We start from the raw sequence: 48,421 nt of genomic DNA, 5'->3' as shown, positions 1-48,421 counted from the left end.
CTCGTATGTAAAGACGGAATTGTGGAGGGGATCTATGAGACCCTGCCGTTTGAATATGGAGGATATCCGGTCACGGATTACGGTGACAGTCTGATCATCCCGGGACTTGTTGATCTGCATGTGCATGCACCGCAGTATTCTTACAGGGGACTGGGAATGGACATGGAGCTTCTGGAATGGCTGGAGACGAACACATTTCCGGAGGAGGCAAAGTTTAAGGATCTGGAGTATGCGCGTCAGGCCTATGGGATCTTTGCAGAGAATCTCAAGAGGAGTGCAACCACAAGAGCCTGTATTTTTGCGACTGTGCACAGGAAGGCAACGCTTCTTCTGATGGATCTTATGGAAGAGTCAGGTCTTTGCACCATGGTCGGCAAGGTGAACATGGACCGGAACTGTCCGGATTATCTAAGAGAGATTGATGCAGAGGAATCTGCTGCAGAGACAGTGGAATGGATCAAGGATGTGCTGCATAAGAAGTATAAACATACAAAGCCGATCCTAACTCCAAGATTTACACCATCCTGTACGGATGAACTGATGGAGAAGCTGAAAATGATCCAGCTGCGCTATGAACTGCCTCTCCAGTCACATCTGTCAGAGAATTACGGTGAGATCGCCTGGGTGAAGGAGCTCTGTCCGTGGTCCGAATTTTACGGAGATGCTTATGATAAGTTCGGACTCTTCGGGGTGGACTGTCCGACCGTGATGGCGCATTGTGTACATTCTGATGATCAGGAGATCGCAAGGATGAAGGAGAACGGCGTTTATGTTGCCCACTGTCCGGAATCGAATATGAACCTTGCATCCGGAGTAGCTCCGGTTAGAAAGTATTTGGAAAAGGGTGTACATGTAGGTCTTGGAAGTGACGTGGCAGGGGGCTCCACAGAGAGCATTTTCCATGCAATGTCACATGCGATCCAGGCATCCAAGCTGCGCTGGAGACTGCAGGATGATTCACTGAAACCACTGACCGTGGAGGAGGTATTCTATATGGCTACGAAAGGAGGCGGGGAATTCTTTGGTAAGGTGGGAAGCTTTGAACCTGGTTATGAACTGGATGCGGTCGTTCTGGATGACACGCGGTTAAAGCATCCGCAGCCTCTTGATGTGAAGAAGCGGCTGGAGCGGCTGATCTACTTTTCTGATGACAGAGAAATCCTGGCGAAATATGCGGCGGGAGTTCAGATATTCTGATAAAAAATAATTTGGAGGTAGAAATATGGAAGAGAGGGAACATGCAGTAGGTAAAAGCGTGAAGCGTGTGGATGCCTTTGAGAAGGTGACCGGGCGCGCAAAGTACACAGACGATCTGTGCGATAAGAGTGCATATGTGGCGAAGATCCTTCACTCTACAGTGGCACACGGCATCGTAAAGTCTGTGGATACCACGGAGGCCCGGAAGATTCCGGGAGTGGTAAAGATCGTCACTTGTTTTGATGTGCCGGAGTATTATTTTCCGACTGCGGGACATCCGTGGTCTACGGAGCCTGCTCATCAGGATGTGGCAGACCGGCTGCTTCTGCAGAAGCATGTCCGGTTTTACGGGGATGATGTGGCAGCGGTAGTGGCGGAAAATGAGGTGGCTGCGGCACAGGCCGTACGTGCGATGAAGGTAGAGTATGAGGAGCTGCCCTTTGTGCTGGATGTGCAGAAGGCCATGGAGGACGGGGCACCGCAGATCCATGAGGAGTTCCCGAACAATATCCTAAAGCATACCTCCATCCGCAATGGGAATTACGAAGAGGCCAGCAGGGAGCCGGGACTGATTAAGGTGGAAGGCTGGTATGATACCCCGACTGTACAGCACTGTCATATTGAGAATTTCATCTGTTATTCCTATATGGAGCAGGGACGCGTGGTGGTGGTATCGTCCACGCAGATCCCCCATATCTGCCGCAGAGTCGTGGGGCAGGCGCTCGGGATCCCATGGGGGAAGGTACGGGTGATCAAGCCTTATATCGGCGGTGGATTTGGGAATAAGCAGGATATCCTCTATGAGCCGCTCTGTGCCTATTTAAGCACTGCAGTCGGAGGACGGCTGGTGAAGCTGGATGTGTCCAGGGAAGAGACCTTTGTTTCCAACAGAGTCCGCCATGCGATCCGTACGCATATCATTTCTTATGTGAGACCGGACGGAAGCTTTGCAGCCAGAAAGATCGAGTGCTTTTCTGACCAGGGTGCCTATGCTTCCCACGGACACAGTATCGCGGCAAAGGGCATGGGAGCATTCCCACAGCTGTATCCGTGTCCGAACGTGGAAGGAGACGCCTATACAGTATTCACAAACAAATCCGTTTCAGGGGCCATGAGGGGATACGGAATCCCGCAGGCAATGTTTGCCGTGGAGAGCCACACCGATGATGTGGCGAGAGCCATTGGAATGTCACCTTACGAATTCCGGTGGAAATACCTGATGCCGAAGGGGTTTGTGGACGGATTTTCTAAGAATGTGAATTACTTCGACACTTTCCATGAATGTATGGAAAAGGGGAAGGCTTACATAGATTACGACAGGAAGATGAAGGAATACGCAGGGCAGACAGGCGAGATCCGAAAGGGGATCGGTGTGGCTGCATTCTGGTACAATACCGGAGTCTGGCCGATCTCACTGGAAACATCAGCATGCCGTATGGTGCTGAATCAGGACGGCTCCATCCAGGTTCAGGTGGGAGAGACAGAGATCGGACAGGGCGCAGACACCGCATTTGCACAGATGGCGGCGGAGACCGTGGGAATCCCGGTGGAGCAGGTGCACGTAGTGACAAATCAGGATACGGATATCACCCCGTTTGGTACCGGGGCATACGCATCCAGACAGACGTACATGGCCGGATTCTCCATTAACCAGACTGCGGCACTGTTAAAGAGCCATATTCTGGATACTGCACAGGAACTGACGAGACACACGAAGGAAAGCCTGGATATCGTGAATGGCAATATCATCCGCATTGGTGACGGTAAGGTGCTGATGAGCCTTGGAGATCTGGCAATGGAGAAGCTGTACAGTCTGACTAACAACGGGCATTTGACAGCGGAGTCTTCCTATCAGGCGAAGACCAATGCATTTTCATTTGGATGTACCTTTGCGGAAGTAGAAGTAGATATCCCGGCATGTAAGGTAACATTGACCAATATTGTCAACGTGCATGATGCGGGACAGCTGATCAATCCGTCCCTGGCTCTGGCACAGGTTCACGGCGGTATGAGCATGGGAATCGGGTACGGGCTGTCTGAGCGGCTGATCTATGATGAGCGTACCGGTAAACCGCTGAATAATAACCTTCTGGACTATAAGCTTTCTACTTTTATGGACCATCCGCATCTGGAAGGGCAATTTGTGGAAAATTACGAGCCGACCAGTGCATACGGAACGAAGGCGTTAGGTGAGCCTCCGGTATGTTCTGTGGCACCGGCGATCAGAAACGCGGTATTGATGGCGACAGGGGTGGCAGTCGATGAGATTCCATTGACACCGCATATTCTGTTCAAACGGTTTCAGGAAGAGGGCTTAGTATAGAAGGGAGGAATCAGATCATGTATGATATGAAAGCATTATATGAGGCCGAAAGTGTGTCTCATGCAATACAATTATTACAGGAGCATCCCGAAGCCCAGATCATTGCCGGCGGAAGTGATGTACTGGTACAGATGAGAGAAGGAAAACGTGCAGGAGTGGAGCTGGTAAGTATATACGCTCTGGATGAGCTGCGCGGTGTGAAGATGGAAGAGGACGGGACGATCCGGATCGGATCTCTGACCAGTTTTTCACATATTACGAAGGATCCTGTGATCCAGAAATATATCAATGTACTCGGAGAGGCTGTGGATAAGGTGGGCGGCCCTCAGATCCGCAACATCGGGACCATCGGCGGAAATACCTGTAATGGTGTGACTTCCGCGGATTCTGCATCTACGCTGTTTGCATGGGATGCAGTGGTGGAGCTGACCGGGCCGGAGGGGATCCGGCAGGTTCCGATCAGGGAATTCTATATCAAGGCAGGAAAGGTGGATTTAAGGCCTGCTGAGATCCAGACCGGGATCCTTCTTCCAAAGTCAGCTTATGAAGGCTATTACGGACATTATATCAAATATGCCATGAGAAATGCCATGGATATCGCAACTCTGGGATGCTCCGTCAATGTGAAGCTGTCAGAGGATAAGAGTGTGATAGAGGATGTGAGGATCGCGTATGGCGTTGCAGGGCCGGTCCCGATGCGTGCAGTCCATGCAGAAACGGCCGGAAAAGGTCTTCCTGTCAGCATGGATTCGATCGAAGACGTCGGGGATACCGTCCTGGAAGATGTAACGCCGCGTGACAGCTGGCGGGCAAGCAAGGCTTTCAGAGAGCACATTGCAAAGGTATTATGCAAGCGTGCCCTAAAAGAGTCGATCAGACTGGCAGGAGGTGTTGTTCATGAGTGAGATACAGTATAAATTGGTAAGATGCAGGATCAATGGGGAAGAGCGCGAGGCCATGGTAGATGTGAGGGCATCCCTGACGGATATGCTCCGTAATGATTACCGTCTGACCAGTGTGAAGAAGGGCTGTGAGGTAGGAGAGTGCGGTGCCTGCAACGTCATCATAGACAGTGAATGCTTTAACTCCTGCATCTATCTGGCGGTCTGGGCCGATGGAAAAGAGATCCGCACCCTGGAGAGTCTGATGGGACCGGATGGTGAGCTTTCAGATATCCAGCAGGCGTTCATTGATGAGACTGCCGTGCAGTGTGGATTCTGTACGCCTGGTGTGATCATGAGCGCCGTGGAGATCCTGGAATCCGGGAAGGAATATACGCGGGACGAACTGCGGAAACTTCTGTCCGGGCATCTGTGCAGGTGTACGGGGTATGAGAACATCCTGAATGCGGTGGAAAAGACGATGTATCGAAGACTTGGGAAGGAATTTCCGGAGTATTTAAAGTAGCCAGATGCCGTTACTATGCGCGGCCTACGGCCGTGAATAGTAACGATCTGGTTGTATTAAATGAAAAAATCGGTTATACTTTTTTATAAAGAGTGTAGCCGATTTTTTATGATATTTTTGAAAGCGGGTGGTGTCATGGGGAATTATTTGAATCCTGGAAATGAAAAATTTAAGATGGATATCAGTGCCGAGATCTATGTCGATAAGACTGGTCTGCTTGGATACTGCAATAAAGTAATCTGTACACCGCAGCGCTTTATCAGCATGAGCCGTCCGAGGCGCTTTGGAAAATCAGTAACAGCGAATATGCTTGCCGCATACTATAGCAGAGGATGTGATTCCTGTGAACTTTTTGCACCGTATGAGATAGCAGAAACAGAGCATTTCACGAAATATTTAAACAAGTATGATGTGCTGTTTTTAAATATGCAGGAATTTTTAAGTCAGAGTAGCTGCATGGATGAGATGCTGGCATTGCTAAAAAGGTCTGTTTTATGGGAGGTATTGGAGGAATATCCTGATTTCAGATACTTTGATTCTGCAAATCTGATGCGTACGATGCAGGATGTTTACAGCAGGACAAAGATACCATTTGTGGTTATTATTGATGAATGGGACTGTATTTTCCGGGAATATAAGATGGATTTGGATGCACAGAAAAAATACCTGGATTTTCTCAGGGATTTGCTCAAAGACAGAGGAAATATAGCATTAGGATATCTGACGGGTATCCTGCCGATTAAGAAATATGGGACACACAGTGCCCTGAATATGTTTGATGAGTTTTCTATGACATTTGCGGGTCCGCTGGGGAAATATGTGGGATTTACAGAAGAGGAAGTCAGAGATCTGTGCAAGCGCTATGATATGGATTTTGAAGAAACAAAGAAGTGGTATGATGGTTACTGCCTTGAGGATGTCGGTTCCATTTATAATCCCAAATCTGTTGTGAGTGCCATGCAGTTTCATAAATTTCAGTATTACTGGAATCAGACGGAGACATTTGAGGCGCTGCGTATTTATATTGATATGAACTTTGAAGGGCTGAGAGACGATATCGTAGGTTTAATGAACGGAAATGAAAAAGTTTCTATAGATATTAGAAGCTTTACAAACGACATGGTGACATTTCACTCAAAAGATGATGTTATGACCCTGCTGGTGCACCTGGGGTATTTGGGCTACAGGAGCAAATCGGGTCAGGTTTTCATTCCGAATCATGAAATATTGAATGAATATGTGACGGCGGTCAGCAACTCTGATTGGGGAGAGGTATCACGGGCGCTTAAGAATTCACGTGAGGCGCTGGATGCTGTTCTCTGTAAAGAGGAAGAGAAGGTTGCAAATGCCATCGCTGAGGCTCATTATGAAACTTCTCATTTACAGTATAACGACGAAAATGCACTGAGTTATACAATTTCTCTTGCTTTATATGTAGCACGGAATTATTATACAATATTTAGAGAGCTTCCAACAGGAAAAGGATTTGCTGATATTGTGTACCTGCCCAGGAAGCAGTTCGGAAATTATCCTGCATTAGTGGTCGAATTGAAGTGGGATCAGGATGCAGAAGGTGCGATTGAGCAAATAAAGAAGAAAGAATACTGCAGGAGTTTGAAGGATTATCAGGGGAAAATCCTTTTAGTTGGGGTTAATTATGATAAAAAGACGAAAGTACATCAATGTGTAATAGAAGAATGGCAGAAGTGAAAAATGTGCTGCTACAGTATAGATCAATTGGTTATGAGGTAACCGCCTTTTTCTTAAAACAAAACAGAAGCCTGTGCAGTGGTTCTTTTTGAACCCGGGGCTTCTGTTTTTGTTTCACTTTATCTAATTTTATTTATTCTTTCGGAGCCGGTTCCGGATCGGTCTCCTTATCCTTCGGAAGGATGATATTCAAGAGGACCGCCAGCAGTGTCGCGATGACAACCGGTGATTTCCCGAAGATCATAACGAACCAGTCCGGGAAGGTTGCAAGTGCACCGTTTGCCTGGGAGATTCCCATCCCCAGCGCAGCTGCAAGTCCTACGATAGAAGTATTCCGAAAGGACATATTTTCGGAGGTGATCAATTTCATACCTGTCATGGCAATGGAGGCGAATACGGAAACGGTCGCTCCGCCGAGTACGCAGTATGGAATAGTGGTCAGAAGGGATGAGAACTTCGGGATCAGTCCTGCGATCAGCAGGATCACTGCTGCAAGTCCGAGTACACATCGATTCACGACCTTGGTTGTTGCTACGATACCTACGTTCTGACTATAAGTTGCGGTCGGGAGGCCTCCGAAAAGAGCACCGATGATATTGGTGATACCATAACCCACGATACCGCCCTGGAGTTCATTGTCAGACGGCATACGGTTCAGACCGCCGCTTGTGGTAGCTGAGAAATCTCCGATAGCCTGGATGGAATTGATGGCAAATAGTAAGCCGATCGCCACACAGGAGGAGACTTCAAACTTCACACCAAAGTGTAACGGGATCGGCAGCTGGAATACAGATGCCTGTGAAATAGCTGTAAAGTCAATCATTCCAAAGAACAGGGCTACGATGTATCCTCCGATGATACCAATGAGGATAGATGCCAGTTTCCAGATGCCTTTTCCATAATGGTTCAACACGGTCACAATCACCAGTGTGATAATAGCAACGAGCCAGTTCTGCCAGGAACCATAATCAGGACTGCCTGTACCGCCTGCCATATAATTAATGGCTGTCGGATACAGGGAAAGCCCGATGGTGAATACGACGGTTCCGGCGATCAGGGGCGGGAAGAAGCGGCGGATCTTTTTTATAAAAATACCTACCAAAATTGCTACACAGCCGCCGACGATCTGTGCCCCTAATATTGTCGGAATATCAAAATCGGAAGCAATGGACTGCATGCTTGGCAGATATGCAAAGCTGACGCCCATAATTACCGGAAGTCCTGAACCTATGGCGAGCCATTTTGTCCGAAAGATCGGAAATAGCTGGAGCAGTGTGGACAATGCTGACACGATCAAAGCTGCCTGGATGAGGATGACGGATTCTTTTTCACTTAATCCGCCTACCCCGGCAACGAGGATAGCAGGTGTGACACATCCCACGATCATAGCTACGACGTGCTGCAGGGCAAGTGGAAACGCCTGCTTGAAGCTTGGCACGCCGTTTAACTCAAATATAGTTGAGTGGGTCACTTCATTTTTCACGCGTTTATCCCCCTTTAAGCCTGACTGATTCTGGTACCTGTTGTCCCCTTGATTCCGTCTTTTGCTTTTTCAAGTAATGTGATCAGAGCCTGACGGCCCGGTGCTGATTCTGCAAATTCCACAGCAGCCTGAACCTTAGGCAGCATAGAACCAGGTGCAAAATGTCCCTCCGACATATACTGTTTTGCCTCATCTACAGAGATCTGATCCAGCCATTTTTCATCTGGCTTTCCAAAATTGATCGCAACCTTTTCCACTGCGGTCAGAATGATCAGGAAATCAGCATCTAATTCACGGGCAAGCAGACTGCTTGCAAAGTCTTTATCAATGACTGCGCTGGCACCTTTTAAGTGGTTGCCCTGGCGTGTAACAGGGATACCGCCGCCTCCGCAGGCGATGACAAGATCACCGGATTCTACCATAGTACGGATCGTTCCGATCTCAACGATCTCCTGTGGTCTCGGGGATGCTACGACACGGCGGTAACCGCGTCCGGCGTCTTCTTTCATCAGATAGTCATACTTCTTTGCCATCTCATCTGCCTGCTCTTTTGTCATGAAACGTCCGATCGGCTTGGATGGATTCTGGAATGCGGGATCATTTTCATCCACGCGTACCTGTGTGATCATAGTTGCAACCGGAATATCTGTAATACCACGGTTCAGAAGCTCCTCGCGCAGGGCATTCTGTAAATCATATCCTATGTACGCCTGGCTCATAGCAACACAGACGGACAGCGGTGTGTTCGGCTGCTGTGGGTCTTCATGTGTCAGGGCAAGCATTGCATTATTCACCATTCCGACCTGCGGGCCGTTGCCGTGTGCGACCACGACTTCACAGCCCTCCTCGATCAGGTCTACGATGGCGCGTGCGGTAATCTTTACTGCTGTCATCTGCTCCGGGAGGGTATTGCCTAAGGCGTTCCCCCCGAGAGCGATGACGATCCGTTTCTTTTTCGCCATTTTTCATTTCCTCCGATACATTTCGCGCCGGATTATTCTCCTACATACGCGATTGTTTCTACTTCACATAAAACTCCCTTTGGCAGATCTTTCACTGCAACGCAGGAGCGTGCCGGTTTTCCAACAAAATATTTTGCATAGATCTCGTTGAATGCCCCGAAGTCGCCCATGTCTGCGAGGAAGCAGGTTGTCTTAACTACATCCTTAAATTCTGCACCCTGGCTTTCCAGAAGTGCTGCCACATTCTTCATGACCTGCTCGGTCTGCTCTTCAATTGTAGTACCTACAACTGCGCCTGTTTCCGGTGAGAGCGGAATCTGTCCTGAGAAAAATGCGATCCCGTTTACCACGATCCCCTGTGAATATGGTCCGATTGCTGCTGGTGCGTTTTTTGTATCAACATACTTTAACATGTTAGATACCTCCTTTTATTTTTTTCTCCTTAATGATATCATAAATAGCATTAGTCGAATACTCTTGAAGTTCCTTTTTCTTCCAGTTTCTTCAATACTTCTGCCGGATCTGCAAATTTAGCAAGGAAGATCATAGCAGCGATGATGTATGGCTTAAAGCTTGCTTCTTTGTAAAGAGGAGTTCTGTAGCGGTCGAATACGCTTGCGTCAACTTCTCCTGTCTCACAGCTTACGCCTGTGATATCAGCTGGCAGGCAGTGCATGTAAAGAGCCTTGCCGTCTTTTGTTGTAGCCATGAGTTCTTCTGTACAAGCCCAGTCTTTGTGCTCTGCGTTCTGTGCAAGAAGCTCCTGCTCCAGCTTGTTAATTCCTTCAAAGTCACCGTTTCCGTAGAGTTCTGTACGTTTTTCCATAGCAGCGAACGGAGCCCAGCTCTTTGGATAAACGATATCAGCGTCTTTGAAAGCTTCTGCCATATCGTTTGTCTTTGTAAATGTACCGCCTGATTTCTTAGCGTTCTCAGCAGCTACAGCTTCTACTTCCGGGAATACTTCATATCCTTCCGGATGAGCCAGAACAACGTCCATACCAAAACGTGTCATCAGTCCGATGATTCCCTGTGGAACAGAGAGTGGTTTTCCGTAAGAAGGTGAGTAAGCCCATGTCATAGCCAGTTTTTTACCCTTTAAGTTCTCAACACCGCCGAACTCATGGATGATGTGGAGCATATCAGCCATAGCCTGTGTTGGGTGGTCGATATCGCACTGCAGGTTTACAAGAGTAGGCTTCTGCTCTAAGATGCCGTCTTTATTTCCCTGAGTCACAGCGTCAACGACCTCGTGCATGTAAGCATTTCCTTTACCAATGTACATATCATCACGGATACCGATTACATCAGCCATGAAGGAGATCATGTTAGCAGTCTCACGTACAGTCTCACCATGAGCTACCTGAGATTTGCCTTCGTCCAGATCCTGAACTTCCAGTCCCAGCAGGTTGCAGGCAGAAGCGAAGGAGAAACGTGTACGGGTAGAATTGTCACGGAATAAAGAGATTCCAAGACCGCTCTCGAATACCTTTGTGGAGATATTGTTCTCTCTCATGAAACGCAGAGCATCAGCCAGAGTAAAGACAGCTTCCAGTTCATCATCTGTCTTTTCCCATGTCAGGAAAAAGTCACCGTTGTACATTTCCTTGAAGTTTAAAGAGTTCAGCTTATCGATATAATCCTGTAAAGTTTTCATAATTAAAATCCTCCTAAATTTTGAATAAATTCTGAACGCAGCATGAGCGAAGCGACCTGCGTTCATGAGCAAGTAGCAAAGCGGATTGCGAATGTCCGCTTTCTTGGTGTGCAAAGGGGTCAGACCCCTCTGCAAAGAGGTGTGCTCCCCTTTGCAGTCTATGTCATGTAATCGTTTATCTATTATTTGCAGTAAAGTGTCGGCAGTGCAGCGTAAACAGCAGCGCATACAACGAGATCCTGTTTCCATGTCTTTTCATTCGGTGCATGTGCCTGTGCCTCAGCGCCAGGTCCGAAACCGATACATGGGATCCCGTTTCTTCCCATGATGGATACGCCGTTTGTGGAGAAGGTCCATTTGTCAGTAAGCGGACGGGCTTTTCTCATTTCTTCTGTCTCAGCGGTTCCGATTCTTGTCTCGCCGTAGAGATTTGTGTAAGCTTCTTCCAGAGCCTTTGTTACCTTGTGGTCTTCCGGGATAACCCATGTCGGGAAGTAGCACTCGATCGGGTACACACATCCTGTATAAGACGGACGCTCATAGTTGTACATGGATACTGTAACATCGTCACCGTATTTCTGTACGCTTGGAAGTGCACGGATCTCATCCAGGCAGCTTTCCCATGTCTCACCTGCTGTCATACGGCGGTCCAGTGAAACGGAGCAGGAGTCGGCAACTGCACAGCGGCTTGGTGATGTAAAGAAGATCTCGGATGTTGTAACAGTACCTCTGCCAAGGAAACGAGCTTCTTTCCATTCCGGATTGTATTTCTCGTCTAACATCTTCACAAGACCCTTGATCTCGGTAGCATCCTCAGCGTCATTTTCGTTCAATGCACGAACATCCTGGAGGATATCAGCCATCTTGTAGATTGCATTGTCACCGCGCTCCGGTGCAGAACCATGGCAGGAAACACCTTTGACATCCACGCGGATCTCCATACGTCCGCGCTGTCCGCGGTAGATACCGCCGTCTGTCGGCTCTGTAGAAACAACGAATTCAGGACGAACCTTATCTTCATTAATGATGTACTGCCAGCAGAGTCCGTCACAATCCTCTTCCTGAACGGTTCCTGTAACCAGTACGGTATACTTGTCACTTAAGAGACCAAGATCTTTCATGATTCTTGCGCCGTATACTGCAGAAACAATACCGCCACACTGGTCAGAAACGCCGCGCCCGCCAATTTCTTCGTCATTCTCGTATCCTTCATATGGATCGAAGGTCCAGTTGTCGATGTTACCGATACCTACTGTATCGATGTGAGCGTCGAATCCGATGATCTTTTCGCCTGTTCCCATGTAACCAAGTACGTTGCCCTGTGGGTCGATGACTACCTTGTCAAATTCGAGCTTTCTCATCTCTTCTGCGATACGTTCGATGTGGGCTTTTTCATCGCAGCTCTCGCCCGGGTTTTTTACGATCTCTCGTAAAAATTTTGTCATGTCAGCCTGATAGTTTTGTGCAGCCTCTTTGATTTTGTTGAAATCCATTCTCTTTCTCTCCTTTATCTTTTTTATATGAAATTGGTTAGGTTTAGTTAGGTTGAGTTGTGCAAAAATAAATGTTTCTAATAGTGCAGTATTGAATCTAAAGAATTAAAATAGTTTCTTTGTAAACTTATAAAATGTGGTGGAATACTCCTGCAGGTACTGGCTTTTTATTTCTCGTTTCCGCCCCATACGATGGACTCATATCTCTCAGGATCAGTGTCACCTTCTGTTGAGAAGAGAAGAACCTTGGAGTTTTCATCCAGTCCGAGATGCTCTCTCAGCTCTTTATATTCGTCCATGCACATGATACATGCCAGTGTTCCAAATGGTGCTGCACCGGATTCACCTGATGTGACTGGAGAGTCACCCTTGATCGGTGCGGCCAGCATACGCATTCCCCTTGCAGCAGCCCAGTCCGGAGTTGCGATGAATGTGTCTACGTGGTTTTTCAGGATATCCCAGGAAATCGTATTTGGTTCCCCGCATGCAAGCCCTGCCATGATCGTTACCATATCTCCATCTACGATCTGGAGACTTCCATCGCCTAATGCAGCGCCTTTATAGAGGCAGGCAGCGGCTTCGGCTTCTACCACGATCACTTTTGGAGGATTCTCAGGATAGCGGTTTGCAAAATATCCCTGAACAGCTCCTGCGAGAGATCCCACACCAGCCTGGATGAATACGTGTGTCGGTCTGTCACATCCGTAATCCCCTAACTGTTCATTCGCTTCCATAGCCATCGTACCATATCCCTGCATGATCCATGCCGGAATCTCTTCGTATCCCTCCCATGCAGTATCCTGTACCATGATGCCGTTCTCGGTCTTGTTTGCAAGATCGTTAGCCATGCGTACGCAATCGTCATAGTTATATTCTTCGATGGTAGCCTGTGCACCCTCAGCAAGAATATTATTGAGACGGGTCTGTGTCGTTCCCTTCGGCATCAGTACGACAGATTTCTGTCCGAGCTTGTTGGCTGCCCATGCAACGCCTCGTCCATGATTTCCATCTGTTGCTGTGAAGAAGGTTGCCTGGCCGAATTCATCCCGAAGTTCTTGAGAAGTCAATACCTGGTAAGGAAGTTCGGAGACGTCCTTTCCAACCTGCTGTGCTATGTAACGCGCCATTGCGAAGGAACCGCCGAGTACTTTGAAGGCGTTCAGGCCGAAGCGGTAAGATTCATCTTTGATATATACCTCTCCAAGTCCCAGCCTTTCTGCCATCTTGTCAAGCTTGACGAGCGGTGTGACACTATATTGAGGAAAACTTTCATGGAAGGCTCTTGCCTTCTTTACCTCGTCGAGTGCCATGACCGTAAGCTGTGCGTCGTCTGTCTTAGGCATGTGGTTCACTGCCCATTTGATTGTTTCCATGTGTGAAAAACCTCCTTCATAATAATGTAATGAATTGTTGTATGGCTATTTGCCCGCATCCATGTAACTATAGAGTGTGAATTTTGAAATTCCCAAAAGGGAGGCAATTTTGTCACCGGATTTGGTGATCAGGAAAGCACCTGCGTTGTTCAGGTACTGTACAACTGCTACCTTGTCATCCTTACTCATCAGTGCAACCGGCTTGCCGACCAGTGCGAGTGCCTGTTCGATCAAGACATCGAGAAGCTCATTCACATTGTGGGTGATCTTCTGCGGCTGATCCTTCTCATCATCTGAATCAGTTTCTTTTTCAACGCTGATCAGTGACTGGATCGCAGTATCGATGGTGAGCAGTGCAGTGATGTCGTAGTTCAGGGAAAATATGTAAGCGATACGGTTATTCTCATCCCTGATATACATGGTGCTTGACTTCAGGATCCGTCCGTCATCTGTCTTAGTAAGATAGGAATGCCGGTCCTGGATCTCTGACGGGTCCCGGCTTAAAGTCTCCAGTACCACGCTGGAAGGGCCGTCACCTAGTTTTCTGTTGGAAATGTGTCCATTCTCAATGTAAACGATGGAACTTTCCAGTTCTTTTTTCCGCAGATCGTGAATAACGATCTCACAGGAGCTTCCGAACTGTACGGCAAGGCCGTGTGCGATCTGTTTTAATAGATCTAATCTTTGGCTCAATGTCACCATTCCTTTCGTGTATGGATTTGCCGGGGAGTTGTTTTTCCCTCGCCTTTAAACCCATCATAGCATAAAAAAAATATAAATCAATACTTTTTCTAAAAAATTTTTAGGTTGCCTAAAAGTTTTTTAGGATTTGTATTGCAATTATATCATTTTAATGTTATTCTATAGACAACAAAAACGGTCTAAAAATATCTGTTCGAAAAAGAAAAGACTGTTTTTACAAAAGGATATACAAAATATAGTGCGACGTGCAAGGAAAGCAACACCCTTGTAGAATTTGTATACTAAAAGATTTCAAAAAGAAAAGGAGACAAAAGTATGCTGATTTTAGGTAATGGAAGGGTAATCACAAGAGATGATGCAAATCCGTATCTGGCGCAGGGCGCTGTGGCGATTGAAGGAACCACGATCAAAAAGGTGGGGACCTTAAAGGAGGTCAGGGCAGCTTATCCGGATGCAGAATTTATCGATGCAAAGGGAAAGGTGATCATGCCTGCATTTATCAATGCACATGAACATATTTACAGTGCCTTTGCAAGAGGGCTTTCTGTGAAAGGATATGATCCAAAGGGATTTTTAGATATCCTGGACGGAATGTGGTGGACCATTGACCGGAATCTGACCCTTCATGATACTTACTTAAGTGCTATGGCCACGTATATTGACTGCATTAAGAATGGTGTTACGACGATCTTTGATCACCATGCAAGCTTTGGTTCCATCCGGGATTCTTTGTTTCATATTGAAAAGGCGGCAAAGGAAACTGGAGTACGTTCCTGCCTGTGCTATGAGATTTCTGACAGGGACGGCAAAGAGAAGGCCAGAGATTCCGTGATGGAGAATGCGGAATTTATCAGACATGCATTAAAGGATGACACGGGGATGATCGCCGGAATGATGGGAATGCATGCACAGTTTACGATCTCTGATGAGACGATGGAGCTGGCGGCTTCAAATAAGCCGGACGGCGTCGGATATCATATTCACGTGGCAGAAGGGATCGAGGATCTTCATCACTGCCTAAAGCACTATGGAAAACGTATCGTGGACCGTCTGATGGACTGGAATATCTTAGGAGAGAAAACGCTCCTGGGACACTGTATTTACATCAATGGACACGAGATGGACTTAATTAAGGAAACGAATACCATGGTCGTACATAATCCGGAATCCAACATGGGCAATGCATGCGGATGCCCTCCGACCATGGAGCTGGTACATAGAGGCATTCTGACCGGACTTGGAACAGACGGATATACACATGACATGACAGAATCCTTCAAGGTGGCTAATGTGCTGCACAAGCATCACCTCTGCGATGCCAATGCCGCATGGGTGGAAGTACCGCAGATGCTTTTTGACGGCAACGCAAAGATCGCAAACCGCTACTTTAAGCAGGAGCTCGGTGTTTTAAAAGAAGGCGCAGCCGGAGATGTTATCATCGTAGATTACGATCCGCTGACTCCGCTTGGCGCAGATAACTGCAATGGGCATATCCTGTTTGGAATGAACGGAAGCAAGGTTGTGACAACGGTAGCAAACGGGAAGGTTCTGATGAAAGACAGAGAATTACAGCACATCGATGAGGAAAAGGTTATGGCAGAGTGCAGAGAAACATCAGAAGCTCTTTGGAAACGAATTAATGACTAATTGCAAAAGGGTCAGACCCTTTTGCTCACCATTTTCAGACTATTCAGATTATATCATAGGAGGTTTATACAGATGAGCGATATTATGACCCCGATGTCTTTCGGGCATTTATTGGATTGGATAATGACAGAGCGTGAGAAACACGGTACGGTATTCGGAGAGCATACACCATATAAGGCGGATGCAAAGTATTTAAGGACGATCTTCGGGCGCCCCTTAGAGACTCCGGTGGGACCGGCGGCAGGGCCGCATACACAGCTCGCACAGAATATAGTGGCAGCGTATTATACAGGCAGCCGTTTCTTCGAGCTTAAGACCGTACAGGTGATGGACGGTGCCGAGCTTTCAGCATGTGTGAATAAGCCGTGTATCAAGGCGGATGATGAGTGTTATAACTGCGAGTGGTCCACAGAGTTATATGTACCGCAGGCAATGGAGGAGTATATCAAGGCATGGTTCCTGTTAAAAGTCATGGCAAAGGAATATGAACTTGGCGATATGAACGGATTCCAGTTCAATATCAGCGTAGGCTATGATCTGGAAGGGATCAAGTCTGAGAAGATTGACAATTTCCTGAATACGATGAAGGAAGCAAAGGATTCGGAGATCTTCCAGTCCTGTAAACAGTATCTTCTGGAACATGCAGACCAGTTTAAGAACCTTACAAAGGAAGAGATCGAGAGTATTCCTTCCGATATCTGTAACTCTGTGACGATCTCTACTCTGCACGGCTGCCCGCCGCAGGAGATTGAGAAGATCGCGATGTATCTGATCACGGAAAAAGGTTTCCATACCTTTATTAAATGTAATCCTACCTTATTAGGATATGAATATGCAAGAAAGACCATGGATGACATGGGATATGATTATGTGGCATTTGGAGATTTCCATTTCAAAGATGACTTGCAGTATGAGGATGCTGTTCCAATGCTGACACGTCTGATGAAGGTATGTGAAGACCGCGGCCTGGAATTCGGTGTCAAGATCACGAATACCTTCCCTGTAGATGTAAAGCAGAACGAGCTTCCAAGTGAAGAGATGTACATGTCAGGAAAATCCCTGTACCCACTGTCCATCTCATTGGCAGCAAAGCTGGCAGAGGAATTCGACGGAAAATTAAGGATCTCTTATTCAGGCGGAGCCGATTTCTACAATATTAGAGGCATTGTAGATGCAGGAATCTGGCCGGTAACCGTGGCAACGACCCTGTTAAAGCCAGGCGGATATCAGAGAATGTCACAGATGGCAGAGATACTGGAGAAGGAAAATGATGAGTTTACAGGAGTGCGCGCCAGTGCAGTCAGAAATCTTGCAGAAGAGGCAAAGGTCAGTGTCCACCATGTGAAATCAGTCAAACCGCTTCCGTCCCGCAAGATGAAACGCGAAGTTCCGCTTTTGGACTGTTTTGTAGCACCATGTAAGGAGGGCTGCCCGATTCATCAGGATATCACCACCTATCTGCAGCTTGTGGGTGCGGGAGAATATGAAGAGGCGATGAAGGTTATCACAGAGAAGAATCCGCTGCCATTTATCACTGGCACGATCTGTGCACATAACTGTATGAGCAAATGTACCCGTAACTTCTACGAGGAACCAGTACATATCCGTGCCATGAAGTTGGAAGCGGCACAGAACGGCTATGTATCCTGGTTAAAACAGGTAGTTCCGTCTGCTGTAACGGAAAAAGGAAAAGCAGCAGTGATCGGCGGCGGTCCGGCAGGAATGGCAGCAGCATATTTCCTGAGACGCGGCGGTATGGAAGTTACTTTATTTGAGCAGACGGATTCCTTAGGCGGTGTTGTACGCCATGTGATCCCGGAATTCAGGATTGCAAAAGATGCGATCGATAAAGATGCGGCCATCTTAGAAGCGGCAGGTGTGGAGATCCGGTTCAACGTGAAAGTGGAAAGTATCCAGGAACTGCGTGAGAAAGGATATACAGCAGTCGTACTTGCTGTTGGCGCATCCAAACCTGGCATCCTGAAACTGGAAGAGGGCGAAACGATGAATGCCCTGGATTTCCTCGCGAAGTTCAAAGCAGAGAATGGAAAGCTGGATCTCGGTAAAAATGTAGTAGTCATCGGCGGAGGAAATACTGCGATGGATACTGCCAGAGCCGCAAAGCGCACCAAAGGTGTTGAGAGAGTTTCACTTGTTTACAGAAGAACAAAACGTTTCATGCCGGCAGATGAAGAAGAACTGCTCATGGCAGTGGAGGACGGCGTAGAATTCAGGGAATTACTCGCTCCTGTGAAGCTGGTGGATGGTAAGCTGATCTGCAGGGTGATGAAGCTTGGTGAGTATGATGCATCCGGAAGACGCAGCGTTGTAGAAACAGATGAGATCTGTGAAGTTTTGGCTGACACCGTGATCGCAGCAGTCGGAGAGAAGGTTCCGACAGAATGGTATGAAGCAAACGGAATCCATGTCAATGAGCGCGGAAAAGCACTGGTTGATGAGGAGACCTGTGAGACAAATCTGGAAGCTGTCTACATCGCAGGGGACGCTCTGGGCGGCCCGGCAACTGTTGTGGAAGGCATCCGGGACGGCAGAAAGGCAGCAGAGGCGATCATCAAAAGAGCGCTTGCTAAGGATTTTGACAAACCGGCAGCAGAAGAGAAGGTATACGCAAGAAGAGGTGTCCTCAAAGAATTGGAGGAAGGTCTCAAAGAGACAGGCCGCTGCCTTGGATGCTCCAGCATCTGTGAGAACTGCGTGGAAGTCTGTCCGAACCGTGCGAATATTTCCATTCAGGTTCCGGGAATGGCAAAACACCAGATCATCCATGTAGATTACATGTGCAACGAATGCGGCAACTGCAAGAGCTTCTGCCCATACCAGAGCGCACCGTATCTGGATAAGTTTACATTGTTTGCATCTGAAAAAGATATGGAAGACAGCAAGAATCAGGGCTTTACTGTACTTGATCCAGAAAGCGTAAGCTGTAAAGTCAGATATTTAGGCGATATCTTTACCTGGACAAAAGGGGAAGAGACAAGGCTTCCGGAGGGCTTGCAGAAGCTGATCGAGGCCGTGATCCGGGATTATTCTTATCTGTTAGCGTAAAATCAGGAATGATCCTAATGTAAGAAAAAGGTATCAGGAGAATATACTGGCAGTATTGACAAATAGGATTGACAGAAAGAAGGAATGTTTATGAAACGTTTGTTTAAAGGCGGCACAGTCGTGAGCGGTGAGGGCTTAAAACAGCTTGACATCCTTGTGAAGGGCGAAAAGATCCTGGCAGTAGGGGAGGACCTGGAATTTAAGGATGCGCAGATCGAAGATGTACGGGGAAAATATCTTTTCCCCGGCTTCATCGATGCCCATACCCATATGGCATTGGAAGTCAGCAATACGATCACCGCGGATAAATTTGAAACAGGCACCAAGGCCGAGATCTCGGGCGGTACGACCTGCATCGTGGATTTTGCAACTCAGAATAAAGGAGAGACTCTGCACGAAGCACTGGACAACTGGCATAAAAAAGCGGACGGCCGTTCCTCCTGCGACTACGCATTTCATCTGGCGATCTCCGATTGGAACGACAGTATCAGTGAGGAGCTGGGGCGTGTTGTAGAGGAGGGCATTTCTTCTTTCAAATTGTATATGACCTATGACAATATGGTCGTAGATGACAAGACCATGTATGAAATCCTCACACGGCTGAAAGAACTGGGTGGGATCGCAGGTGTCCACTGTGAGAACAGGGGAATCATCGATGCCAGACTGGAGGAAGTGCTTAAGAAAAAAGGAAACAGAAAGGATGTTTCCGATTATCCGGGCACCCGTCCCGCAGCGGCTGAGGCTGAGGCGGTCAACCGTCTTCTCAAGATCGCTAAATGCGTGGATACGCCTGTGATCGTTGTACATTTAAGCTCAGAAGAAGGATACCGTGAGATCGAGCGTGCCAGAGAAGATGGGCAGACAGTATATGTAGAGACCTGTCCGCAGTATCTGGTCATGGATGAAAGTAAATATTCGCTGCCGGACGGGGAGGGCAGAAAGTATATGATCGCTCCACCCCTGCGCGGTAAAAATGATCAGAAAGTATTGTGGGAGGCATTGTCAGAGGGCAGGATCCAGACCATCTGTACAGACCACTGCAGCTTCAATCTGGAGCAGAAGAGCATGGGGGAAGATGATTTTTCCAAGACTCCGTGCGGAATGCCGGGAGGAGAAGAGCGTCCGGCCCTGATCTGGCAGTTCGGAGTGAACAAGGGAAGGCTTACACTGGAACAGATGTGCAAATATCTTTCCGAGAATCCGGCGAAGCTGTATAAACTCTATCCACAGAAGGGAACCCTTTCCCCGGGAAGCGATGCGGATATCGTTGTATGGGATCCCGATAACGAGTGGGTGCTTTCTAAAGAAACTCAGCAGTCTGACATTGATTACTGTCCGATGGAGGGCACACAGATCAGGGGACGGGCCGAGAAGGTGTTCCTGCGCGGCCGGCTGATCGCCGAAAACGGAGAGATCAAGGAAGAAAATGCAGGACAGTATATCCGGCATGGCGTTGTAAAAGAGGAAGAATAAGCGGTAACAGGATATGATAAAGAAGTATAAAGACGGAAAATTTGTGGAATATTCCTCATTACTGGAAGCTCTTGGCATTGAGGAAAAGAATCCCATTCTCTCTGTCGTGGGCGCAGGAGGCAAGACAACGACGATTGCGGCACTGGCCGGGGAATACCGGAAAAGACATGTTCCCGTGCTGGTGACAACAACGACTCATATGAAGATAGAAGAGGCCCCCTGGTTTGTATTGGAGCCATCTATGGAAAAGGTGAGAAAGGTGCTGGACCTTGAGGGGATGGCCTGGGTCGGAATCCCTGACAAAGACGGTAAGATGAAAGCACCGTCCGGTCAGTTTTTAGAACATCTGATCCAATGGGGCGTTCCGGTCCTGATCGAGGCAGACGGATCAAAGAGGCTTCCGCTGAAAGCTCCGGCAGCATACGAACCTGTCCTGTTAAAAGAGACTACCCATGTGCTTAGCCTCTATGGCTTAGATGCAGTGGGAAAGACTATAGAGGAAGTCTGTTTCCGCCCTACAGCGGCGGCCGGGCTTCTGGGAAAAAGTCTGACAGAGAAGGTAAGTCCCGGGGATATCTTAGATCTGGCACTTGATGCAAAGGGCGGAAAAAAGGGGATTCTTCCGACGATGAAATACATTCTGATCTTGAATAAAGCGGATACCAGAGAGCGGGAACATTTTGCGGCGAAGATCTGCGGCCGGGCAGCAATGCAGGGAATTTCCGACATCCTGGTGACAGCATACGAATAAGGAAGGCAGCAGAAGTTATGAAAATATTAATCAAAGGGGCGGGAGACCTGGCAACAGGGATCGCCTCTCGTCTATATCACAGCGGACATCAGCTCCTGATGACAGAGATCGCAGTCCCCTTAACCGTGCGCCGGATGGTGTCACTGTCCAGGGCTGTATATGAGAAGGAAGCGGCTGTAGAAGATATGAAGGGAATCCTTGTCTTCTCCATGGAGGAGGCAGAGAAAGTACTCGGGGCCGGAGATATCCCGGTCATTATAGACGAGCGGGCAGAGATCGCCGGGGAATTCCATCCCGACGTCATCATAGACGCGATCCTGGCAAAGAAGAATCTGGGAACAAAGATTACGGATGCCCCCTTTGTGATTGGTGTCGGCCCCGGCTTTACGGCAGGGGAGGACTGCCACTGTGTTGTGGAGACAAAAAGAGGGCACACTTTGGGAACTGCGATCTATGAAGGAAGTGCGATCCCGAACACAGGAGTTCCGGGCAACGTGGGCGGCTATACGATAGAGCGGCTGATCCGTGCCGCTGCGCCGGGAGAGATGGTCCCGCTTGCAGCTATCGGAGATGTGGTAAAAAAAGGCCAGGCGGTCGCAGTGACAGGCGGAAAAGAAGTTTATGCACAGATGGACGGAATCGTCAGAGGAATGCTCCAGTCCGGGGTGATGGTATCTGAAAACTTAAAGATCGGTGATATTGATGCGCGCTGTGAGATCGACCACTGCTTTACGATTTCTGATAAGGCGAGGTCAGTCGGAGGCGGTGTATTGGAGGCAGTGACCCGCTTTGAGCATATGCGCGGGCACTATGCAATGGTCATATTGGCAGCGGGGAGAAGTGTACGGTTTGGAGACAATAAGCTTTTGGCAGCCATCTCGGGAAAGCCCCTGTATCAGCATACACTCAGCAGGATGCAGGCGTTTGGAGATTACCCACGGTATCTGGTGACCGGATATGACAGGATCGCAGAGGATGCCAGGAAACAGGGAATCCAGGTGGTGATGAATCGTGAGCCGGAGAAGGGGATATCCCATTCGATCCAGCTGGGATTAGAAGCATGTCTTAAGGAACATCCGGATATCCGCGGTATCCTGTTTTCGGTCTGTGACCAGCCGAATCTAAAGGCATCTACGATCCAGAGGATCTTAAATACGGCATCTGCACATAAAGGGCAGGTCATCTGTGCAGGGGATCCGCTAAGACCAGGCAACCCGGTACTGTGGGACCGGGAATTTTTTGAAGAACTTTTCAGTCTGTCAGGGGACCATGGCGGCAGGAAGATCATGTCCCGGCTGCCGGATCAGGTCCGGTATGTTAAGGCACAGTCTGAAGAACTAAAAGATATCGATCTAAAGAACGATATTTTTGAATAAGGTATTCCGGGAGACGGGAGATCTGCCCGGAGAAAGGAAGGATATATCATGTTTACTGTTCATGTAAATGGGAAGGATTATCAGGTCGAAAAGGATAAAAAGCTGATGCGCTTTCTGAGGGACGACCTTCATCTGACATCTGTCAAGGACGGATGCAGCCAGGGGGCGTGCGGCACCTGTACGATCCTGGTAGACGGCAAGACAACACGCGCCTGTATCCCTATGATTTCTAAGATGGAAGGTAAAAAAATCGTTACGGTTGAGGGCTTAAGCGAACGTGAGAAGGCAGTTTACGCCTGCGCATTCGGCAGGGCCGGAGCAGTACAGTGCGGCTTCTGCATTCCGGGCATGGTCATGTGTGCCAAGGGGCTGATCGATGTGAATCCGGATCCGACCCGTTTGGAGGTGATCGCTGCGATCCGCAATAATATCTGCCGCTGTACCGGTTACAAGAAGATCATTGATGGGATCCTGCTCAGCGCAAAGATGTTCCGGGAAAATATTCCTGCCGCGGACAATGACGGTGTGGTTCTTGTCGGCGATGCCATCCAGAGAATCGACGCAGCGGAAAAGGTTCTGGGAACCGGGGAATATCCAGACGATATCTATCTTGACGGTATGATATACGGAAGTGCGGTGCGCTCCGAATATCCGAGAGCAAGGGTACTGGCGATACATAAAGAGGAGGCAGAAGCCCTGGAAGGCGTTGTCGGGGTCTTCACAGCAGAGGATGTTCCGGGAAATGTCAAGGTCGGCCACCTCAAGAAGGACTGGGATACCATGATTCCGGTAGGAAAAGTCACCCATTATCTGGGAGACGCCATCTGTCTGGTTGCGGCAGAGGATCCTGATACTCTGGAGCGCGCAAAGAGTCTTATCAAGGTAGACTATGAAGTGCTGGAACCGGTATTGAATCCGTTTGAAGCATTGAAAGAAGATGCACCAAAGGTCCATGAGTCAGGAAATCTCCTTGCCCATGAACATCTGGTAAGGGGAAATGCAGATGAAGTGATCGCAAATTCCAAGTATAAAGTGACAAGACATTATGAAACACCATGGACAGAGCACGCTTTCCTGGAGCCGGAATGTGCCGTTGCGATGCCGTTTGACGACGGTGTATTCATCTATTCCACTGACCAGGGTACCTATGATACCCAGCACGAGTGCTGTATCATGCTTGGCCTCCCGCCGGAGAAGGTGATCGTGGAAAACAAGCTGGTCGGCGGCGGTTTCGGCGGAAAAGAGGATGTCAGTGTACAGCATCATGCGGCGCTGATCGCCTATTTGACCAAGAGGATCGTAAAAGTAAAATTATCCAGACAGGAAAGTATCGTTGTGCATCCGAAGCGTCATCCGATGTGGATGGATATCACCACAGCTTGTGATGAGAACGGATATCTGACTGCCATGAAGGCTGTTGTTGTGTCCGACACAGGTGCTTATGCATCTCTGGGCGGCCCGGTGCTGCAAAGAGCATGTACCCATGCAGCAGGGCCTTACAACTTCCAGGTAGTCGATATTGACGGGAAAGCAGTCTATACGAACAACCCGCCGGCCGGAGCATTCCGTGGATTCGGTGTGACCCAGACGTGTTTTGGATCAGAGCGTAACTTAGACCTCCTGGCAGAGATGGTGGGCATCTCTCCGTGGGAGATCCGTTACCGCAATGCTATCCGTCCGGGACAGGTGCTTCCAAACGGACAGATCGCAGACGGCTCCACCGCTGTGGCAGAAACGCTGGAAGCAGTCAGGGAAATCTATGAGAGCGAGCCGTATGCGGGGCTGGCATGTGCTATGAAGAACGCCGGAGTAGGCGTGGGACTCCCGGACTGGGGACGCTGCCGCCTGCTCATCAGAGACGGAAAAGTAGAGATCCATGCCGGAGCATCCTGTATCGGACAGGGGCTTGGCACCGTGTTGATCCAGGTGGTATCACAGACGCTGGATCTGCCGATCGACAAGATCCTATACTGCCGTCCAAATACCGCAGATTCACCGGATTCAGGAACGACCTCCGGTTCCCGTCAGACCTTGATCACCGGAGAAGCAGCGAAGCGTGCCTCCGAAAAGCTGGCAGAGGATCTAAAAGGTCATACCCTGGAAGAACTGGAAGGTAGAGATTATCTGGGAGAGTATCTGGCAAAGACCGATAAGATGGGAAGTGACGTACCTAATCCGGTTTCCCACGTGGCATACGGATTTGCAACGCAGATGTGCGTCCTGAATGAGGATGGTACGATCAAGAAAATGATCGCGGTCCATGATGTTGGAAAGGCGGTCAATCCGGTCAGCGTCGAGGGACAGATCGAAGGCGGTGTTGTCATGGGAATGGGATATGCCCTGACAGAGCAGTATGAGCTCAAGGATGGATATCCGGTATCCAGATTCGGGACACTGGGGCTGTTCAAGGCAGATAAAGTGCCTGAGCTTAATTCCATCATTGTTGAGAAGCCGGGAGTGGATGTGGGATACGGAGCGATCGGAATCGGAGAGATCACCTCTATTCCAACCGCACCTGCTATTGCCGGAGCATATTACAAATGGAATAAAGAGTTCCAGACAAAGCTTCCGCTTACAGGAACTCCTTATGAGAAGAAGAAAAAATAGAATAAAATAAAAAAAGACCATACAAAGAATGCAGGACAGCCATCTTTGTATGGTCTTTTTATGTAAAACGGCAGTGCGGCGGGAATGAAGCCATCTTATTTTTCTTTAGGCTTCGTAAATATATTCTTCTCCCGGGGCGAAGATATGGAACTGCTGTGACCTGTTCAGCCGGAACAGGCAGTCCACAAAGTAAGCGGGGTTGACCTCATTGATCTCATAGAGGTCGAAATGCATAGGCACCAGCAATTTGATGCCGGTATTCTTAGCCAGCAGCACGGCCTCCCGGCTGTCCATATTTCCGATGATATCATCACGCAGGCGGTAATGATCCCGCCCGTTGACCGGCAGGAAGCCAATGTCTACCTTGTCGAGACGGCCGGGCAGTCCGTCATAGACACAGCAGTCTCCTGCATGGAATACGGTGATATCTCCCAGTTTAAGCTTATATCCTAATTCCTCATAATGTCCTTTTCTGTCAAAATGCAGCTCTTCATGGGCAGCAGGAACAGTAGTGACCTGAATCTGGCCCAGTGAAAGTGTCTGATCCCCATCCATGCAGATGATCCGCTCCTTTGCGATACCGTAGGACATCAGAGGGGCCTCCAAAGCATAGGGAACAATAAATTTAATATTTTGATTCACCTGATTCAGTACAGAAAGTGTGTCAGGGTCCGCATGGTCAAAATGGGCGTGTGTACAGAATACATAGTCAATAAAATCCAGCTCAGAGGCAGTGATCGGCGCAGGATATTTCCGCCTCCAGATCACGGTGTCTGTGCAGCAGTTTCGATCCACATAATCTGTGAGGTAGGGATCGATCAATAGATAAGTTTCCTGATATTTGAATAAAAAGCCTTCCTGTCCAAGATAGAAGACAGCGGCCTGATGATAAGGAAATAGCGGGAGGGCAAATTTATGATTACCAATAACTGTAACCATACCCCAGAGACAACGATTAATTCAACGGTGTATTTAGTCCTTGCTATTTTGTCTACGCTCTGCTGTTCTGTTTTACTGGGAATTCCAGCTATTATATTTGCAAGCAAGATTAGTGTAGCTCAGCAGGCGGGTATGATGGATGAAGCCCGGGAGTATGCGAAGAAGGCAAAGATTTTTCTGATCATTGGGGGAGGAGTGGGGCTTATATACTATATTATACGTTTTCTGCTTCTCTAACAAAGGCAGGAAAGCCTCACATCAAGAGATCTTCCCTGCCTTTTTTCATTAGATACATTTCCAGCATCAATTCTATTTCCCCGTCCCCCGAGTCATTCCTGACACCAGATATTTCCTGAGTATCAATGCTGTGGCAGCAGGCGGTATGATCGCGATCAGCCCTCCCGCCGCAGTGATCCCGTACTGAATGGAATCCTTTACCATAAACTCACTTGTCACAATGGACACTGGCTTTGTCTGAAAGGAGGAGGCCAGGATCAGTGGGATCTGAAATTGGTTCCATGCACTTAGGAACATGATCAGCGCGCTGGAGATCACGACCGGATAAGCGATCGGCATCAGGATCTCAAAAAAGGTTCGGATCCGTCCGCAGCCGTCCACCCGGGCAGCTTCCTCAATTTCTACAGGAATCGTAGAAAAATAATTGATCATCAGCCATATACTCATAGGCAGGAAAGAGCTTGCATATACCAGACTGAGCCAGAACATGTTATCCAAAAGCTGATAGGATACAAAGATCCGGTACAGCGGGATCACGGTGGCAAATACGGGAATGACCATGGTGATCAGGATCGCATTTTTAATCAGTTTTTTCCCTTTGAACTTAAGCCTTGCAAGAGAATATGCAGATATCATGGCAACCGGAAGCCCGATCAGCAGCGTGATCCCCACGGCCTTTAAGGAATTTTGCATTCCCTGGAAGAGGATCGTATTTTGTCTGGAGGAAGCCGTGAAAAGAGTGGTATAATTCTCCCAGTTCAACTTGCTTGGCAGCATCCTCATGGTATTCTTGAACATCTCAAATTCCGGCGTAACGGATACTAGGAATGCCCATATAAACGGACCTGCCGTAAAAATAAGGAAGATCACCACGACGATGAAATAGAGTAGTTTTCCACTTTTCGTCTTCATTAGTATTCCACCTCCCTGGTCAGATTCCTCAAATAGAAAAAGCCTAATACTGCTGAGATCAGCATGATGATATAGGTCAGCGCACTCCCCTTTCCAAAATCAAGGAAGGAGAAGGTGGTGAGGTAGCTCTCGATCAGCAGATTTTTTCCAAGGTCACTGTATCCTGCCAGAGCAACGATCTCGTCAAAGATATTGATGGCAGTGATAGAGGCGGATGTAATTCCGATTCCCACAAAAGGCATCATCAGGGGTCCCGTGATATACCGAAAAGAGCTCCATCTTCCGGCTCCGTCGATCCTTGCTGCCTCATAGAATTCATGGGGAATTGCACGAAGCCCTGCCAGGCATACGATTGCAGTGAAAGGGATACTCCGCCAGGCAACTACGACAGCTACAACGAAAAGCAGGAGGAACCGGCGTGACATCCACTCAATTGGCTGGTCAATAAAGCCCAGACTGATCAGCAGCTTATTCATGAATCCATATCCGGGATAAAAAATAAAGCGCCAGATGATTCCGTTTACGACCGGGGGCAGTGCCCAGGGCAGGATGGCTGCAGCCATTAAAAGCCCGGAAATCTTCGTATCTACATTTAGCATCAGAGCTACGCAGATGCCGAAAACAGTCGTTAAAAGGACAACAACGGCCAGCAGAAACAAGGTATTCTGCAGACTGTACCAGAAGGAATCTGAACTCAGGACTGCACGGTAGTTGTCAAAGCCCACAAAACCGGTATCCTGCGGTGCCGTCAGCTTCATTTTCTGCATACTGTATGAAAATGTCTTAATGATCGGGTAGTACACCAGTACTGCCATGATGATAATAATTGGCAAAAGGAGCGCAATGCCCAGCGCCCCTTTGTGTTTTTTCTTCATAGTCTGTGATTCTCCGCTTCTTTCGTGCTTTGAAGTTCCATGAGTTTTTATTTGCCTGCTAACTCATTGACCTTCTTATTCATGGCATCGAATGCTTCCTTGGCAGAAGCCTCTCCAAGTACCATTTTGTTGACATTATTATAGATCGCGTTGCTCATCTCAGAGTAATAATCCGGGATACCGTTCGGGAACGGAGACTGGATCAGCTTTGCCTCATCAAGCATTGCACCGGCATTCTGGATCGTACCGTCGTCGATCAGATCACCGAGTACAGAATTTCTTGTAGGAATGGAGCTGTTTGCCTGGTAAAGCTCTTTCTGTGTCTCTGCTGAAGTATACCACTTTACAAACTCTTTTGCAGCATCTTTATTTTCTGAGAACTTGGTTACACCGACTGCTTCCGGCAGCGGCATGGTCCTATCAGATGCTGCATCCCTGCCCGGCAGCAGGATCGCTTCGATCTGTCCGACAACACTGCATTCTTCTTCGTTGCTGCTGATCCCGACAAACTTGGTCGGTCCAACCATGAAGCTTGCCTCACCTGCTGTCAGCTTGCGGTAAGCGTCCATTCCGGATGCGGTCTTAAGTGCCGGGTCCGTGAATCCCTCGTCAACCAGTTTCTTTTCAAATGTAAGGGCATCCAGGACGGCATCCTGGTTGAGTGTTCCGTCATCATTGAAGACCTGTCCGCTTCTGGAGTAAGCCATCCACATCATAGAGGTAGTAGCAGATTCGTCTGCGTTCATCGGCATGGTGTAAGGATACTCTGCGATCCCGGCCTCCTTGATCTTCTTTAAAGCATCATAGACTTCATCCCATGTCTTGGGTGCCGTCTCGATCCCGGCCTGTTTGAAATGCTCCTTGTTATAATATGCGATACGATAGTCATTGGCATATGGGACAGCCAGGACTTTTCCGTCGATGGAAAATGTCTCCAGTGTCGGCATATCTGCCTTATCCTCGTCGCTCATCTCGATCTCTTCCAGCCATCCGGCGCTGTTCATCTCTCCGACCCAGGACCAGTCTACTTCGATGACATCTGCAGCAGCAGCCCCGCCGGAAGCAGCGATGGCTACCTTGTCACGGATATCATCCCAGCTAACTACGTTCATAACGACATTGATCCCGCTTTCCTCGGTGAATGCATTCAGCATATCATCGCTTGGAACAGCCCATTCCGGTACCATGACGGTGATTTCTTTTCCGTCAGATTTTTTTGTGTCCTCTTTTTTTGTATCTTCTGTTTTCTTGTCAGAACCACAGCCGGCCGCTAGTGTTCCGATCAAAGCAGTACATAAAAGTACACTTAATAGTTTCTTTTTCATAAAATCCTCCTTTGTGCATCATTCGACAAGTTTTATCCGCTTGTTAGTCAAGTATATCCAATCCAAACGGCAGTTGCAAGATTCAAGCATGATTTACCGATATATTTTTTCCATAAATAAAGTCTTTTATTGACTTGGCCTATATCTTATTTTTCAGGATGGACTTTTGGTACTGTTTCGGTGACATCCCATACGCCCTTTTAAAGATCCGGATGAAATAATTGATGTCATTATATCCGCAGGATGCCGCCACAGTGGTGATGGACAGGGAGGAAGAATTGATCAGCGTGATCGCACGTCTTAAGCGTACCTGATGGATATAATCGGTCAGCGTGGTCTGAGTCTCCCTCTTAAACAGGCTTGAGAGATAATTCTTGTTCATACAGAATAGCTCTGCAAAAAAGGCAAGATTTAAGTCCTCGGCATAATGAAAATCAATATAGGAGATCACGTCCTTGATTACTGGTGAATAACCTGTCATCGAGTGGTTTTTTACCATCAGGCAGTACTTATGCAGCATATCTGACGACAGATGGTCCAGCTCGCGTTCTGAACGTGCCTCGTTGATCAGAATGGCAAATTTACCGGACAGGTCATCAATATACAGCGGATGTACTCCGCCCGCTTCAATGGCTTTCCGAAAAAGTGTATTCAGGATGATCACACCGTGTTTCTTGTTTAAAAGTGCATTCTCAGACCTGGGCCTTAGCTGAAAGGTCTGGAATTTTTGGTGAAGCTCATGGGCTCTTTTTTCATCTCCCTTGGAGACAGCCTCAAGCATCTGGTTCTCTACCTGATACCGCTCTTCAATGGTGCTGACGGAGATCTCAGGATTTTTACGGACTTTTAAGATCAGCGGAGAATGCTCCATCTGGATCGTCCCCTCGTCCGGAAGGTGTGAAACGGTATACTCAGTGTGGAAGAGTCCCCGGGAAAGATTCAGTACAAGAGATTCAAAACTCTCTATATTGGAAAGCACAGGAGTGGAGGCATAAAACAACCGGATATCCTCGAACAGCTCCTGCGGGATCGAGAGATTTTCCATTGTCTTTAGAAGCGCCTCAGATCCGGGGGTACATTCCAGATAAGGGCCTATCACAAAATGAGGTGATTCATAATCATATAAAAATAAGGAAGGAAGATGAAGAAACAGATAGAACATCCCGAAAGAGTCCCTGTATCGCACGATTTTCCCGGAAGTGACGTATTGTTCTAGGAAAAACTGTAAAGCCTGGTAATTGTAGTCTTCATACAGATGCAGACGGAGTCCATTATCTGTCCGCGACAGATTGGAATTATCTTTAAAAATGACACAGCAGCTTACGTTGCATGCGGTCACGGCCTCCTGAAAAAGTTCCAACTGCTTATGTTCCATATTTGCACCTCACAAAAGTAATACAATATTAGTTTAAAATAATACAAAATAATTCTATAAAATAAAATAACATAAAATTGTGCTAAAAACAATGGATATTATTATTCTTTTGAACTTTAAAAACGAGTATTTTAGATATATCAGTAAGAGAAAGAGAGGAATCATACAATGAATCAGCCTTTTTCAGATTTTAAAAAGAAAAACGACTACCTGATCTGCATTGATTCAGACGGATGTGCCATTGACAGTATGGATATCAAGCATATCCGCTGTTTTGGGCCGTGTATGACGGCAGAGTGGGATCTGGAGGACGACCGGGAACGGATCCTGAAACGGTGGAATCAAATAAATCTGTATTCTATGAGCAGAGGGATCAACCGTTTCAAGGGACTGGCAGCGGCTCTGGAGGAAATAGACCAAAAAGGAAGGAAGATCGAGGATATAGAGACATTGGTCCAATGGACCAGGGAGTCAGACGAGCTGTCAAATGCTGCACTTAAAAGAGCCGTGGAAGCGACAGGCAGTATCTGTTTAAAAAAGGCACTGAAGTGGTCTGAGGCGGTCAATGAAGCCATCCAAAAGCTGCCGGAAGAAGAGATTAAGCCTTTTGAGCATGTCGGGGAGGTGATCGAAAGACTTCATAGAACGTGCGATATCGCAGTGGTCTCTTCTGCAAATTATGAAGCAGTGCGGGCAGAATGGGGCAGGTTTGGCCTTCTTAAATCCGTGGACGTGCTTCTGGCACAGGATGCCGGTTCAAAGAAGAGCTGTATCGAAAAACTGATGTCTTATGGTTATCTGAAAGATCATGTCATGATGACCGGGGATGCACCGGGGGACCTGGAGGCTGCCCGGGCGAACGGAATATTCTATTATCCGGTCCTTGTATCTAAGGAGGCAGAAAGCTGGGAAAATCTGGAGGCCGCTGTGGAAAAGATGAAGGATAAAACCTTTGCAGGGGAATATCAGGCCGGGCTTACGAAGCGCTTTGTAGAAAATCTTACAAAGGAACGATAAGGGAAGAAAAGAAGCAGAAGAATAAAAGGAAAGGAATCAGGAGGAACCAACATGGTGAATTTAAAAGAGAAACCGTATTATCTGAATGAAGAGCAGATTCAATGGGTGGAAGATACCATTGCCGGTATGACAGATGAGGAGAAGATCGGACAGCTTTTTGTCAATATGGTGGCAAATGAGGAAGAAAGAAAGCCGGAAAATATAAAGAAAGTCCTGGATACATATCATCCGGGTGCGATCCGTTACCACAATGCGCCAAAGGAAGAACTGTGGGATATGGCGGACTGTCTGCAGAAGACAACAAAGATCCCGCTTCTGATCGCCTCCAACTGTGAGGCCGGAGGAAATGGCGGTACGCTGGGCGGTACACCGATTGCCAATGGCGCAGCAATGGCAGCGATCGATTCCGAGGATGCGGTATACCGTATGGCCGAGGTTTCCGCAAGAGAGGCAGCCGCGGTAGGCTGTAACTGGAATTTCGCACCTGTTGTGGATCTGACCTATAACTGGCGGAATACGATCGTGCAGCTTCGGGCCTTTAATCACGATCCGGATGATGTGATCCGATATTCAAAAGCATTCTTTAAAGGGATGAAAACACAGAATATTGCGACCTGTATGAAGCACTTTCCGGGAGACGGGACAGAGGAAAATGACCAGCATTTGATCATGGGAGTCAATGATCTTGACTGTGAAACATGGGACCGTACCTTCGGAAAGGTCTACAGGGAATTGATCGGTGAGGGCGTCATGACGATCATGGCGGGGCATATCGCGCTTCCTGCATATTCCAGAAAACTGCGCCCCGGTATAAAGGAAGAAGATATCCGTCCGGCAACATTGGCGCCGGAGCTGATCACGGACCTGTTAAAGGGGGAACTTGGTTTTAACGGATTGGTCGTCACGGATGCCTCCCATATGATCGGGATGTTTGGTGCCGCCATACCAAGATATCAGCAGGTTCCACAGGCGATCGCAGCCGGGTGTGACATGTACCTGTTTTTCAACGACAGAGAAGAGGATTTTGGTTACATGATGGAAGGCTACAAAAACGGGATCATCACAGAGGAACGATTGAATGATGCACTTCACAGGATCCTGGGTGTCAAGGCCGCCTTGAATCTGCACATCCTGCAGAAAGAAGGCAGACTGACGGCTCCGAGGGAAAATCTGAAAGTAGTTGGCTGTCAGGAGCATCATGAGATATCCAGAGAGCTTGCAGACCAGTATGTGACACTTGTAAAAGACCGTCTGAATTACCTTCCGATGACACCAAAAAGGTATAAAAGAATCAAACTAGTTTACATCGGCTCAGAAGCGACTGTGATCGCGGGGACAAAATTCGAGTCTAACGATCAGAATATCATAGCCGATATCGTATCCCAGTTAGAGGAGGCGGGCTTTGAGGTCGATTCCCGGGTAGCAGCAAAGAAAGGGAAAATGGAGGAATTTAAGAAGAAGTTCGACTGCGTTCTTTTGATCCTCAATATACAGGGATTTGCCCAGTATAATACAATGCGTATCAAATGGGACGAACCGGCAAAACAGCCATGGTACATGTCAGAGCTGCCCACATTTGTTGTATCTTTAAGCAACACCAATAATCTGATCGATGTGCCGATGGCAAGATGCTATATCAATGCCTACATGGATCACCATGAAAGCTTCGCCGCCGTGTTGGAAAAAATGATGGGAGAAAGTGAATTTAAAGGAAGATACAACGAGAACGTATTCTGCGGAAGATGGGAAACCAGATTTTAACTGGATTCAGGGAGGTATAAGATGAATGAAAAAGCAGTAAAGCCGTTTGGAATTAAAGATAAAATTGGTTATATGTTCGGTGACTTTGGAAATGATTTCACGTTCATATTCTCCAGTACATTCCTCATGGTATTTTATATGAAGGTACTGGGAATCAGCGGAGCAGCAGTCGGAACGCTGTTTTTAGTAGCGAGATTTGTGGATGCATTTACAGATGTAACGATGGGGCGGATTGTAGATACCTGTAATCCCGGGAAGGATGGAAAGTTCAAGCGCTGGATCCGTATCATGGCAGGCCCTGTTGCAATCGCCAGCTTTTTGATGTATCAGTCCTCCATGGCAGGAGCATCCATGACCGTTAAGATCATCTATATGTATGTGACGTACATTCTTTGGGGCAGTATCTGTTATACAGGAATCAACATTCCTTATGGTTCTATGGCATCCGCCATCACAGACGTCCCGGAGGAGCGTACCGCACTCTCCACATTCCGAAGCATCGGTGCAACTCTTGCACAGCTGGTGATCGGTGTGGGCGGCCCGATGATCATTTATATGACAGATTCCACCGGAGCACAGGTGATCCGTAATGACGGGAAGATATTCCCGGTAGTTGCAGGAATTTTCTCTGTCTGCGCGATCATCTGCTATGTGATCTGTTACAAATGCACCACAGAGCGTATCAAGATCAAACCCGATCCGAATGCAGAGAAGATCTCTCTTGGCAAAACCTTTGGGGCGATCTTTTCTAACAGGGCATTGCTTGGGATCGTGGGAGCGGCTATTTTCCTGCTGTTAAGTTCTCTGATGCTCTCCAGTGTCAATACATATTTATATGCAGATTATTTTGGGAATGTAAAGGCACTTTCAACCTATAATATGATTACGATGGTTTGTTCGCTCTTGATGGCAACGATCACAGGTGTTGTTGTTAAAAGATTTGGAAAAAAAGAGTCTGCAGCTGCAGCAACTATTTTCACAGGAGCTGTGTTCCTGGTTCTGGGACTTTTAAAGGTAAAAAATGTATGGATGTTCATGCTCATTGCAGCCGTCGGATTCTTAGGTGTAAATTATTTTAACCTGATCATCTGGGCAAACATTATCGATGTGATCGACGATGTGGAAGTTCGGACAGGAAAGCGTGAGGATGGTACGGTATATGCGGTATACTCCTTTGCAAGGAAAGTGGGGCAGGCACTTGCCGGCGGACTGGGCGGCTACGCTCTGGGGCTGATCGGGTATGTGTCCGCTGCAAAGACACAGACGGAGGAAGTGTTAAAGGGACTTTACAATCTGGCAACGATTGTACCAGGCATCCTCTTTATCTGCGTCGCTTTGATGCTGATCTTCGTCTATCCTCTTACAAAGAAAAAGGTAGAGGCAAATGTAGAGTATCTGCGGGCAAAAAGAGATCAGGAAGAACGAGATTCTCATTAGATACAGAAAATTTGTGGATTTTAACTTCCTCAGGTAGTATAATGGAGAAAGCTTCTAGTACAGCATCTATGCAATAATTTACGATGTACTGGGAAAAGGCTAATATACACAGGAGGTTGAATTTATTATGTGGATGCGGGCAGATTTAAAAATGAGAGGGAAACAGGCATTCTACAGAAATTACTGGTCATCGGTCTTAGTAGCCCTGGTAATGATGATCATAACGGCAGCATTTTCATCATCAAGTGCGAAGAGCGTCAGGGAGAATCATGCTTATAATGGAGACAGCATTTTTTCTCCAAATGCGCTGCTCTATGCAACGTTTGTCATGGTCGCCGGAGTGATCGCACTGGGACTGATCATACTGGGGATCTTTGTGGGGAATGCTCTGCTGGTAGGTGGAAGCAGGTTCTTTATCCTGAATCAGACGGAGACACCAAGAGTCGGAACTCTTGGATATGTTTTCAAGTCTGGCAGTTATGTAAATGTAGTCATCGTTATGTTTCTGAGAGATCTGTTTACAGTTTTATGGTCACTTTTGTTTCTAATTCCAGGGATCATCAAGTTCTATGAATATCGGATGATACCATATATTCTGGCGGAAAACCCGGCGATGCCGAGAGAAGAAGCATTTTTGATCAGTAAGAGAATGATGACGGGACAGAAGTGGAATACCTTTGTATTAGATTTATCCTTTATCGGATGGGTTCTTCTGTCAGCAATGACAGGAGGCATTCTGGGAGTGTTTTATGTAGAGCCGTACCGCCAGGCAACTTTCGCCGAGCTGTACGCAGCGAATCGTGAGATGGCATATCAGAACGGATATATCAGATAAGGGATCTATGCTGAATATTGAAACGATCATGGGGGAGGATGAATGATGAGGGTTAAGATGATCGGTATGGGAGCCCTTGGGGTGATGTATGCAGATTATATCAAGGAGCATGCAGGAGAGGATGCAGTTTCTTTTGTGATGGACAGATCCAGGCTTGAGAGATATGAAGGCCAGGTGTTTTTATGCAATAAGAGAGAACAGACCTTCCGCATGGAGGACTGCGAGAAAGCGGAAAAGGCAGATCTTGTGATCGTGGCGGTAAAATACAACGGCCTTTCCTCGGCAATCGAGACCATGAAAAACTGTGTCGGAGACAGCACCATCATCATGTCAGTGATGAACGGGATCAGCAGTGAAGACCGGATCGCACAGCAGTACGGTGCAGACAAGATGATCTACACAGTGGCCCAGGGGATGGATGCGATGAAATTTGGCAATGAGCTTAAGTATACCCAGATGGGAGAGCTGTGTATCGGGGCAAAAGAGCCTCAGCAGGAGAAGAATGTGGAGGCAGTCTCAAAGTTCTTCGATGAGATTTATATGCCCTATCAGAAGGACGCGGATATCATGCACCGCATCTGGGGGAAATTCATGCTGAATGTAGGTGTGAATCAGACCTGCATGACTTATGGAACCAATTATGCAGGAGTTCTTAAGGCTGGTGAAGCCCATGATACGATGGTTGCAGCCATGGAAGAGGTGATCGCGGTCGGAAACGCAGAAGGAATCCCGCTTACCGGGGCTGACCGGGACTATTACGTGAGACTTCTTGAGACGCTGGATCCTGAGGGGATCCCGTCCATGGCTCAGGACCGGGTGGCCGGGAGACGTTCAGAGGTAGAGATGTTCGCGGGAACGGTCATAGAACTGGGGAAGAAGCATCATATACAGGTACCTGTAAATGAAAAGCTCTATCAGATGGTTCAGGAGATCGAAAAAGAATATTGAACAGAAGAGGGGGTTGACGTATTAAGCGTCAGCCCCCCTCTTTTGGAAGAAAACTAGATCAATATATACTAGATCAATACATATTTAAGTACAAACAGGACCGCCAGTACATACATTAATGCGCTGATCTTCTTTTCCTTTGCCTTTCCTGTCAGAAGGTTGATAACTACATAAGAGATGACTCCCAGTGCGATACCTTCGGAAATACTGTACATAAACGGCATTGCGATGATACAGATGAATGCCGGAAGCGTCTCTGTGTAATCGTTAAAATCGATCTTGACGATAGAGGTCAGCATCAGGAAGCCTACGATGATCAGTGCAGGAGCTGTTGCAAAGGACGGGATCGCCAGGAAGATCGGTGACAAGAACAGTGACAGCCCAAACAGGATCGCTGCGGTGATACTCGTCAGTCCTGTACGTCCACCTTCGGATACACCGGAAGCACTTTCCACAAACGTTGTCGTTGTAGAGGTTCCAAGTACCGCACCAACAGAAGTACCGACAGCGTCAGCTAACAGGGCGCCTCTGATTTTAGGAAGTTTTCCGTTCTTATCCAGCATATCGGCTTTGGATGCAACACCGATCAATGTTCCAAGTGTATCAAACATATCTACAAAAAGGAATGCAAACATGATGATCACGAAGTCTAAGGTAAATACGATGGAAAAGTCTAAATGTCCAAAGGTCGGTGCCAGGCTCGGAACAGAAAATCCTGCTGAAAAATCAGGCAGTAAGCTGAACCATCCGGCATCCGGTGTCGGCTTGTAGAGCCCGACTAACTGGCAGATGATCCCAAGCACCCAGGTACTTAAGATTCCCCAGAGGATATTTCCCTTCACCTGCTTGATTACAAGGATAGATGTGATCAAAAGTCCGATCAGGGCGAGCAGCACAGTGATTCCTTCTGTGTTGAATGTACCATTTTTAATAGAGCTTTTAAAAGAGAACATGCTGACCAAAGTGGAAGAGTCCACAACGATCTTTGCATTCTGAAGTCCGATAAATGCGATAAACAGACCGATACCTACGGAGACCGCATGTTTTAAGTTCATAGGAATCGCATTGAAGATCGCCTCCCGGACATTGGTCAAAGACAACAGGATGAAGATAAGACCTTCTACAAACACGGCACTCAAAGCCTGCTGCCAGGTATAACCCATTCCCATAACAACTGTATAAGTAAAGTAAGCATTCAGTCCCATACCTGGTGCAAGAACGAATGGATAATTGGACAAAAGTGCCATCAGGCAGGTTGCGATAAATGCAGCCAGTGCTGTTGCCGTAAATACTGCGCCTCTGTCCATTCCGGATTCTGCCAGAATGTTTGGGTTAACGGCCAGGATATAGGCCATAGTCATAAAGGTGGTGATACCAGCGAGTATCTCCGTCTTCACGTCAGTGTGGTTTTCTTTCAGATGAAATATTTTTTCTAAATTCATGATTTCCCTCCTACCTCCACTCCCGGGGGTAAACATCCCCTGCGAGCTAGTAAAATTAGTGATTAATTTTTATAAACAGCCAATAAATCCTGCCGTCCGGTCTGCCAGATCGAAGCAAATGAAAATAAGCACCTCCCTTTCTTGCTATGATTGGCCGGTTAAAAACTTGAGGATGGCTGTTGTATTTAATTAGTATTTCATGCGGGAGTGGAAATATAAAGAAAAATGGGTAATAAAAAAACTACCGGAAACAGATATACCTACTTTCCCTGCATGAAACGACCGGGAAATTTATAGGCAGCTATTACGGTAGCTGGTAGAAACGCTCAACCAATTATGAGCATATATAAATTTACAACCTGAAATTATTCGATTATCTTACAACGTGTTTAAATGTTATTAATACCATACACTATTTACCAAAAAAAATCAATTAGAAATTTGAAAATTAGTAAAAAATACTAATACTTTTCAAAACGTACCGTATACAGTATTAAAATACTCAATAAACATCGTGTATAAAAATTGATATTCGAGGTTTATTTATTTGTATATCCTCCTTTTTCACGGGTGCTATAATTCGAGACAGTTAAACAAGCCACTAAGTGAAGGAAAAGGAGAAGAAAATGAAGAAGAAAGTTTTATCAGTTTTTTTAGCAGGTGTAATGGCAGTATCCATGTTAGCAGGATGCGGCTCTGACAAGAAGGAGACAAAATCAGCAGACGGGACGGCAAAGACCGCAGGCTATGCCAAGGATGCAAAGTTAAAGGTCTGGGGGTCACAGGAAGACCAGGACATGCTCAAGGGAATCATCGAGGATTTCAAAGCAGACAACCCGGAGGCAGCAGACTGGAGCATTGAGACCGCGGTAGTCAGTGCGGCTGATGCCAAGAATGAGGTTTTAAAGGACCCGACTGTAGCGGCAGATATCTTCGAATTTGCTTCTGACCAGATCGCAGAGTTACAGTCTGCCGGAGCACTTTACAGGATCACGAAAAATAAAGATAAAATTATCGCAGACAATGTGGAAAACTCTGTGGACGCGGCAACAATAGACGGTGAGATGTACGGCTATCCGAACACATCCAACTCCTTCTTTATGTATTATGACAAAAGCAAATATACAGAGGAGGAAGTAAAGAGCTTAGATACTATGCTTGCAAAGGATCTAGGCGCTGGTGTGACAAATTTTTCTATGGACCTTGACAACGGATGGTATTCATCCGCATTCTTCTTCGGAGCGGGATGCACCTTATTCGGTGAGGACGGAACAGATCCGAAGCAGTGTGACTTTAACAATGAAAAGGGTGTACTTGTGGGAGATTACCTGTTAGACCTCTGCACAAACCCGAAGGTGAAGAACCAGGACGATGCACTTTTACTGGCAAGCTTCAAGGAAGGCAAGTTAGGCGCCAGCCTGACCGGAACATGGAATGCAGCAGCATTAAAAGAGTTCTTAGGAGATAACTTCGGCGTGGCAACCGTACCGACCATTACCCTGGAGGATGGAACGGAAGTGTCCCCAAGTACGATCGTTAACTTTAACTTATATGGGATCAATGCCCAGACAAAATACCCGGCAGAGGCAATGCTCCTGGCTGAATATCTGACCAGCGAAAAGTGCCAGAAGACACGTTTTGAAGTGAGAAATTCCGCTCCGACCAATAAAAAGCTGGCAGCAGATACCGAACTGTTAAGCACAAGCCCGGCTGTTGAGGTTCTCTCCAAACAGGTTGAGACTTCCACGGTACAGCCATCCATTCCGCAGATCGCAAACTTCTGGAGCCCGATGGAGGCATTTGGACAGGACTGCATCGCCAAAGCGGTGACCAAGGACAATATGCAGAAAACGATGGACACTATGGTAGAGGGAATTCTTTCTAAGCTGGGTGATTAATATGAGTAAAAATAAGCCGAAAAAAATGGGTAAGAAGTCCGAAGGAGGCCTCCTTAAGAGAGTCATCAAAGAGGGAGATATCTGGACAAAGGCATCAATGCTCATCATGGGATGCGCCAGCTTACGCAGAAGGCAGATCGTAAAAGGTCTGCTCTTCCTGCTGAGTGAAGCAGCGTTTATCTTCTATATGGTGGTCAATGGTGGGAACGCACTGGGACACATGACAACACTGGGAACACAGACGCAGGGGTGGGTCTATGACGAAGCCCTTGGGATCGACGTCCTGGCAGAGGGCGATAACTCCATGCTCCTTCTGTTATACGGAGTGGTCTGTCTGTTCGTTATCGCATTCTTCGTACTGATCTGGCGGGCCAATCTAAAGTCTGCTCTCGAGGTACAGAAGCTTGAACAGGCAGGTAAGAAGATCCCGGGATTTCTGGATGATGTGAAAGTATATTTCGATGCAAAATTCAACCGCACCATGCTGACACTTCCGATGATGGGCATCCTGGCATTTACGGTACTGCCGCTGGTATATATGATCCTGGTCGCGTTTACAAATTACGATAACGCACATCAGCCGCCGGGAAATCTGTTTACCTGGATTGGGCTGGATAACTTCGTGACCATCTTAGGCTCCGGCAGCACGATCTCCAAGACCTTCTGGCCGATCCTGGGATGGACGATCACATGGGCTGTATTTGCCACCGTGCTAAACTATATAGGCGGAATCCTGTTAGCGCTTCTGATCAACCGAAAGGGAGTGAAGTTTAAAGGCTTCTGGAGAACGATCTTCGTTTTATCCATTGCCATTCCTTCCTTTGTATCCCTTCTGATCATGAAGACCATGCTTCAGCCGGAGGGGGCTGTGAATGTTCTGCTGAAAAGCTGGGGTGTGATCCAGGAGAGTATTCCGTTTTTGACCAATGCGACACTCGCAAAGGTGACGATCATTGTCGTCAACCTGTGGATCGGTATTCCATATACGATGCTGATCACCTCCGGTATTCTGATGAATATCCCGGCGGACTTATACGAGGCGGCACGTGTGGACGGTGCAAATGCAAGAGTCATGTTCCGCAAAATCACGATGCCATATGTATTATTTGTGACAACACCGTACCTGATCACACAGTTTATCGGAAATATTAATAACTTTAATGTGATATATCTGCTGTCATCCGGCGGGCCGTCCACTCTGGAGTACTACCAGGCAGGAAAGACGGACCTGCTCGTTACCTGGCTGTATAAGCTGACCGTAACAAGTAAGGATTACTGTTATGCATCGGCGATCGGTATCATTGTATTTGTCATTTCCGCAGTATTCTCTCTGATTACATACAGAAGAACATCTGCATACAACAATGAGGAGGCGTTCCAATAATGAAGAAAACAAGATCTATGTCAAGAAATAAAAAAATCAGGGATGTCGCTTCCTATGCAACGCTTACCCTTTTGTCGGTCATCTGGCTGATCCCCATCTTCTGGGTAGTCATGACATCCTTTCGGGAGGAGGGCGGTTCCTACACCTCCTACTTCTTCCCCAAGGGGCTGACGCTTGCAAACTATGTCAATCTGCTGACAGATAACAGCCAGTTTTATTTCTTAAAATGGTTTGGAAACACCTTATTTGTAGCGGTATTCAGTTGTCTGATCTCTACCTTTTTTGTACTGTCTGTATCCTACGTCATGTCAAGGATGCGTTTTAAAATGAGAAAGCCGCTTATGAATGTGGCTTTGATCCTGGGGATGTTTCCTGGATTCATGTCAATGATCGCGGTATACTATATTTTAAAAGGACTCGGCATCACACAGTCTCTTCTGGCGCTGATCATGGTCTACTCAGGAGGGGCAGGACTCGGATTTTTCATTGCAAAGGGATTCTTTGACACCCTGCCAAAATCGCTGGACGAGGCGGCATATCTGGATGGGGCGACCAAGTTCCAGATCTTTCGGAAGATTACACTGCCGTTATCCAAGCCGATCATTGTATATACGGTCCTGACTTCTTTTATGGCGCCATGGATGGACTTCATCTTTGCCAGTGTCATCATGGGAGATAACTACAACAACTATACGGTGGCTCTGGGGCTGTTCAAGATGCTGGAGAGAGAATTTATCAATGATTACTATACACAATTTGCCGCAGGCTGCGTGCTGATCTCCATACCGATCGCGGCTCTGTTCATCAGTATGCAGAAGTATTACGTGGAAGGCGTATCCGGCGGAGCAGTAAAGGGTTAACCGAAAAATGGATACATGCAGAGACGTGTATCCATTTTTTACTACCTGGACGTTACTAAAAATAGTGACACCGGGAAATCGGAAGTTTTACACAATATGATAGAAAAATAAGAACATCATGAGGTTATTCGACATGAAAAGAACGATCAGGCAGTGGAAGGAATATTATTCCAGTCCTGAATTTCAGGACAATTATATCTATGAGGGAAATGACTTAGGAGCTGCATGTACAGAGGCGGGAACCAGATTCCTTTTGTGGAGTCCGTCAGCAGAGCAGGTCACCATCAATCTGTATGAAGACGGCAGCGGGGGAGGGGCATATGCTTCCTTTCAGATGGAGCGAAAAGAAAAAGGCGTCTGGGAATATGCTGTAAAGGAAGACCTGCACGGGATCTATTATGATTTTACCCTTCTGATGGAAGGGGAAGAGGTGCTCTCGGCGGACCCTTATGCCAAGTCCTGCGGTGTGAACGGAAAGCGCAGCCAGGTGGTGGATCTTAAGCGGACCAATCCCGAAGGCTGGGAGGAGGATCAGGCCCCGGAGTATGACAGAGAGCGGATCATATATGAGCTGCATGTAAAGGAGTTTTCCTGGGATGCGGCAGGCGGTTTTCCGGAAAAGGACCGCGGAAAATACCGGGCATTTTTACATACGGACACCACACTGAACGGAGACGGGAAGCATCCGACGGGGATTTCATACTTAAAAGAGCTGGGGGTCACCCATGTACAGCTGATGCCGGTCTACGATTACGGCTCCGTCGACGAGGCGGGGGAGGAAAGCCAGTTTAACTGGGGCTATGATCCGGTGAATTACAATGTGCCGGAAGGCTCTTATTCCTCAGATCCGGAGCATGGCGAGGTGCGGATCAAGGAATTGAAGGAACTTGTCCAATCCCTTCACAAAGCAGGCTTCCGGGTGATCATGGATGTGGTCTATAACCATACCTACTCCCGCGACTCCTGGTTCCAGCGGACGGCGCCCTGGTACTTTTACCGTGCCGATGGGAGGGGAACACCATCCAACGGTTCCGCCTGCGGTAATGATGTGGCAAGCGAGCGTTTTATGTGCAGCAAATATATTCTGGAATCCGTGCTGTACTGGGCCAAAGAGTATCATATGGATGGATTCCGGTTTGACTTAATGGGGCTTCTGGACACAGAGCTGATGAATCAGATCCGTCTGGAACTGGATATGCGGTACGGAAAAGGGGAAAAGATGGTCTTCGGAGAACCGTGGGCAGCCGCAAAGACAGCAATGGAACCCGGTGCATATCAGGCACTGAAAAAGAATATGCTGAAGCTGGATGAAAATATCGGGATGTTTTCTGATGATACCCGGGATGCCATCAAAGGCTCCGTCTTCGAGCTTGATGAGCCTGGATTTGTGAATGGTGGAGACGGATTCGAGGACGCGGTTTTAAACAGCGTGCAGGCATGGTGCCATAAAAGGACACCAAAGATCAAGGCACCGTCCCAGGTCATCACGTATGTTTCTTCCCACGATAATCAGACTCTCTGGGATAAGCTTACGGAGACCATTTCGGATGAAGTGCTGCTTCGAAAGGCTTACCGGCTGGCATCAGGGATCTACATGACCTGCCAGGGGAGCTTATTCTTCCTCTCAGGGGAAGAGTTCGGCAGGACGAAGAACGGGATCGCGGACAGCTATAACTCACCGATTTGCATCAACCGTCTGGACTGGACGAAGGCATACGAGGAAGCTTCGCTGGTGGAGTATTACCGCGGGCTGATCGCCTTAAGAAAACAGCTTCCGGGCTTATGTGACAAGTCCAAAGAGGCGTGGAAACGGGTCAGGAGACAGTGGAAAAAGGAGGGGATCGCAGGCTTTGACCTGGAGAACTCTTCGGAACAGATTCCGTCTGCGTGGAGCACTCTGCGGATCGTCTACAACCGCAGCAAACGTGAGGTGGAAATCGCTTTAAGCGGCAGAGGCTGGGAAGTTCTGGCTGATGCTCACAGCAGCATGCTCTGGAAAAATCCGGAGCCGGTATCAGGTCCGGTGGCAGTAGAGCCGGTAAGTATCCTGATACTTGGAAAACGAGATCAGAAAGTGGAAACAGAGATATGAAATGGATTTATGGGAAACACGACTGGAAGACATTAGAGCGCGGCGAAGAAAACTGTTATCTTATGACAAACGGCCTGGGCGGCTTTTCCTCCATGACCATGACAGGAGCGGTATCCCGCAATGACCATGCCCTTTTGATGGCGTGTGTTCAGGCTCCGAATCACCGTTATAACATGGTGCACAGAGTAAAGGAGGAGGTCCTGTTCATGGAAGGAGAGCGTACGTTAAGGCGGGCTGTTTCCGGCCGGGTCATCTCCAGCCAGGAGTTTTCGGACGGACACAGGGAAGAGGGATACCGTTTTTTGTCTGCCTTCACCTACGAGGATACTCCGGTCTGGAAATACCAGGTGGAGAGTGTCAAGATTTTAAAAGAGGCTGGATTAAAGCCCGGGGCTAACACAGCCGTACTGCGCTATGAGATAGAAAACCGTGGAAAAGAACATTGTATGCTATGTATTACCCCCTTCTATCAATTTGTCCCCAAAGGCAGTGACATGGATGCGGGACAGATCATTGAAACAAAACAGATACCGGGAAAGGGCAGGGAGCAGCTGATAAGCGGCAGCCATTTGTATCACAGGGAGAGCCTGAAAAGCGGGAATCTGACGCTGTTTGTGAGGACGAACGGGAAGATAGCAGACCTGGCAGAGACCTGTGAAACCTATGCTTACCGGTATGATGCCTGCGATGGAAGAAGGGGAGAGGGAACCGCGAAAGGAGTCCATCAGATTTTATGCTCTGTGGGACCAGGTGAGAAAAAGACGCTGGAAGTCATATTCGAGATGGAATTGTCAGAAGAAACAGCGGCGGATGTGATAGAGGATGTGAAGAACTTCCGCAGGGAGTGGTCAAAACGTGCCGGGTTTTCCTCAGAAATGGGGAAAACTCTGGCAAAGAGTGCCTCCCAGTTTATTTCGAAACGGGAATCAACGGGAGGACTGACGATCCTGGCAGGTTTTCCGTTTTTCGAGGACTGGGGCAGAGACACCATGATCGCACTTCCGGGACTGTGCATCTCCACCGGGCAGTTTGAGACGGCAAAGCAGATATTAAGAACATTTGCACTCAGTGAGAGAAACGGTCTGATGCCGAATCTTTTCCCCGAAGGGGGCAGTGAACCGCTGTACAATACGGTGGATGCGGCGCTTTTGTTTATCAATTGTGTATACCTGTATTATGAGGCCTCCTCTGATCTGGACTTTGTAAAAGAAGTTTTTCCGGTCATGGAGCGGATCATAAAAGGATACCGTAAGGGCACGGAATTTGGGATCTGCATGGATGAGGACGGCTTGATCCGGGCAGGAGAGGGACTGGCACAGGTGACCTGGATGGATGTCCGTGTGGGGGATGTGCTGCCCACACCCCGTCATGGAAAGCCGGTGGAGATCAATGCCTACTGGTATAATGCGTTATGTATCATGGAGAAGTTTTCTGCGCTCATAACGACGCCCGTGCATGAGGACTTGGAATACTCATCTGCAGAATATGCCCGGCTTGCCGGGAGGGTGAAGGAGTCCTTTACGGAAAAATTCTGGTCAGAGAAAAATCAGTGCCTTAAGGATGTCCTGTCCGGAGCTTACGCGGATGAGCAGGTCAGATGCAATCAGATCTGGGCTGTTTCCATGCCGTTTACGATGTTAAACAGGGAAAAAGAGAAACAAATAGTAGAAACTGTGTTTAAAAAGTTGTATACTCCATATGGGCTTCGTACCCTGGAAGAGGGGGACAAAGAGTTCCGTCCATTCTACGGGGGGCCTATGGAAGAGAGGGATATGGCATACCATCAGGGAACTGTATGGACATTCCCGCTGGGCGGATATTATCTGGCCTATCTGAAAGTTCATGATGACAGCGAAGAAGCAAAACAGACAGTAAGGGACGAACTTGAGGTCATGGAAAGTGCAATGAGGGAGGGCTGTATTGCCCAGCTGCCGGAGATTTACGACGGCTTAAACCCCACAGCTTCAAAGGGCTGTTTTGCACAGGCATGGAGTGTAGGCGAAATCCTCCGCGTATACGAGAAAATAGAAAAATAAGATTCAACTGGCCGCACAGTACCGCTTACAGAAGCGGGAAGCGGTGCGGCGCATGAAAGGAGATTTTTTATGGAACAGGCATTGGAAATGATGCTTAAGCAGAAGTTTGGGAAAAGCATTCAGGAAGCAGCGAAGGAAGAGATTTATGCGGCCCTGCTTGAGGTGACAAAGGAAAAGATGCAGGGAATGAAGAGAAATGAAGGCAGCAAAAAGTTATACTACATATCAGCCGAGTTTTTGATCGGAAAACTGTTGTCCAACAACCTGATCAACCTGGGACTGTTTGAAGAGACAAGAGAGGTCCTTGAAAAACACGGACACAGCCTGACTGAGATCGAGGAGATCGAACCGGAGCCGTCCTTAGGAAACGGCGGACTGGGACGTCTGGCAGCCTGCTTTTTGGATTCCATCGCAACACTGGGACTGGAAGGTGACGGAGTCGGATTAAACTACCACGACGGATTATTTTTACAGAAATTCCACGACAACAAGCAGCAGGAGGAGAAGAACCCGTGGATCACGAAAGATTCCTGGCTCAATAAGACGGACTGCCATTTTGAGGTTCCGTTTAAAGACTTCACACTGACTTCCACGATGTATGACATTGATGTGCCGGGATATCACAGCGGATGCAATAAGCTTCATCTATTTGATATCGATACGGTTGACGAGTCCATCATTCATGACGGGATCCAGTTTGACAAGGAAGATATCAAAAAGAACCTGACCCTGTTTCTGTACCCGGATGACAGCGATGAGAAGGGACAGCTTCTGCGCATCTATCAGCAGTATTTCATGGTAAGCAATGCGGCACAGCTGATCTTGAAGGAAGCAGAGCAGAAAGGCATCAACCTGTATCATCTTCATGAGCATGTGTGCATCCAGATCAACGACACACACCCGACCATGGTCATCCCGGAACTGATCCGTCTTTTGACTGCAAGAGGATTCAATATCGACACTGCCGTAGATGTTGTAAGAAAGACCTGTGCTTATACCAATCACACCATCCTGGCAGAGGCATTGGAGAAATGGCCGGTTTATTACCTTGAGAAGGTCGTTCCGCATCTGCTTCCGATCATCCGTGAGCTGGATGCAAGGGTGCGAAGAGACTTCCATGATGAGAGAGTCTATATCATCGACAAACAGGACCGTGTCCACATGGCACATATTGATATCCACTATGGATATGCAGTAAACGGTGTTGCGGCCCTGCACACAGAGATCCTCAAAGAGTCAGAATTAAAGCCGTTCTATGACATTTATCCGGCGAAGTTCAACAACAAGACCAACGGGATCACCTTCCGCAGATGGCTGGTACACTGCAACCACAGCCTGGCAGAATATTTAAAGGAGCTGATCGGGCCGGGATATATGGAAAATGCCGATGAACTGGAGAAGCTTCTTGCATACAAGGATGATGAGACAGTCCTGAATCAGTTAAAAGAGATCAAGAAGAATGCCAAAGTGGAATTGAAGAGATATCTGAAAATGACACAGAACGTGGATCTTGACGAGAACGGTGTATTCGATATCCAGATCAAGCGTCTGCACGAGTACAAGAGACAGCAGATGAATGCATTGTATGCGATCTATAAATATAAAGAGATCAAGAAGGGCAATCTGCCGAAACGTCCGGTCACGATGATCTTCGGAGCAAAGGCAGCCCCTGCTTATACCATCGCAAAGGATATCATCCACCTGCTCTTATGCCTGCAGCAGCTGATCGACAATGATCCGCAGGTCAGCCCATATCTGAAACTGGTGATGGTAGAAAACTACAATGTGACAAAAGCAGAGAAGCTGATCCCGGCCTGCGAT

The 48,421-nt window shown here is 47.7% G+C and carries 36 protein-coding genes and 1 riboswitch; of the genes, 23 read left to right on the top strand and 13 right to left on the bottom strand.

Going from position 1 to position 48,421, the window contains the following annotated elements; all coding sequences use genetic code 11:
- From AC4OGX_RS14920 to AC4OGX_RS14900, 5 genes are all read left to right on the top strand, one after another.
- On the top strand, positions 1-1,197 hold a 1,197-nt coding region (locus AC4OGX_RS14920), incomplete at its 5' end, for an amidohydrolase family protein (protein ID WP_493331384.1).
- Between the two features lie 25 nt (positions 1,198-1,222).
- Positions 1,223-3,520, top strand: coding sequence for a xanthine dehydrogenase subunit XdhA (gene xdhA, locus AC4OGX_RS14915; protein ID WP_493331383.1), 2,298 nt, complete (start codon positions 1,223-1,225; stop codon positions 3,518-3,520).
- 17 nt (positions 3,521-3,537) lie between these two features.
- A complete protein-coding gene (xdhB, locus tag AC4OGX_RS14910; RefSeq protein ID WP_493331382.1) occupies positions 3,538-4,425 on the top strand; it encodes a xanthine dehydrogenase subunit XdhB in 888 nt (295 codons plus the stop codon).
- Positions 4,418-4,927 carry a xanthine dehydrogenase subunit XdhC gene (gene xdhC / locus AC4OGX_RS14905; protein WP_493331381.1) on the top strand — a complete coding sequence of 170 codons (510 nt, stop codon included), beginning with the start codon at positions 4,418-4,420 and terminating at the stop codon, positions 4,925-4,927. Before xdhB ends, xdhC begins: the two co-directional genes overlap by 8 nt.
- A 135-nt stretch (positions 4,928-5,062) precedes the next feature.
- Positions 5,063-6,637, top strand: coding sequence for an AAA family ATPase (locus AC4OGX_RS14900; RefSeq protein WP_493331386.1), 1,575 nt, complete (start codon positions 5,063-5,065; stop codon positions 6,635-6,637).
- 133 nt (positions 6,638-6,770) lie between these two features.
- Here AC4OGX_RS14900 and AC4OGX_RS14895 read toward each other — a convergent pair whose 3' ends face one another.
- The 7 genes from AC4OGX_RS14895 to AC4OGX_RS14865 form a co-directional block, all read right to left on the bottom strand.
- On the bottom strand, positions 6,771-8,120 hold the full coding sequence (locus AC4OGX_RS14895; RefSeq protein ID WP_493331380.1) for a uracil-xanthine permease family protein: 1,350 nt from the start codon (positions 8,118-8,120) through the stop codon (positions 6,771-6,773).
- A 14-nt stretch (positions 8,121-8,134) separates the two neighbouring features.
- Complete coding sequence (arcC, locus tag AC4OGX_RS14890; RefSeq protein WP_493331378.1) at positions 8,135-9,082, bottom strand: carbamate kinase; 948 nt, start codon at positions 9,080-9,082, stop codon at positions 8,135-8,137.
- Between the two features lie 32 nt (positions 9,083-9,114).
- Positions 9,115-9,495 carry a RidA family protein gene (locus AC4OGX_RS14885; protein WP_493331377.1) on the bottom strand — a complete coding sequence of 127 codons (381 nt, stop codon included), beginning with the start codon at positions 9,493-9,495 and terminating at the stop codon, positions 9,115-9,117.
- A 50-nt stretch (positions 9,496-9,545) separates the two neighbouring features.
- Complete coding sequence (gene ygeW / locus AC4OGX_RS14880) at positions 9,546-10,739, bottom strand: knotted carbamoyltransferase YgeW (RefSeq protein WP_493331376.1); 1,194 nt, start codon at positions 10,737-10,739, stop codon at positions 9,546-9,548.
- 182 nt (positions 10,740-10,921) lie between these two features.
- Entirely contained in the window at positions 10,922-12,232 is a 1,311-nt protein-coding gene (locus AC4OGX_RS14875; RefSeq protein WP_493331375.1) for a YgeY family selenium metabolism-linked hydrolase, read from the bottom strand.
- A 167-nt stretch (positions 12,233-12,399) separates the two neighbouring features.
- Positions 12,400-13,605, bottom strand: a complete 1,206-nt coding sequence (gene dpaL / locus AC4OGX_RS14870) for a diaminopropionate ammonia-lyase (RefSeq protein ID WP_493331373.1) — start codon at positions 13,603-13,605, stop codon at positions 12,400-12,402.
- A 45-nt stretch (positions 13,606-13,650) separates the two neighbouring features.
- The gene (locus tag AC4OGX_RS14865) at positions 13,651-14,298 is read right to left on the bottom strand and encodes a helix-turn-helix transcriptional regulator (RefSeq protein WP_493331372.1); all 648 of its coding nucleotides are present in this window, start codon (positions 14,296-14,298) and stop codon (positions 13,651-13,653) included.
- Between the two features lie 324 nt (positions 14,299-14,622).
- On the opposite strand from AC4OGX_RS14865, the gene ssnA reads away from it, so the two are divergent.
- From ssnA to xdh, 6 genes are all read left to right on the top strand, one after another.
- The gene (gene ssnA, locus AC4OGX_RS14860; RefSeq protein WP_493331371.1) at positions 14,623-15,954 is read left to right on the top strand and encodes a putative aminohydrolase SsnA; all 1,332 of its coding nucleotides are present in this window, start codon (positions 14,623-14,625) and stop codon (positions 15,952-15,954) included.
- A gap of 72 nt (positions 15,955-16,026) precedes the next feature.
- Positions 16,027-19,020, top strand: a complete 2,994-nt coding sequence (gene ygfK, locus AC4OGX_RS14855) for a putative selenate reductase subunit YgfK (protein ID WP_493331369.1) — start codon at positions 16,027-16,029, stop codon at positions 19,018-19,020.
- Between the two features lie 90 nt (positions 19,021-19,110).
- Entirely contained in the window at positions 19,111-20,493 is a 1,383-nt protein-coding gene (hydA, locus tag AC4OGX_RS14850) for a dihydropyrimidinase (RefSeq protein ID WP_493331368.1), read from the top strand.
- 13 nt (positions 20,494-20,506) lie between these two features.
- Complete coding sequence (yqeC, locus tag AC4OGX_RS14845; RefSeq protein WP_493331367.1) at positions 20,507-21,244, top strand: selenium cofactor biosynthesis protein YqeC; 738 nt, start codon at positions 20,507-20,509, stop codon at positions 21,242-21,244.
- A gap of 17 nt (positions 21,245-21,261) precedes the next feature.
- Positions 21,262-22,620 carry a selenium-dependent molybdenum cofactor biosynthesis protein YqeB gene (gene yqeB / locus AC4OGX_RS14840; protein ID WP_493331366.1) on the top strand — a complete coding sequence of 453 codons (1,359 nt, stop codon included), beginning with the start codon at positions 21,262-21,264 and terminating at the stop codon, positions 22,618-22,620.
- 48 nt (positions 22,621-22,668) lie between these two features.
- The gene (gene xdh / locus AC4OGX_RS14835) at positions 22,669-25,227 is read left to right on the top strand and encodes a selenium-dependent xanthine dehydrogenase (RefSeq protein WP_493331365.1); all 2,559 of its coding nucleotides are present in this window, start codon (positions 22,669-22,671) and stop codon (positions 25,225-25,227) included.
- A 105-nt stretch (positions 25,228-25,332) separates the two neighbouring features.
- Here xdh and AC4OGX_RS14830 read toward each other — a convergent pair whose 3' ends face one another.
- A complete protein-coding gene (locus AC4OGX_RS14830) occupies positions 25,333-26,166 on the bottom strand; it encodes an MBL fold metallo-hydrolase (protein WP_493331363.1) in 834 nt (277 codons plus the stop codon).
- Here AC4OGX_RS14830 and AC4OGX_RS14825 point away from each other — a divergent pair.
- Entirely contained in the window at positions 26,143-26,403 is a 261-nt protein-coding gene (locus AC4OGX_RS14825; protein ID WP_493331362.1) for a CD225/dispanin family protein, read from the top strand. The genes AC4OGX_RS14830 and AC4OGX_RS14825 overlap by 24 nt on opposite strands.
- 72 nt (positions 26,404-26,475) lie before the next feature.
- On the opposite strand, the gene AC4OGX_RS14820 is transcribed toward AC4OGX_RS14825, so the two are convergent.
- The 4 genes from AC4OGX_RS14820 to AC4OGX_RS14805 all read right to left on the bottom strand — a co-directional run bounded on the left by AC4OGX_RS14820 (position 26,476) and on the right by AC4OGX_RS14805 (position 30,890).
- Positions 26,476-27,315 carry a carbohydrate ABC transporter permease gene (locus AC4OGX_RS14820; protein ID WP_493331361.1) on the bottom strand — a complete coding sequence of 280 codons (840 nt, stop codon included), beginning with the start codon at positions 27,313-27,315 and terminating at the stop codon, positions 26,476-26,478.
- A complete protein-coding gene (locus AC4OGX_RS14815; RefSeq protein ID WP_493331360.1) occupies positions 27,315-28,190 on the bottom strand; it encodes a carbohydrate ABC transporter permease in 876 nt (291 codons plus the stop codon). The genes AC4OGX_RS14820 and AC4OGX_RS14815 overlap by 1 nt, the downstream gene beginning before the upstream one ends.
- A 47-nt stretch (positions 28,191-28,237) precedes the next feature.
- Positions 28,238-29,515 (bottom strand): sugar ABC transporter substrate-binding protein, encoded by a 1,278-nt coding sequence (locus tag AC4OGX_RS14810; RefSeq protein ID WP_493331359.1) that lies wholly within the window; start codon positions 29,513-29,515, stop codon positions 28,238-28,240.
- A gap of 139 nt (positions 29,516-29,654) precedes the next feature.
- A complete protein-coding gene (locus AC4OGX_RS14805; RefSeq protein ID WP_493331358.1) occupies positions 29,655-30,890 on the bottom strand; it encodes a helix-turn-helix domain-containing protein in 1,236 nt (411 codons plus the stop codon).
- A gap of 168 nt (positions 30,891-31,058) precedes the next feature.
- Here AC4OGX_RS14805 and AC4OGX_RS14800 point away from each other — a divergent pair, with 168 nt between their 5' ends.
- The 5 genes from AC4OGX_RS14800 to AC4OGX_RS14780 all read left to right on the top strand — a co-directional run bounded on the left by AC4OGX_RS14800 (position 31,059) and on the right by AC4OGX_RS14780 (position 36,888).
- A complete protein-coding gene (locus AC4OGX_RS14800; protein WP_493331357.1) occupies positions 31,059-31,907 on the top strand; it encodes an HAD family hydrolase in 849 nt (282 codons plus the stop codon).
- A gap of 51 nt (positions 31,908-31,958) precedes the next feature.
- Positions 31,959-33,668, top strand: a complete 1,710-nt coding sequence (locus AC4OGX_RS14795; RefSeq protein ID WP_493331356.1) for a glycoside hydrolase family 3 protein — start codon at positions 31,959-31,961, stop codon at positions 33,666-33,668.
- A gap of 21 nt (positions 33,669-33,689) precedes the next feature.
- Positions 33,690-35,105: an MFS transporter gene (locus AC4OGX_RS14790; protein ID WP_493331355.1), complete on the top strand. Its 1,416-nt coding sequence runs from the start codon at positions 33,690-33,692 to the stop codon at positions 35,103-35,105.
- A 127-nt stretch (positions 35,106-35,232) separates the two neighbouring features.
- Positions 35,233-35,940 (top strand): DUF975 family protein, encoded by a 708-nt coding sequence (locus AC4OGX_RS14785; RefSeq protein ID WP_493331353.1) that lies wholly within the window; start codon positions 35,233-35,235, stop codon positions 35,938-35,940.
- A 42-nt stretch (positions 35,941-35,982) separates the two neighbouring features.
- Complete coding sequence (locus AC4OGX_RS14780; protein WP_493331352.1) at positions 35,983-36,888, top strand: ketopantoate reductase family protein; 906 nt, start codon at positions 35,983-35,985, stop codon at positions 36,886-36,888.
- A 68-nt stretch (positions 36,889-36,956) separates the two neighbouring features.
- On the opposite strand, the gene AC4OGX_RS14775 is transcribed toward AC4OGX_RS14780, so the two are convergent.
- The gene (locus AC4OGX_RS14775; protein ID WP_493331351.1) at positions 36,957-38,330 is read right to left on the bottom strand and encodes an NCS2 family permease; all 1,374 of its coding nucleotides are present in this window, start codon (positions 38,328-38,330) and stop codon (positions 36,957-36,959) included.
- 274 nt (positions 38,331-38,604) lie between these two features.
- A riboswitch (purine riboswitch) is annotated at positions 38,605-38,700 on the bottom strand.
- 256 nt (positions 38,701-38,956) lie between these two features.
- Here AC4OGX_RS14775 and AC4OGX_RS14770 point away from each other — a divergent pair.
- From AC4OGX_RS14770 to glgP, 6 genes are all read left to right on the top strand, one after another.
- Complete coding sequence (locus tag AC4OGX_RS14770; protein WP_493331350.1) at positions 38,957-40,228, top strand: extracellular solute-binding protein; 1,272 nt, start codon at positions 38,957-38,959, stop codon at positions 40,226-40,228.
- 1 nt (position 40,229) lies between these two features.
- Entirely contained in the window at positions 40,230-41,612 is a 1,383-nt protein-coding gene (locus AC4OGX_RS14765) for a carbohydrate ABC transporter permease (protein ID WP_493331349.1), read from the top strand.
- Positions 41,612-42,472 carry a sugar ABC transporter permease gene (locus tag AC4OGX_RS14760; RefSeq protein ID WP_493331348.1) on the top strand — a complete coding sequence of 287 codons (861 nt, stop codon included), beginning with the start codon at positions 41,612-41,614 and terminating at the stop codon, positions 42,470-42,472. The genes AC4OGX_RS14765 and AC4OGX_RS14760 overlap by 1 nt, the downstream gene beginning before the upstream one ends.
- Positions 42,473-42,605: 133 nt before the next feature.
- On the top strand, positions 42,606-44,564 hold the full coding sequence (gene pulA / locus AC4OGX_RS14755; RefSeq protein WP_493331347.1) for a type I pullulanase: 1,959 nt from the start codon (positions 42,606-42,608) through the stop codon (positions 44,562-44,564).
- Entirely contained in the window at positions 44,561-46,600 is a 2,040-nt protein-coding gene (locus tag AC4OGX_RS14750; protein ID WP_493331346.1) for an amylo-alpha-1,6-glucosidase, read from the top strand. Before pulA ends, AC4OGX_RS14750 begins: the two co-directional genes overlap by 4 nt.
- Positions 46,601-46,669: 69 nt before the next feature.
- Positions 46,670-48,421, top strand: a 1,752-nt coding sequence (gene glgP, locus AC4OGX_RS14745) for a glycogen/starch/alpha-glucan family phosphorylase (RefSeq protein ID WP_493331345.1), incomplete at its 3' end; no start/stop codon positions are given.

This window comes from Faecalicatena sp., from assembly GCF_058819085.1.
The sequence above is the reverse complement of the archived record's forward strand: the minus strand, read 5'-3'. Positions and strand labels throughout refer to the sequence as shown.

What these genes read in the sequence shown, in the direction of transcription:
- xdh (WP_493331365.1), top strand. Translation starts at nt 22,669, where the DNA reads ATGTTTACTGTTCATGTAAATGGGAAGGATTATCAGGTCGAAAAGGAT.
- arcC (WP_493331378.1), bottom strand. Translation starts at nt 9,082, where the DNA reads ATGGCGAAAAAGAAACGGATCGTCATCGCTCTCGGGGGGAACGCCTTA.
- yqeB (WP_493331366.1), top strand. Translation starts at nt 21,262, where the DNA reads ATGAAAATATTAATCAAAGGGGCGGGAGACCTGGCAACAGGGATCGCC.
- AC4OGX_RS14900 (WP_493331386.1), top strand. Translation starts at nt 5,063, where the DNA reads ATGGGGAATTATTTGAATCCTGGAAATGAAAAATTTAAGATGGATATC.
- xdhC (WP_493331381.1), top strand. Translation starts at nt 4,418, where the DNA reads ATGAGTGAGATACAGTATAAATTGGTAAGATGCAGGATCAATGGGGAA.
- AC4OGX_RS14820 (WP_493331361.1), bottom strand. Translation starts at nt 27,315, where the DNA reads ATGAAGACGAAAAGTGGAAAACTACTCTATTTCATCGTCGTGGTGATC.
- AC4OGX_RS14825 (WP_493331362.1), top strand. Translation starts at nt 26,143, where the DNA reads ATGATTACCAATAACTGTAACCATACCCCAGAGACAACGATTAATTCA.
- AC4OGX_RS14800 (WP_493331357.1), top strand. Translation starts at nt 31,059, where the DNA reads ATGAATCAGCCTTTTTCAGATTTTAAAAAGAAAAACGACTACCTGATC.
- AC4OGX_RS14775 (WP_493331351.1), bottom strand. Translation starts at nt 38,330, where the DNA reads ATGAATTTAGAAAAAATATTTCATCTGAAAGAAAACCACACTGACGTG.
- dpaL (WP_493331373.1), bottom strand. Translation starts at nt 13,605, where the DNA reads ATGGAAACAATCAAATGGGCAGTGAACCACATGCCTAAGACAGACGAC.
- yqeC (WP_493331367.1), top strand. Translation starts at nt 20,507, where the DNA reads ATGATAAAGAAGTATAAAGACGGAAAATTTGTGGAATATTCCTCATTA.
- xdhB (WP_493331382.1), top strand. Translation starts at nt 3,538, where the DNA reads ATGTATGATATGAAAGCATTATATGAGGCCGAAAGTGTGTCTCATGCA.
- ssnA (WP_493331371.1), top strand. Translation starts at nt 14,623, where the DNA reads ATGCTGATTTTAGGTAATGGAAGGGTAATCACAAGAGATGATGCAAAT.
- AC4OGX_RS14780 (WP_493331352.1), top strand. Translation starts at nt 35,983, where the DNA reads ATGATGAGGGTTAAGATGATCGGTATGGGAGCCCTTGGGGTGATGTAT.
- pulA (WP_493331347.1), top strand. Translation starts at nt 42,606, where the DNA reads ATGAAAAGAACGATCAGGCAGTGGAAGGAATATTATTCCAGTCCTGAA.
- hydA (WP_493331368.1), top strand. Translation starts at nt 19,111, where the DNA reads ATGAAACGTTTGTTTAAAGGCGGCACAGTCGTGAGCGGTGAGGGCTTA.
- AC4OGX_RS14760 (WP_493331348.1), top strand. Translation starts at nt 41,612, where the DNA reads ATGAAGAAAACAAGATCTATGTCAAGAAATAAAAAAATCAGGGATGTC.
- AC4OGX_RS14795 (WP_493331356.1), top strand. Translation starts at nt 31,959, where the DNA reads ATGGTGAATTTAAAAGAGAAACCGTATTATCTGAATGAAGAGCAGATT.
- AC4OGX_RS14765 (WP_493331349.1), top strand. Translation starts at nt 40,230, where the DNA reads ATGAGTAAAAATAAGCCGAAAAAAATGGGTAAGAAGTCCGAAGGAGGC.
- AC4OGX_RS14785 (WP_493331353.1), top strand. Translation starts at nt 35,233, where the DNA reads ATGTGGATGCGGGCAGATTTAAAAATGAGAGGGAAACAGGCATTCTAC.
- AC4OGX_RS14885 (WP_493331377.1), bottom strand. Translation starts at nt 9,495, where the DNA reads ATGTTAAAGTATGTTGATACAAAAAACGCACCAGCAGCAATCGGACCA.
- AC4OGX_RS14770 (WP_493331350.1), top strand. Translation starts at nt 38,957, where the DNA reads ATGAAGAAGAAAGTTTTATCAGTTTTTTTAGCAGGTGTAATGGCAGTA.
- AC4OGX_RS14875 (WP_493331375.1), bottom strand. Translation starts at nt 12,232, where the DNA reads ATGGATTTCAACAAAATCAAAGAGGCTGCACAAAACTATCAGGCTGAC.
- AC4OGX_RS14790 (WP_493331355.1), top strand. Translation starts at nt 33,690, where the DNA reads ATGAATGAAAAAGCAGTAAAGCCGTTTGGAATTAAAGATAAAATTGGT.
- ygeW (WP_493331376.1), bottom strand. Translation starts at nt 10,739, where the DNA reads ATGAAAACTTTACAGGATTATATCGATAAGCTGAACTCTTTAAACTTC.
- xdhA (WP_493331383.1), top strand. Translation starts at nt 1,223, where the DNA reads ATGGAAGAGAGGGAACATGCAGTAGGTAAAAGCGTGAAGCGTGTGGAT.
- AC4OGX_RS14815 (WP_493331360.1), bottom strand. Translation starts at nt 28,190, where the DNA reads ATGAAGAAAAAACACAAAGGGGCGCTGGGCATTGCGCTCCTTTTGCCA.
- AC4OGX_RS14750 (WP_493331346.1), top strand. Translation starts at nt 44,561, where the DNA reads ATGAAATGGATTTATGGGAAACACGACTGGAAGACATTAGAGCGCGGC.
- AC4OGX_RS14805 (WP_493331358.1), bottom strand. Translation starts at nt 30,890, where the DNA reads ATGGAACATAAGCAGTTGGAACTTTTTCAGGAGGCCGTGACCGCATGC.
- AC4OGX_RS14830 (WP_493331363.1), bottom strand. Translation starts at nt 26,166, where the DNA reads ATGGTTACAGTTATTGGTAATCATAAATTTGCCCTCCCGCTATTTCCT.
- ygfK (WP_493331369.1), top strand. Translation starts at nt 16,027, where the DNA reads ATGAGCGATATTATGACCCCGATGTCTTTCGGGCATTTATTGGATTGG.
- AC4OGX_RS14810 (WP_493331359.1), bottom strand. Translation starts at nt 29,515, where the DNA reads ATGAAAAAGAAACTATTAAGTGTACTTTTATGTACTGCTTTGATCGGA.